The organism is Zhongshania antarctica, from assembly GCF_014202945.1.
In the GTDB taxonomy this organism is placed as follows: Bacteria; Pseudomonadota; Gammaproteobacteria; order Pseudomonadales; family Spongiibacteraceae; genus Spongiibacter; species Spongiibacter antarcticus.
The window spans coordinates 1-57,671 of record NZ_JACHHW010000003.1 but is presented as its reverse complement, the minus strand read 5'-3'; the positions used below and the strand labels follow the sequence as shown (position 1 = coordinate 57,671).

General features: G+C 50.2%; 55 protein-coding genes (1 of these 55 running past the window's edge). 15 read left to right on the top strand and 40 right to left on the bottom strand.

Annotated elements, in window-relative coordinates; translation table 11 throughout:
* Positions 1–601, top strand: the 3' portion of a protein-coding gene (locus HNQ57_RS05370; protein ID WP_184461587.1) for a diguanylate cyclase. It extends 536 nt beyond the left edge of the window; 601 of the gene's 1,137 nt are visible here — the last part of the coding sequence; its start codon lies beyond the left edge, outside the window; its stop codon occupies positions 599–601.
* 83 nt (positions 602–684) lie between these two features.
* On the opposite strand, the gene HNQ57_RS05365 is transcribed toward HNQ57_RS05370, so the two are convergent.
* Positions 685–1,155, bottom strand: a complete 471-nt coding sequence (locus HNQ57_RS05365; protein ID WP_008248615.1) for a Dps family protein — start codon at positions 1,153–1,155, stop codon at positions 685–687.
* Positions 1,156–1,330: 175 nt separating this feature from the next.
* Between HNQ57_RS05365 and HNQ57_RS05360 the strand changes: the two genes are divergently transcribed.
* Positions 1,331–1,654, top strand: coding sequence for a hypothetical protein (locus HNQ57_RS05360; protein ID WP_184461586.1), 324 nt, complete (start codon positions 1,331–1,333; stop codon positions 1,652–1,654).
* 60 nt (positions 1,655–1,714) lie between these two features.
* On the opposite strand, the gene HNQ57_RS05355 is transcribed toward HNQ57_RS05360, so the two are convergent.
* Positions 1,715–3,013, bottom strand: coding sequence for an acetyl-CoA C-acetyltransferase (locus HNQ57_RS05355; RefSeq protein ID WP_184461585.1), 1,299 nt, complete (start codon positions 3,011–3,013; stop codon positions 1,715–1,717).
* A 132-nt stretch (positions 3,014–3,145) separates the two neighbouring features.
* Here HNQ57_RS05355 and HNQ57_RS05350 point away from each other — a divergent pair, with 132 nt between their 5' ends.
* Entirely contained in the window at positions 3,146–4,663 is a 1,518-nt protein-coding gene (locus HNQ57_RS05350) for a 3-oxoacyl-ACP reductase (RefSeq protein ID WP_244966116.1), read from the top strand.
* A 126-nt stretch (positions 4,664–4,789) separates the two neighbouring features.
* Here the strand turns inward: HNQ57_RS05350 and HNQ57_RS05345 are convergent, their stop codons facing one another.
* Genes HNQ57_RS05345 through HNQ57_RS05330 form a run of 4 tightly spaced genes read right to left on the bottom strand, consistent with a single transcriptional unit; the run spans position 4,790 to position 6,747 of the window.
* Positions 4,790–5,263: a periplasmic heavy metal sensor gene (locus HNQ57_RS05345; RefSeq protein ID WP_184461583.1), complete on the bottom strand. Its 474-nt coding sequence runs from the start codon at positions 5,261–5,263 to the stop codon at positions 4,790–4,792.
* Entirely contained in the window at positions 5,260–5,733 is a 474-nt protein-coding gene (locus tag HNQ57_RS05340; protein WP_184461582.1) for a hypothetical protein, read from the bottom strand. Before HNQ57_RS05340 ends, HNQ57_RS05345 begins: the two co-directional genes overlap by 4 nt.
* Positions 5,730–6,284, bottom strand: a complete 555-nt coding sequence (locus HNQ57_RS05335) for an RNA polymerase sigma factor (RefSeq protein ID WP_184461581.1) — start codon at positions 6,282–6,284, stop codon at positions 5,730–5,732. Before HNQ57_RS05335 ends, HNQ57_RS05340 begins: the two co-directional genes overlap by 4 nt.
* A gap of 37 nt (positions 6,285–6,321) precedes the next feature.
* Complete coding sequence (locus HNQ57_RS05330; protein WP_184461934.1) at positions 6,322–6,747, bottom strand: EF-hand domain-containing protein; 426 nt, start codon at positions 6,745–6,747, stop codon at positions 6,322–6,324.
* A gap of 272 nt (positions 6,748–7,019) precedes the next feature.
* On the opposite strand from HNQ57_RS05330, the gene HNQ57_RS05325 reads away from it, so the two are divergent.
* Positions 7,020–7,637, top strand: a complete 618-nt coding sequence (locus HNQ57_RS05325; protein WP_184461580.1) for a lytic transglycosylase domain-containing protein — start codon at positions 7,020–7,022, stop codon at positions 7,635–7,637.
* Here the strand turns inward: HNQ57_RS05325 and HNQ57_RS05320 are convergent.
* A complete protein-coding gene (locus HNQ57_RS05320; protein ID WP_184461579.1) occupies positions 7,634–8,308 on the bottom strand; it encodes an NUDIX hydrolase in 675 nt (224 codons plus the stop codon). The two genes, HNQ57_RS05325 and HNQ57_RS05320, sit on opposite strands and share 4 nt — an antisense overlap.
* Before the next feature lie 6 nt (positions 8,309–8,314).
* Positions 8,315–9,160: a peroxiredoxin family protein gene (locus HNQ57_RS05315; RefSeq protein WP_184461578.1), complete on the bottom strand. Its 846-nt coding sequence runs from the start codon at positions 9,158–9,160 to the stop codon at positions 8,315–8,317.
* Between the two features lie 261 nt (positions 9,161–9,421).
* Between HNQ57_RS05315 and HNQ57_RS05310 the strand changes: the two genes are divergently transcribed.
* Both HNQ57_RS05310 and HNQ57_RS05305 read left to right on the top strand, forming a co-directional pair.
* Positions 9,422–10,825 (top strand): wax ester/triacylglycerol synthase family O-acyltransferase, encoded by a 1,404-nt coding sequence (locus HNQ57_RS05310; protein WP_184461577.1) that lies wholly within the window; start codon positions 9,422–9,424, stop codon positions 10,823–10,825.
* A 51-nt stretch (positions 10,826–10,876) separates the two neighbouring features.
* The gene (locus HNQ57_RS05305; protein WP_184461576.1) at positions 10,877–12,865 is read left to right on the top strand and encodes an SDR family oxidoreductase; all 1,989 of its coding nucleotides are present in this window, start codon (positions 10,877–10,879) and stop codon (positions 12,863–12,865) included.
* 67 nt (positions 12,866–12,932) lie between these two features.
* Here the strand turns inward: HNQ57_RS05305 and chrA are convergent, their stop codons facing one another.
* From chrA to HNQ57_RS05265, 8 genes are all read right to left on the bottom strand, one after another.
* The gene (gene chrA, locus HNQ57_RS05300; protein ID WP_226968292.1) at positions 12,933–14,099 is read right to left on the bottom strand and encodes a chromate efflux transporter; all 1,167 of its coding nucleotides are present in this window, start codon (positions 14,097–14,099) and stop codon (positions 12,933–12,935) included.
* 66 nt (positions 14,100–14,165) lie between these two features.
* Complete coding sequence (locus HNQ57_RS05295) at positions 14,166–16,034, bottom strand: DEAD/DEAH box helicase (RefSeq protein ID WP_414617108.1); 1,869 nt, start codon at positions 16,032–16,034, stop codon at positions 14,166–14,168.
* A 132-nt stretch (positions 16,035–16,166) separates the two neighbouring features.
* Positions 16,167–16,553, bottom strand: coding sequence for an acyl-CoA thioesterase (locus HNQ57_RS05290; protein WP_184461574.1), 387 nt, complete (start codon positions 16,551–16,553; stop codon positions 16,167–16,169).
* A 38-nt stretch (positions 16,554–16,591) separates the two neighbouring features.
* Positions 16,592–16,861, bottom strand: a complete 270-nt coding sequence (locus HNQ57_RS05285; RefSeq protein WP_184461573.1) for a hypothetical protein — start codon at positions 16,859–16,861, stop codon at positions 16,592–16,594.
* 26 nt (positions 16,862–16,887) lie between these two features.
* Positions 16,888–17,505 carry a PAQR family membrane homeostasis protein TrhA gene (gene trhA, locus HNQ57_RS05280; protein ID WP_184461572.1) on the bottom strand — a complete coding sequence of 206 codons (618 nt, stop codon included), beginning with the start codon at positions 17,503–17,505 and terminating at the stop codon, positions 16,888–16,890.
* A 193-nt stretch (positions 17,506–17,698) separates the two neighbouring features.
* The gene (locus tag HNQ57_RS05275) at positions 17,699–17,995 is read right to left on the bottom strand and encodes a hypothetical protein (RefSeq protein ID WP_184461571.1); all 297 of its coding nucleotides are present in this window, start codon (positions 17,993–17,995) and stop codon (positions 17,699–17,701) included.
* A gap of 173 nt (positions 17,996–18,168) precedes the next feature.
* Positions 18,169–19,371 carry an amidohydrolase family protein gene (locus HNQ57_RS05270; RefSeq protein ID WP_184461570.1) on the bottom strand — a complete coding sequence of 401 codons (1,203 nt, stop codon included), beginning with the start codon at positions 19,369–19,371 and terminating at the stop codon, positions 18,169–18,171.
* 135 nt (positions 19,372–19,506) lie between these two features.
* Positions 19,507–19,965: a MaoC family dehydratase gene (locus HNQ57_RS05265; RefSeq protein ID WP_184461569.1), complete on the bottom strand. Its 459-nt coding sequence runs from the start codon at positions 19,963–19,965 to the stop codon at positions 19,507–19,509.
* Between the two features lie 249 nt (positions 19,966–20,214).
* Here HNQ57_RS05265 and cls point away from each other — a divergent pair, with 249 nt between their 5' ends.
* The 6 genes from cls (at position 20,215) to HNQ57_RS05235 (ending at position 29,774) form a co-directional block, all read left to right on the top strand.
* On the top strand, positions 20,215–21,687 hold the full coding sequence (cls, locus tag HNQ57_RS05260) for a cardiolipin synthase (RefSeq protein WP_184461568.1): 1,473 nt from the start codon (positions 20,215–20,217) through the stop codon (positions 21,685–21,687).
* 7 nt (positions 21,688–21,694) lie between these two features.
* On the top strand, positions 21,695–22,318 hold the full coding sequence (locus HNQ57_RS05255) for a paraquat-inducible protein A (protein WP_184461567.1): 624 nt from the start codon (positions 21,695–21,697) through the stop codon (positions 22,316–22,318).
* A complete protein-coding gene (locus HNQ57_RS05250; protein WP_184461566.1) occupies positions 22,319–22,939 on the top strand; it encodes a paraquat-inducible protein A in 621 nt (206 codons plus the stop codon).
* Entirely contained in the window at positions 22,932–25,253 is a 2,322-nt protein-coding gene (locus tag HNQ57_RS05245; protein ID WP_184461565.1) for a PqiB family protein, read from the top strand. Before HNQ57_RS05250 ends, HNQ57_RS05245 begins: the two co-directional genes overlap by 8 nt.
* Positions 25,254–25,404: 151 nt before the next feature.
* A complete protein-coding gene (locus HNQ57_RS05240; RefSeq protein ID WP_184461564.1) occupies positions 25,405–26,634 on the top strand; it encodes an efflux RND transporter periplasmic adaptor subunit in 1,230 nt (409 codons plus the stop codon).
* Positions 26,631–29,774 carry an efflux RND transporter permease subunit gene (locus HNQ57_RS05235; RefSeq protein ID WP_184461563.1) on the top strand — a complete coding sequence of 1,048 codons (3,144 nt, stop codon included), beginning with the start codon at positions 26,631–26,633 and terminating at the stop codon, positions 29,772–29,774. Before HNQ57_RS05240 ends, HNQ57_RS05235 begins: the two co-directional genes overlap by 4 nt.
* 41 nt (positions 29,775–29,815) lie before the next feature.
* Here the strand turns inward: HNQ57_RS05235 and HNQ57_RS05230 are convergent, their stop codons facing one another.
* Positions 29,816–30,211: a diacylglycerol kinase family protein gene (locus tag HNQ57_RS05230; protein ID WP_184461562.1), complete on the bottom strand. Its 396-nt coding sequence runs from the start codon at positions 30,209–30,211 to the stop codon at positions 29,816–29,818.
* A 44-nt stretch (positions 30,212–30,255) separates the two neighbouring features.
* Between HNQ57_RS05230 and glpE the strand changes: the two genes are divergently transcribed.
* Positions 30,256–30,579 (top strand): thiosulfate sulfurtransferase GlpE, encoded by a 324-nt coding sequence (glpE, locus tag HNQ57_RS05225; RefSeq protein ID WP_184461561.1) that lies wholly within the window; start codon positions 30,256–30,258, stop codon positions 30,577–30,579.
* A gap of 93 nt (positions 30,580–30,672) precedes the next feature.
* Here the strand turns inward: glpE and sppA are convergent, their stop codons facing one another.
* Genes sppA through arsC form a run of 4 tightly spaced genes read right to left on the bottom strand, consistent with a single transcriptional unit; the run spans position 30,673 to position 33,872 of the window.
* Positions 30,673–32,490, bottom strand: a complete 1,818-nt coding sequence (gene sppA, locus HNQ57_RS05220) for a signal peptide peptidase SppA (protein WP_184461560.1) — start codon at positions 32,488–32,490, stop codon at positions 30,673–30,675.
* A complete protein-coding gene (locus tag HNQ57_RS05215) occupies positions 32,487–32,879 on the bottom strand; it encodes a DUF2069 domain-containing protein (RefSeq protein WP_008248567.1) in 393 nt (130 codons plus the stop codon). The genes sppA and HNQ57_RS05215 overlap by 4 nt, the downstream gene beginning before the upstream one ends.
* A 7-nt stretch (positions 32,880–32,886) precedes the next feature.
* Positions 32,887–33,483 (bottom strand): NAD(P)H:quinone oxidoreductase, encoded by a 597-nt coding sequence (gene wrbA / locus HNQ57_RS05210; RefSeq protein WP_184461559.1) that lies wholly within the window; start codon positions 33,481–33,483, stop codon positions 32,887–32,889.
* Positions 33,484–33,518: 35 nt separating this feature from the next.
* Positions 33,519–33,872, bottom strand: coding sequence for an arsenate reductase (glutaredoxin) (gene arsC / locus HNQ57_RS05205; protein ID WP_184461558.1), 354 nt, complete (start codon positions 33,870–33,872; stop codon positions 33,519–33,521).
* A gap of 85 nt (positions 33,873–33,957) precedes the next feature.
* Between arsC and HNQ57_RS05200 the strand changes: the two genes are divergently transcribed.
* Positions 33,958–34,413: a TlpA family protein disulfide reductase gene (locus HNQ57_RS05200; RefSeq protein ID WP_184461557.1), complete on the top strand. Its 456-nt coding sequence runs from the start codon at positions 33,958–33,960 to the stop codon at positions 34,411–34,413.
* Here the strand turns inward: HNQ57_RS05200 and HNQ57_RS05195 are convergent.
* The 10 genes from HNQ57_RS05195 to HNQ57_RS05150 all read right to left on the bottom strand — a co-directional run bounded on the left by HNQ57_RS05195 (position 34,385) and on the right by HNQ57_RS05150 (position 45,148).
* A complete protein-coding gene (locus tag HNQ57_RS05195; protein ID WP_184461930.1) occupies positions 34,385–34,921 on the bottom strand; it encodes an O-acetyl-ADP-ribose deacetylase in 537 nt (178 codons plus the stop codon). The two genes, HNQ57_RS05200 and HNQ57_RS05195, sit on opposite strands and share 29 nt — an antisense overlap.
* A gap of 36 nt (positions 34,922–34,957) precedes the next feature.
* Positions 34,958–36,205, bottom strand: coding sequence for a PGAP1-like alpha/beta domain-containing protein (locus tag HNQ57_RS05190; protein ID WP_184461556.1), 1,248 nt, complete (start codon positions 36,203–36,205; stop codon positions 34,958–34,960).
* 49 nt (positions 36,206–36,254) lie between these two features.
* Positions 36,255–36,998, bottom strand: a complete 744-nt coding sequence (locus HNQ57_RS05185) for a TerC family protein (protein WP_008248560.1) — start codon at positions 36,996–36,998, stop codon at positions 36,255–36,257.
* A 155-nt stretch (positions 36,999–37,153) separates the two neighbouring features.
* Positions 37,154–37,834: a VIT1/CCC1 transporter family protein gene (locus tag HNQ57_RS05180; protein ID WP_184461555.1), complete on the bottom strand. Its 681-nt coding sequence runs from the start codon at positions 37,832–37,834 to the stop codon at positions 37,154–37,156.
* Between the two features lie 25 nt (positions 37,835–37,859).
* Positions 37,860–39,995, bottom strand: a complete 2,136-nt coding sequence (locus HNQ57_RS05175) for a response regulator (RefSeq protein ID WP_184461554.1) — start codon at positions 39,993–39,995, stop codon at positions 37,860–37,862.
* A gap of 142 nt (positions 39,996–40,137) precedes the next feature.
* The gene (locus HNQ57_RS05170) at positions 40,138–40,947 is read right to left on the bottom strand and encodes a phosphate/phosphite/phosphonate ABC transporter substrate-binding protein (protein WP_184461553.1); all 810 of its coding nucleotides are present in this window, start codon (positions 40,945–40,947) and stop codon (positions 40,138–40,140) included.
* Between the two features lies 1 nt (position 40,948).
* Entirely contained in the window at positions 40,949–42,235 is a 1,287-nt protein-coding gene (locus HNQ57_RS05165) for an OprO/OprP family phosphate-selective porin (protein WP_184461552.1), read from the bottom strand.
* 395 nt (positions 42,236–42,630) lie between these two features.
* Entirely contained in the window at positions 42,631–42,897 is a 267-nt protein-coding gene (locus HNQ57_RS05160) for a DUF4404 family protein (protein ID WP_008248554.1), read from the bottom strand.
* 62 nt (positions 42,898–42,959) lie between these two features.
* Complete coding sequence (locus HNQ57_RS05155; RefSeq protein ID WP_184461551.1) at positions 42,960–44,414, bottom strand: sigma-54-dependent transcriptional regulator; 1,455 nt, start codon at positions 44,412–44,414, stop codon at positions 42,960–42,962.
* Entirely contained in the window at positions 44,414–45,148 is a 735-nt protein-coding gene (locus HNQ57_RS05150; protein WP_184461550.1) for an Hpt domain-containing response regulator, read from the bottom strand. The genes HNQ57_RS05155 and HNQ57_RS05150 overlap by 1 nt, the downstream gene beginning before the upstream one ends.
* Positions 45,149–45,496: 348 nt before the next feature.
* Here HNQ57_RS05150 and HNQ57_RS05145 point away from each other — a divergent pair, with 348 nt between their 5' ends.
* Positions 45,497–48,190 (top strand): response regulator, encoded by a 2,694-nt coding sequence (locus HNQ57_RS05145; RefSeq protein ID WP_184461549.1) that lies wholly within the window; start codon positions 45,497–45,499, stop codon positions 48,188–48,190.
* 62 nt (positions 48,191–48,252) lie between these two features.
* On the opposite strand, the gene HNQ57_RS05140 is transcribed toward HNQ57_RS05145, so the two are convergent.
* From HNQ57_RS05140 to HNQ57_RS05100, 9 genes are all read right to left on the bottom strand, one after another.
* On the bottom strand, positions 48,253–49,110 hold the full coding sequence (locus tag HNQ57_RS05140; RefSeq protein ID WP_184461548.1) for a putative bifunctional diguanylate cyclase/phosphodiesterase: 858 nt from the start codon (positions 49,108–49,110) through the stop codon (positions 48,253–48,255).
* A gap of 244 nt (positions 49,111–49,354) precedes the next feature.
* Complete coding sequence (locus HNQ57_RS05135; protein WP_184461547.1) at positions 49,355–50,608, bottom strand: hypothetical protein; 1,254 nt, start codon at positions 50,606–50,608, stop codon at positions 49,355–49,357.
* A gap of 55 nt (positions 50,609–50,663) precedes the next feature.
* A complete protein-coding gene (locus HNQ57_RS05130; protein ID WP_184461546.1) occupies positions 50,664–51,917 on the bottom strand; it encodes a hypothetical protein in 1,254 nt (417 codons plus the stop codon).
* Between the two features lie 51 nt (positions 51,918–51,968).
* Entirely contained in the window at positions 51,969–52,811 is an 843-nt protein-coding gene (locus HNQ57_RS05125; RefSeq protein ID WP_184461545.1) for a type II secretion system F family protein, read from the bottom strand.
* Complete coding sequence (locus tag HNQ57_RS18150) at positions 52,808–53,695, bottom strand: type II secretion system F family protein (RefSeq protein WP_184461544.1); 888 nt, start codon at positions 53,693–53,695, stop codon at positions 52,808–52,810. The genes HNQ57_RS05125 and HNQ57_RS18150 overlap by 4 nt, the downstream gene beginning before the upstream one ends.
* Positions 53,692–55,014: a TadA family conjugal transfer-associated ATPase gene (locus tag HNQ57_RS05115; protein ID WP_184461543.1), complete on the bottom strand. Its 1,323-nt coding sequence runs from the start codon at positions 55,012–55,014 to the stop codon at positions 53,692–53,694. The genes HNQ57_RS18150 and HNQ57_RS05115 overlap by 4 nt, the downstream gene beginning before the upstream one ends.
* 53 nt (positions 55,015–55,067) lie before the next feature.
* Positions 55,068–55,835, bottom strand: a complete 768-nt coding sequence (locus tag HNQ57_RS05110; protein WP_184461542.1) for a CpaB family protein — start codon at positions 55,833–55,835, stop codon at positions 55,068–55,070.
* Positions 55,836–56,177: 342 nt separating this feature from the next.
* A complete protein-coding gene (locus HNQ57_RS05105; RefSeq protein WP_184461541.1) occupies positions 56,178–56,945 on the bottom strand; it encodes a CpaB family protein in 768 nt (255 codons plus the stop codon).
* Between the two features lie 325 nt (positions 56,946–57,270).
* Positions 57,271–57,671 (bottom strand): hypothetical protein (locus HNQ57_RS05100; RefSeq protein WP_338114511.1); only part of this gene is annotated, 401 nt, incomplete at its 5' end.

The following is a 57,671-nucleotide window of genomic DNA, read 5'->3' as shown; positions in this document are numbered from 1 at the left end:
CATTTTTACGGCTACCGCATTTATCATTTTCATTACCGTGTACTACGACATTTCGACTCGCAGATTACGGGCGCTCTTTGAAAATGAACATAGTAAATTCATACACTTAGCAAACCACGACAGCCTTACCGGGCTGGCTAATCGGCGGTATTTTATCAACGAAATAGAACGCGCTATTTTCGACGCAAGTATAAACAACACGTCATTCTGCGTTTTGTATTTTGATTTAAATGACTTTAAAAATATTAATGACACTTTAGGCCATCACTGCGGCGACATCATTTTGATGGAGTTTGCCAAACGTTTGCGCGCACAGAGCAGAGCTACCGACATTGTTGCTCGCCTCGGTGGTGACGAGTTCAGCATGCTTTTGCGAGGGCTCGGCGATAGCGAAGTGATTAAAACAAAAATTTCATCTTACTCAGAAGCCTTGGCAAAACCCCTCACCTTGGAAAACATAAATTACCAAATATCGGCCAGCATTGGCTACGCGATCTACCCGAAACATGGCAAAGATTACGAGAACTTACTCAAGGTTGCCGATTACAAGATGTACAGCGTAAAGCGCAGTAATAATAGTAGCCCGGCCTATTCAAGCTAACAGTCATCCTAGCAGAGCAGCGCTAGGCCAAATCGAACTAGACCGCGCGCACGCCAAACGGTGTAGCGTGCGCAACATTGACATCACTTATTAATGGCGCGCAGCATCCACGCTGTTTTCTCGTGTATACGCATGCGATCAGATACCAATGCGGCCGTCGACTCGTCATCGCCCTGCTGAGCCACTTTTAGCGCCGCTCTACAGGTCTTTACCACCTGTTCATGGCCACGGGTAAGCGTATCTACCATGTCCTCGGCCGACGGCACTCCATCAACTTCTTCAATTGAGCTCAAACGCGCAAACTCCTTATAGGTGCCCGGCGCTGCCACATCTAAAGTACGAATACGTTCGGCAATATCATCCACTGCGACGGCCAATTCGGTGTAATGTTCTTCAAACATAAGGTGGAGATCACGGAAGCGCGGCCCCGTCACATTCCAATGAAAATTGTGAGTTTGCAGATACAAGGTGTAGGAATCAGCCAATAAAGCTTTAAGGCTCCCGGCAATTTCTTCACGATTCGCTTCGCTAATTCCAATATCAATATTTTTCATGATATGTGCTCCTGTTAATTTGTAAGTCTTGGTGTCAGACTAGCAAAAGCATATGCATATCTAAAATTTTAAATTATCATAGATACCATAGCTGCTTACTATGATAGCTTTTGATGGGCAAGGTTCCCTTGATGCAGCTGACACTTTTTAACCGAACAAAACAACAGGTCAAGCAATGCCGTCACAGTCATATTTACGCGCCGCCAAACTAAGCCTTTTACTCATCTTAGCGATAGGTGTCCTCAGCGGCTGCACTAGCTCCCAAGCCAAACCTGAAGCGGCCGTCGTCGAGGGTTTTAAGAGCTGTGAAACGCCTCGGCCGCAAATGTGCACCCGCGAATACCTGCCTGTATGCGGCCACGTCGACACGGGCATTCGCTGTATTACCACGCCCTGCCCATCGCAGCGCCACCAAACTTACGGCAATGCCTGCAGTGCCTGCGCAGATGACAAGGTTATGGGCTATGAACAAGGTGATTGTGCAAGTTACGGAAAATAAAAAAGGCCCGCTAATGCATTAGCGGGCCTTTTAGCAAAAACACGTTGATGGAGTCGAAAATTAACGCTCTATGATCGCCGTTACACCCTGACCACCAGCTGCGCAGATCGAAATCAAGCCACGCCCGCTGCCCTTTTCTTCCAACATTTTGGCTAAGGTAGCAACAATACGACCACCGGTTGCCGCAAAGGGATGACCCGCCGCCAGTGAACTACCATTCACATTCAATTTGCTGCGGTCGATACTACCCAAGGCGCGATCCAGCCCGAGCTTATCTTTACAGAAAGACTCGTCTTCCCAGGCCTTCATGGTAGCCAGCACCTGTGCAGCAAAGGCTTCATGAATTTCGTAGTAGTCAAAATCCTGCAAGCTCAGACCCGCTTTGGCCAACATCCGCGGCACCGCATACGCAGGCGCTAACAATAAACCCTCTTTCTCACTGGCGCCGTCTTTGCCAAAGAAATCCACTGCAGCGGTCTCGACAAAGCTCAAGTAAGCGCGCACTGGTAAATTGTGTGCTTTCGCCCATTCTTCGCTAGCCAACAACACCACTGACGCGCCATCGGTTAAGGTAGACGAGTTGCCCGCGGTTAACGTGCCCTGGCCACTCTCTTTATCAAAGGCCGGTTTTAAGCCCGCGAGTTTTTCTGCGGTGGTGTCTGGACGCAGAATATTGTCTTTATTCACACCATTGAAGGGTGTAATCAAGTCATTAAAGAAACCACGGTCATAGGCTGCGGCTAAATTCTGATGGCTCAAAGCCGCCAATTCATCTTGCTGATCGCGAGGAATCTGCCAGGCTTTGGCGGTGATCTCAGTGTGACCACCCATCGACAAGCGCGTGCGCGGCTCGGCATTAGCCGGAATCAACACCCCAACATCTTTAGGGCGCAATTGTAAAAAGGGCTTAACACGGTCGCCAAAGGAGCGCGCCTTATTTACTTGTAGCAAAATTTTACGCAACCCCTCACTGACGCCAATAGGCGCGTCAGAGGTAGTATCAACACCACCGGCAATGCCTGCATCAATCTGTCCAAGGGCGATTTTGTTAGCGACCAAATTAATGGCCTGCAAGCCAGTACCGCAGGCCTGCTGAATATCAAAGCACGGGGTATTGGCGTGTAGTGACGTGCCCAGTACGGATTCACGGGTTAAATTAAAGTCTCTGCTGTGCTTCATTACCGCGCCAGCGGCCACTTCGCCCAAACATTCGCCCTGCAAATTATAACGCTGCACCAAGCCTTCAATCGCCGCAGTGAGCATTGTCTGATTGCTAACGCCGAAATAAGCGGTATTGGAGCGAGTAAACGGAATTCGATTACCGCCGATAATAGCAACGCGCTTGATAGCCTGTGTCATATCTGGACCTCAGTGTTTTATGTAGCAATATTGGATATATCCTAAAGTGCGCGCAGTGTAACAAGCCAGATTCCCGCGGCATTGGCTGAAGCGACGGCTACTGAGCGCGCCGCTGTCAATCCGGTTACCTTAATGAGCCGTTACAATGCCGGCCACAGCATTAACGTGCTTGCCAGGCTGGGCTTACATCACTTCAAAATAGCCCTGAGCCTCGGCAAAGTAAACCGAATTCAGACTATAGCCCTCAGGGGCTGCGGAGCACACGGTATGAGCGACAAAATCGAAAACTTGATTAATTCCAGTGTCGGCAAAAAAATCATGGGCGCCCTCGGCGTGACCGTGCCCACCGAATTATTGCGTTACCACGCGCAACAACCTAACTTTTTCTCTGGCGCCCTACTCTTTGGCGCGGGCAACAACGCTCAGTTGGTCGATGCCACCCTGCGCAATCTGCAAGACAGCGACGCGAGCCTTGCCCTCACGACTGAGTGCGCAGCCCAAGCCAGCGCGGCCGTTGAAACCACCGTCGCCGAACGCTACCAAGCACTTGTCTTTGACGGCAGCGGCTTCACCGACGGTCTCCAACTTATCCAGGCCTATCGCTTCTTTAATGCCAATATCCGCAAATTGCGGCCCAGCGGTCGCATTGTTATTCTTGGTCGCCCGCATATGAATTGCGCCACGCCTGAAGCGGCTGCCGCCCAGCGCGCTCTAGAGGGTCTGAGTCGCTCCCTGGCCAAGGAAGTGGGCAGTAAAGGTGCAACCGCCCAGTTAATTACTGTTGCTGAGGGCGCCGAAGCCAATCTCGACAGCAGCCTGCGTTTTGTCCTCTCACCCAAGTCAGCCTACATCAGCGGTCAGGTCATCAAAGTCCGCAGCGCAGCAGTCAATAAAACCGCCGATTGGCACAAGCCATTGGCCGGAAAAATCGCTTTGGTTACCGGTGCATCACGCGGTATTGGTGCAGCCATTGCCGAAACTCTGGCTCGCGACGGCGCCACCGTTGTCGGTGTCGATGTTGTGCAGATGGAAAGCGAATTAGCGAAAGTCATGAGCCGCCTCAATGGTCTGCCTGTGATTGCCGACATTACCAGCAGTGACGCGCCCGCAAAAATCGCTGCCGCCCTCATAAAAGCGGGCGGTGCCGATATTGTCGTACACAATGCCGGTGTTACCCGCGACAAAACTATTGCCAATATGTCGGAACAGTTCTGGCAAATGACCTTAGACATTAACCTAGCGGCCGCCCAGCGCATCACCAATGAGCTGCTCAGCAGTGGCGCGCTAAACGACGGTGGCAGCATCATCGGCGTGTCATCAATGAACGGCATTGGTGGCCAGCGCGGCCAAACCAACTACGCCGCGTCTAAAGCCGGCGTTATTGGCTATGTTGATTTTATGGCCAAATCAGACGAGCTCGCTGCGCGCAACATTACAGTAAATGCTGTGGCACCGGGCTTTATCGAAACCGCGATGACCGCGGCTATCCCCCTGTTTACCCGTATGTTTGGCCGCCGCCTAAACTCACTTTCCCAAGGCGGCTTACCGGTCGACGTTGCTGAAACCATCGCCTTCTTTGGCAATCCAGCCTCGCGTGGCGTTAGTGGTAATACCGTGCGGGTTTGCGGCCAATCTTGGTTTGGTGCGTAACACCGTCGCCTCACAAACCAAAAAGCCCCGCAGCTGAAATAGCTGCGGGGCTTTTTTTATGCTCAAAATTAGTAACACCCATTATTATAAGCTTACTTAAACCCGCCTAACTAGAGTTGGTAAGTACTATAATCTTCCTGCTTTAGGGCGCTCACCACCATGGGCATCACCGCCATGACGCCGCATCATGTCGGCCTTGGCAAAGTGCAGGCGCTGCTCAACGGGCATCTGCGGCAAGACTTCTGCGAGCACTTGATGACTGACTTTTTTCAAATTCATCTCCGCCTCGCGGATTTGCGCTAGCGCTTGATTTAACTCGTCGGTAGTTACCTCCGGCATTTTTAATATTTTAAACATATCCCGCCGCGCACTGCGCATTTGCCGGAACGCATTGCGCATTTCACTGCGGTGAGCCTCCATCGCATTACGCATTGGCTCGGCAAATTGGCTGGGTTCATCGCGCAGCAATTGCCGAGTCATGCCGTGCATGGCGCGGCGATCTTCCCCCGCCATGCGATGGCCGACAAACAAGCCAATCAGCGCACCGTTCACAATCAGTGATGCTAACAAGGTAAGTAAAATTCCTCGCTTAGAGGTCATTGGGTATCTCCCGCAAGCCAATCACTCACTTCGTATGTCATTGAGGTCTCCAGGTAGGCGACATCGGTGTCGCTTAACTCAGGCACGTAACCACCCGCGCCCAGTGCTACCCCTAATACGGCAGATGCCATCGCGGAGGCAAAACTGATTTGCCAGAAAGGCATCTTCGCCTTAATTACACCCGGCTCAGATGCTAATCCAGCGCGGCACTGGGGCTGCGCAGTAATTGTGTGCAGGCGTCGCGCCATTGCACTGCTGACCGCCAGCTCCGCTATGCCATCAACATAAGTCTGGGCCAGTAGGGTGTCTGCAGCATTCACTTTGCGCTGCGCGGCCTGCCAATCTTGCCGGCAAGCATCGTTAAGCGCGGTGCATATACCGAACATAACTTGTCGCCAGCGAGGCCATGTATCGCGGTTACTGCCAAAATTTCGCAGCGTGTTGGCCAAGAATTTTTGCATTATATTCACTCGCCACCTCCCAAATTTTGCTTTAACTGAGCTTTAGCCCGTCCTAACTGCGACTCGACGGCCTTGGCGGATATCCCCATAATTTCAGCGATGTCTTTTACCGCCAAATCGCGATAAAACCGAAACGCCAGTACCGCCCTGTAGTTGGCGGGCAGGCTAGCTAAGGCGCGCATTAATGCGTCATCGCCCATCCCCAGCGAGGGCATACTGACTTCGGCATCAGCATCTGCGCTCGCGGCATCACATTCTGCCATGAGTAAATCTTCATTAAGCACATAGCGCTGTTGTACCCGCTGCCGAAAATTAATCGCCAAATTATTTGCCACGCGATACAGCCACGTTGTTAATTTAGCTTCGTCACGCCACTGGGGGGCTTGCCGCCACAACCGTTCAAAGACCTCTTGGCAGAGATCTTCGGCGTCGTCACGAGACAGTACAATCCGATACAAAACATTAAGCACCAGTTTGCTGTGTCGACTAAGCAAGCTAGCAAATGCTTGCTGATCGCCACCGGCAAGCCGGCGCATTAACTCACTGTCGTCGATCAGCATTCAGAGAGAATCTGTGACAGCGCAATGATTGAGCAACTTAATTCCCCCGCTTTTCGCGCATAGCCGACCGCATTTCACGGCGACTGACCTCACCATCACCGTCGGCATCCAGCAACTCAATTTTTTGCCCTGCCTCGCGAGAAAACTCGTCGGCAGAGATCATACCGTCGCCATTGCTATCGGCCTTGGTAAAACGCGCCTTGGCCTTTTCCTCGTGCATTTTTTGTCGCTTCGCCGCCATCTGCGCTCGCATCTCCGCCGCTTCGGCCTCGGTCACAAAACCATCACCATTTAAGTCCATTTTTTTAAACATGCCCTGGCGATGCTCCAACATCTCAGCTGTAGTAACAGCACCGTCGCGATTCAGATCCGGGTTGTGATGACGACCTGGACCGTCACCAGCCTGAACAGCCGCGCTAGAGACGCCCAGTAATGCGGCACACAAGATTAATTTTGTATTCATAAAAGATACTCCAACAAAGAAATAGTAGATTGCTACGGCCGTATTGATTAAACACCTGAGACCAAAAAATCCCTCGCGGTTAATTTTGGCAGCGTGCCTAATGCGGGTCACTAGTTCTCATTTATCCTAAAATGCGTTAAGCTGAAGCATAAACCTAATTTAATTCAATGACTTGAAGCCCTTGCTGGCGTAGCAAGCGCGCACATGGGCCACCACCCGCCCAATGCTAAATAATATAAATGCGAACAGGATGTTCCTAGCCTAGGATTTTTATGCCTGTTCGCCTCACCACCAAAATCGCTGTATTACTTTGTAGTTTATGTGTTTTTCATCAATCCTTTGCCGAAAGCAGCTATTCACTGCGCGGCCCCATTGAAGCCAGCCTCGCCTACGAGGCCGTGATAAGAACACCGTCGTTCAACGATCACAATGATGGCCATATGTGGATTGCCGAGATGTCTAAAATGACTCGACGCTATGTGCGTGATCCCGCACAGCGCCTTCGCATATTGGCACTTGCGCACAAACACGCCCTAGGCAATCAGCTGCCTCCGGGACTGGTACTCGCGATCATTGAGACTGAGAGCAGTTTCAATAGCCGCGCCACATCGAGAGTTGGCGCCCGAGGTTTAATGCAGGTAATGCCGTTCTGGCGAGATGTACTGGGTCATTCAAGTGACAATCTATATCAGACTGAAACCAATATTCGCTATGGCTGTAAAATTTTCAAGCGCTATCTGGATCGCGAGGATGGCAATGTTAGTCGTGCTCTCGCCCGCTACAACGGTTCGGTAGGCACATTAAAATATGCCAATAAAGTAATCAAAAAATGGCGACGCTTTGATGCCACACTCCCTCTCGACTCAGATCTAGTACTCGCCCAGCGTTAGGCCTCACAAAAGTCGTAACGCCAAACCCCAGATTCTAAGTAACAGCGGTTTTTAGCACCCTGCGCAGTAGGGTCAATCGCGTCGTAGCCAGCATCTCCCCCGTAAAGCATACATATAGCGTCGTTGTGCGTAGACATGCGCGGGGCAATAAAGGGCACTGGCCGCTGGCCATAAAACCGCTGTGCCTCAGCTGTGTTAGCACAGCGATGCAATTCGTCGAGGGTCACCACCGTCGGTGGCAATAAGGCGAGCTCACCGCGCCGATGCTGCGCTAAAAATTCGCTCGGACTTGCCCAGCAATAAGCGTCCATTTCCTCGCCATCAACAAGCACCTCGGGTAAATCGTGATTCACCACTGCAAGATAAAACCACGTCGCAAATCGTCGCCCCATGGTTGGCGGGGTAGTCCAGTGAGACAACAATACGAGGGAGTCTGGATTGAGCACCAAACCCGATTCTTCTTGTGTTTCGCGAAGCGCCGCAACACGAGCGGCCTGCTCATCGTCGCTATTCTCCTGGTAGTCTTCGGGATCTATTCGGCCACCGGGAAACACCCAGTGCCCCCCGCTAACTTTCAATTGACTGTGGCGACGCAGCAATAAGGTTTCAATACCGGCCTCACCGTCGCGCACAATTACCGCGGTTGCTGCCGCACTTATTTCTGAACTCATATCGGATTACCGCACGCCGTCGAGGGCGCTTATCAATGTTTTTACTCTTGGTCTAACCCTAAAGTTGTCGGTTAAATCGGCGTATACAATGCTGCCATTTTCATCAACAATCAAAGTCGTCGGCAACACCGTGTCACCCCCGTAACCCCATACCCCCAGCGGCACGCCATATTGGTGAACAATGCCCAAACGTTTAGCGGCGCGATTCTCTTTATCAACGTAAACCTGCATTGTCAGGTTTAAACGCAGAGCCAGTTCAGCGCTTTTTTCCGGTGATTGCGGGCTAATTAAAACCACAGCGACCCCACGGCGCTCAATCTCTTGATATTCCTCGGCCAGAGCCTGGATTTGCGCGTGGCAAACGGGACACCAATTGCCGCGATAAAAGATGTAGAGCGTCTTACGCCCGAGAAAGGCCGAAGAATGACGTTCCTCACCCGCGATGGATTGAACCGTAAAATCAGGCAGCTTTGCGCCAATTTTGAGCACAGGGTTATCTCGTCGGTCTAGGTCTGAGTACCAAAAGATATAGATTAACACCCCGCCAAGGCCGAAAAACAATGTATAAAAGGTCGGCAAAAAGCGCATTTCAATAATCGCTAAAAACGCCCCAAGCAAAGCCGCTAAGATAGGGACTGCAATATAGTTGGAAATACCCGACCAAGGCAGAAAGTACACGATTGCCATGAACAGCACCAAGGGCGCGATGGCGACACTCACCCCCAACCAAGACCAGCTAAAGGCATTAGCACTGAGGTGATACGATGCACTTTGCACGGTTACTACTATGCACATAAATAAATACGGAATAGCATACCAGCGCTTAATTTGGCCTAGCAGGGCCTTTATCATTTCTTATTATCCCCACTATTCACCCAAACACCTCACCCACACTGTTAAATGGGCTTATTGTGGGTTAGCTTTAGAAAATCATGTCCGCCGCGAATTGACCTAAAATATTTTGCCCACGAAAAAGCGGCAATAGCTAAGAAAAACATTAGGACATAGACTAGTAGCGTATTCAAATTAAATAGCAAGTAACGCAATACGTTAAGGCTATAATTTAAAGCATATAACTATATAATTTTTGTAAACACAGGGTGTGAATACCGTATGGCAAAACTTTCAGTGATGGATCTGGCTTTTTTCCTAACCGAAACCGACGCAAGCCCCAAGCACGTGGGCGGTTTATTAATGTTTCGCAAACCAGCCAAGGCCGCCGCCAATTACGTTGAGCAAGTCGTTGCCGAGTACGCAGGTAACATTAACGAAATTCGCGCCCCCTTTAACCAGATCATAAAATTTAGCCGTTTCAGTGCGCCGCAGTGGCAAGTCGATAATCAATTCAATATTGAAAACCACGTTTTTTTCCACACACTTAGTGGCAACGATTTCCGCGACAGCCTGTATGCCGAGGTGAGCGAGCTGCACAGTATTCGCCTGGATAAAAGCCGTCCAATGTGGGAAATGCATGTATTTCAAGGCATCGATGACCAACGCTTTGCGATTTACACCAAACTCCACCACGCCTACGCTGACGGCGTTACCATGTCATCATGGCTGGTCAATAGCCTAAGCAAATCGGCACGCACCAAGTCAGTTACGCCGATCTGGTCCGTTTTACCCCAAAAACGCCTGCAGCATACCGCCGACAGCATCTCAATCATGAAGGTCTTAAGCCAGCTCGGTGGCCGCTCGGGGGACTATATCAAAGCCATCGCCGGCCTCTCTAAGCTCAGCGCCCAGCTGGCTCTAGAAACCCTAAACCTCACCAAAAACGCGGTTGCTGTTCCCTATAAAGCGAACCCCCACACCCCGCTTACCGGCCAAGTAAGCGCTGGCCGCCAAATTGCCACTGCGGCAGTCAACATGACTCGGGTTACCAAGCTGCGCAAGCAAACTCGGTCGACCTTGAATCATATTGCGCTAACCTGTATCGATGGCGCACTGCATCGCTATTTACAAGATTGCGACGCTGACATCGACGAGCCCATCACCATTCAGATGCCCGTCAATTTACGCAGGAGTGGCGATGACAGCCTTGGCAATAAAATTGGCATAGTCTTGGTTGAACTGGCGAGTAAAACGACTGACCCCTACGAGCGTTTGCGGGAGATCGGTTTTACCCTTCGCAATGTCCGCTACCAAATTGACGGCGTGCCACCGGCCTCGGTGATGGCCTATACCGTTTTATTAGGCGGGCTTTCGCTGGTGGGCGAAGCACTTAAATTAGGCGACGTGCTGCCGCCACTTGGCAACACCTTAGTGTCTAACGTGCCCGGGCCACCAAAGCCCTTATACCTAAAAGGCGCCAAACTCGAAGAAATGTACCCTCTTAGCGCCCTAACACCCAGCAACCACTTAAATATTACGCTATATAGTTATGATGGCCGCTTGCAATTTGGTCTAGTTGCCAGCCAAGCAATGCCAAACCTTGATATTCTCAGTGATTACATTCACGATGCATTTGACGACTTGGAAGAGGCTGTATCGCCCAGCAGGGGCAAGGCCGATTAAAAATAATAGCTTTATTGCAGTATCGATTTCAAAAGACCTGGAGATTCACCTATGAGTTATTTTGTTACCGGCGGAACCGGCTTTATTGGTCGCTTTCTTATTGAACGCCTCGCCAAGCGCAAAGGTACTATCTACATTTTAGTGCGCCGAAGCTCCAAGCAAAAATACAAAGATCTGCTGCAAAAAACCGGACTGAGTAGCGACCGATTGGTTGCTGTTTACGGAGATTTATCCAAAGCCAAGCTCGGCATTAGCGCCAAAGACATGGCAAGCCTTAAGGGCTCGGTTAAGCAGTTTTATCACCTTGCCGCTATTTACGACCTCAAAGCCGACGCCGCAAGCCAAGAAATTGCCAATATAGAAGGCACGAAGAACGCCATTGCGGCTGCGGAAACAATGGACGCCAAGTGTTTCAACCTTGCCAGCTCTATCGCCGCAGCGGGTATGTATCGCGGTGTGTTCCGCGAAGACATGTTCGAAGAAGCCAGAGGCTTGGACCACGCCTACTTCCGTACCAAGCACGTTTCTGAGGGCCTGGTGCGCAACGAATGTAAAATCCCCTACCGCATCTATCGTCCGGCAATGGTCGTCGGCGATTCAAAAACCGGTGAAATTGATAAAATCGACGGTCCTTACTACTTCTTTAAACTATTACAACGGCTGCGAAACCGTCTCCCCCAGTGGATGCCGCTGATCGGCATCGAAGGCGGGCAAATGAACATTGTGCCGGTGGATTATGTCGCCGATGCTATGGACTTTTTGTCGCATAAAGCTGGATTGGATGGACGTTGCTTCCACTTAGTGAATACCGAGACTCAGCAAGTTGGCGAAGTACTTAACATTTTCTCCAAGGCTGCCCATGCGCCCCGCTTTGCCATGCGCATCGATATGCGGATGTTTGCGTTTATCCCGCCCTCAATATTGAACTTAATAAAAGGCCTACCGCCGGTGCGCCGCATTATTAGTGCCGTATTGGCTGATTATGGCATCCCCCCCGATGCCGTCAGTTTCATGAATATGCCCACCCGCTTTGACACCCGCGACACCATGAAAGCACTCAAGGGCAGCGGCATTGCGCCGCCAGCGCTAGAGGACTACGCTGCCAAAATTTGGGACTACTGGGAGCGCAACCTCGACCCGAGTTTATTTAAGGACCGCTCGCTACGCGGCAACGTCAAGGATAAGGTCATTGTTATTACCGGTGCGTCTTCCGGTATTGGCAAGGCGGCATCGCTGAAATTAGCGGCAGCTGGCGCCAAGGTCATACTGGTAGCCCGTTCGGTAGAAAAGCTGGATGAAACCCAAAAAGAGATTTCCGAAAAAGGCGGCACTAGCTTTGCTTATAGCTGTGACGTATCGGATTTAAGCTCTTGTGACAAGCTCGTGGCTACCCTGATCGAAAATCACGGCCAAGTCGATGTACTGGTGAACAACGCCGGCCGCTCAATTCGCCGCTCACTAGAACTGACCTTTGACCGCTTCCACGATTTTGAGCGCACTATGCAGCTCAATTACTTTGGCGCTATTCGTCTTATTATGGGGCTAGCACCGTCAATGTTGGAACGCAGAGCCGGCCACGTGATCAATATTTCGTCGATTGCCGTCATTGTCGGCACTTCGCCGCGTTTCTCGGCATATGCCGCCTCGAAGTCGGCTCTGGACGCCTTCTCGCGCAGTGCTGCAGCCGAGTTCTCGGACCGCAATATCGCCTTCACGACCATTAATATGCCGCTGGTAAGAACGCCAATGATTGGGCCAACCTCAATCTACAACTCGGTGCCCACTTTATCGCCAGAAGAAGCCGCTGACATGATTTGCGACGCCATTATTCGTCGTCCAAAGCGTATCGCAACCGGCCTCGGAATCACCGCACAAGTGCTCAATGCCATCATGCCGAAAGCGGTAGAAATCACCATGAACACGGTATTCCGCACCTTCCCAGACTCATCTGCGGCCAAGGGTGACGGCGATGCGAGCGCACCCGAAGTGTCGACTGAGCAAATGGCATTAGCAGCGGTATTGAAAGGGGTTCACGTCTAAACGCTGACGCTTTATGGTTTAAGACTGACAAGGAGGGCTTTGGCCCTCCTTTTTTTATGCCTACTTTTTATGCGGCCAATAATCCGGAGGGGAAATAGTCCACAAAGCGTATCGCGCCATACATTGAAAATATCGCGATAAGCCAAATAATCGGCAGCTTGCGACTGCGCAAAACAAGCAAACCGGCCAGCGCCAGAAATAGCGAAGGCAGGTCTTTTGGCGCATTACTCAATACCGGGTTCACCCACGCAGCAACTAACATGCCCACCGCTACCGCATTCACTCCCGCAATTGCCGCAACGACACGACCCCGCTGAGCCAATTGCTGCCACACACCACCAAGCCCAGCGGCTAACAAAAAGCCAGGCAAGAACACCGCCACCGTCGCCAAAAGCGCACCGCCCAAGGCCATCTCCGGCCGCAAAGCGGCACCAAGGTAGCTCGCGAAAGAAAACATTGGCCCCGGCACTGCTTGCGCCGCCGCATAGCCTAGTAAAAAGCGATCTTTACTCAACTCATCGCCAATATAAGACTCTAGGAGCGGCAGAACCACGTGCCCACCACCAAACACAAAGCTGCCCGCCTGATAAAAAATGCCAAATAGAGTATGAGAAAACAACAAACTTAACAGGAGCAACCCCACAAAACTGAGCACGCAGGCGAGCGCAGCTTGCTTTAACTCGATCGCCGCCACTGCCGCGCCTGCCCTCGGCTTTGCCCGCCACACCATCCACAAGGCAGCACCGAGCAATAAGGCAAACTGACGCAGGGGCGTCATTGCCAACAATAAAACGCAAGCGCTAACAAGTGTCATAATGATGGTGGTTGGCTGCCGACAAAATTGTTTGACCATACTCCAAATAGCATCAGCCACGACCACCACGGCCAGCAGCTTTAAACCGCTGACAAGGCCATGCGCCCAACTGTCCGAACTGAGATCACGCTGCAATACCGCAAGACCGAACATCAACAGAAAAGAAGGTAGCGTAAATCCGAGAAACGCGGCAACACCCGCAGGAATACCACCGCGCTGACAGCCAATAGCAAAACCGAGCTGGCTGGAAGCTGGACCGGGAAGAAACTGACACAAAGCGAGATGGGCGGCAAAATCCTGTTCACTTAGCCAGGCTTTTTGCTCAACAAACACGCGTCGAAAATAGCCAATGTGTGCCGCAGGGCCACCAAAGCTGATACAACCGAGATAAAGGAAGTTTAAAAAAACCTGAAGAATCACGCTTAAACTCTCTGGCTGGGCCCTAGGTTAGAGTAGCCAAAGAGTCTAAGGTATTACGCGTAAAGCTTAAACCTTGCCGCGCTTTTCTCTGGTGCCGGTCAGCGTTGGCTTAGCTGACGCTGGCTTTGCACTTGCTGGCTTTGCCGACGCATTTGAAGCTCTTGGCTTGGCTTTGACCGGCTTGCGTCCTGCCTTGTCACCGCTGGGCTTACCACGCGGCTTGCGCGGGCGCTCACGGTCATCAATAGGCATATCACCGCCTTCATGTACCGAGATATTCAGCGGTTGACCAGCAACCCGGGTAGTACGTAAACACTGAACCACGTCATCGGGCATTTCTTTCGGAAGATCTACCGTAGTGAACTCAGGGTAAATCGAGATACGGCCGATATTCGCACTGTCGATATTGGCTTCGTTAGCGATGGCACCAACAATATTACCGGCGCTCACACCGTGCTGACGACCAACTTCTATGCGGTAACGCTGCATGCCAGTATCTGGCCCGCGAGAGATGCCACCCGGCTTATCGCGACTTTGCGGACGCTCGGTCATCATCTTTGGCGCGTCTTTTACCAGCAAAGGTTTATCACCTTGCAACTGGCTAGCGAGCGCAGCGGCAACGTCAATTTCAGACACATCGTGTTTAGCGACGTATTCCTGCAACATTTTGCGGAAAAAGCTCAAATCGGTACCGGCCAGGGTATCGGTGATCTTCTGCATAAAGCGATCAACACGCAGGGCATTGATATTCTCAGCACTGGGCAAGCCCATTTCTTCAATAGACTGGCGGGTGGCGCGCTCAATGGCTTGCAACATACGCTTTTCGCGTGGTGCCACAAACAAGATTGCATCACCGCTACGACCAGCGCGCCCTGTACGACCAATACGGTGTACATAGGCTTCAGTGTCATGGGGAATATCGTAGTTAATAACGTGGCTAATACGCTCAACGTCAAGGCCACGAGCCGCCACATCAGTCGCAATAACAATATCCAAGCGGCCATTTTTAAGCTGCTCTACCGTGCGCTCACGCTGGGCCTGAGCAATATCGCCGTTCAAGGCAGCCGCGGCGTAGCCACGAGCCTGCAGCTTTTCAGCCAGCTCAGTGGTAACTAGCTTAGTCCGCACGAAGATAATCATGCCATCAAAAGGCTCGGCTTCCAGAATACGGGTCAATGCATCCAGTTTATTCAGGCCCCGCGCCATCCAATAGCGCTGGCGAATAGTAATCGCCGTCGAGGTTTTAGTCTGAATAGTGACCTGCTCAGGATTAGTCAAATACGTTGTTGCAATACGGCGAATCGCTGACGGCATAGTTGCCGAAAACAAAGCGATTTGGCGCTTAGCCGGCATTTGCGACATAACCCATTCAACATCGTCGATAAAGCCCATGCGTAACATTTCGTCAGCTTCGTCGAGAACCAGATGAGTCAAATCATCCAATTTCAAGGTGCCGCGACGCATATGGTCCATTACCCGACCCGGGGTGCCAACAACCACTTGTACGCCGCGTTTTAGCGCCGCCAGCTGGCCACGGTAATCCTGACCGCCGTAGATAGGCAGTACATTGAAGCCGGGTAAATGTGAAGCGTAACTTTGCAGTGCTTCTGCCACCTGAATGGCTAGCTCACGGGTTGGCGCCAAAATTAGCGCTTGGGTACGACGGCTGTTCACATCGAGACGCGACAGCAAAGGCAGGGCAAATGCGGCGGTTTTACCCGTGCCAGTTTGCGCCTGACCGACAACATCTCTGCCGGCAAGAATAAGGGGGATAGTCGCCGCCTGAATTGGCGAGGGAATTTCGTAACCAACTGCCTTTACTGCAGCCAAAATAAGGGGCGCAAGGCCTAAATCATCAAAAGTAATTGTATCCGCTGCCGCGGGTGTATCTGAGGGCATAATCGCTACCGTAGGAATCAAGAGTCGCCGCAACATTTGACCCCATTCGGCCGAACGCAGCCAATGGCGTTGAGGCGGCATTATACCGGCATGAGGCGACAATTACCGCGAAACCTTTGGCCTTTTTTGGCATTAAGCGGCGTAACCCACCACTCTAAAACGCAAATATTAGCTCAGTTTTTGTAATTCAGCGCGTATATCAGCCGGAATTTCTAATTTCTGCTGGGTATTATAATCAAAAAATATCATCACTGCCGAGCCTGTGGCCGTCTTTTGGTCACGCTGCCATAACTCGTGCTCAACCACAAACGAAGACTGGCCAATATGACCAATGCGTGTTCGAACCTGAGCGGGGTATTCATAATAGGTCTGCGCTAAAAAATCGACATCGATTTTACGTAGAATTAAATTCCATTTGGCGAGATCTAAGCCCGGGTTAAAAATCTGAAAAATCCCGCTGCGCGCAGACTCAAACCACATCGGCAACACGGTATTATTAATGTGCCCCATAGCATCGGTTTCACAAAATCTTGGGCTTACTTCATACAACAACATTCAAAATACTCACTTCAAACGAATACACTGCGACGCACCTATTGCCCCAACCAGCGCCACACCATACACAACCAAAGCACATAGGCTACGACCACCGCAGGATAGGCTTTATCGGCAATGTCGGCACCCGCAAATTTTTGTCTGGCCACATACAGCATCGCTAGGGCGACAAGACCCTGGATTAGGATTAATACCGCCGCCTGGGGCCAAGCGTAGTCATGCCCAGCGAGACTAATTGGTGAGATCAGCGCGACCACGATGAAGAATAAATTTATAAAACCGAATAGCGCTAAGACCTTAAATCGCAACAGTTAACTCCCAACAAACAGCATACCTAGGCAACATAATAATAAATACTACAAAAATGCAATACACTGCCTGCTAAGACAAAAAGATGCCAAACACCATGAAAATGGGCGATTTTTTTATCTAAAACATAGAACACAATACCGCCGGTGTAAGCGAGCCCTCCGGCAAGCAATAAATTAAATCCGGCGGGCGCGAGCACCGCGCCAAGGGGTTTCATCAAAAACAAGGCCAGCCACCCCATTAGCAGGTATACCGCAATTGACCAAAACCGTCGGCTCGCTTTAGGTACGCACTCTAGCAGCATGCCGAGGGCCGCCAGCGACCAAATCACGCCAAACATCCACCACCCTGCACTCTCGCGCAAACTGACCAGTAAAAATGGCGTATAGGTGCCAGCAATTAATAAGTATATGGCCAAATGGTCGAGCTGACGGAACAAGGCTTTTCGCGGGCCACGGCAACTGTGATACAAAGTAGAAAAGCCGTACAGTGCGAGCAAAGAAACACCGTAAATGGCATAAGCCAGCATCGCCCATCCGTCACCGGACACAACCGCAGGCCATAATAGCAGCAGGCTGCCAATCAGCGCGGCAATCACCCCCGCTAAATGTGTAAAACTATTAAAGCGTTCACCTTGGTACACGATGCAAAACCACCCCTATTCGCCCCAATGACGCGCACTATCGCCTAATTAAGCGCTTAGCGCGAGCCTTTACATCAACTGATTTTACCGGCGAAAAGGCACTAAACCCAAATGAAAAAACACAGGCCAGATGTGGTGAAGGGGAGATAAAAGGGTCATAAATAGCGAGCGGCGGTAATAGAGTAGCCAAACACTAGCCGCTCTGCTGCCAATCTGGTGTTTTTTGCGCAAGCTCGCCCACGCCTTCAAATAGAATCTCAACGTGAAGTGCGCCATTGGTATTCACGACTTTGCGAATACGGATATCGCCGAGTCGGCCATCGCGCAGACGAATACTGTAATCACTACCATTAAGCAGTTCGCTAATTTGTTTATTCAGGTGTAGACAGCCACCCCAGCGCACAAAATTGCCGCCAGCGTTTATATACATGGGTACGTCCGCCAATAACTCGCGGTCACCCAAAAGCACACTGCCATGAGTCAAATCCATTGACTACCTCCGCATTCACCGCGAAAACTTTTCGATAAGTATTTTACCGAATAGCAACACAACCGCTAATTGAGGTAGTTATAACACATAAACCGCCAAACAGGGCCAAAAACCCTAGACTAAACAAGGTTATTCGAAATTGGTTTCATAACCAAATAATCTTAGCCCAAGGCTTAGTCCTGCAACCCCAATAACGCCGCGGCATTACCGCGCATTACCTGTCTAATTTGCCCATCATTAAAATCCTTCATTTCATCCACCATCTCAACAGGCCACTGCAAACCCTCTGGGTGCGGATAGTCGGAACCATTCACAATCGCCTCAATACCTGCCGCCTGCGCAATTCGCGAAAAGTCATCTTCATGGAAGGGCACAATTTTGAAATGACGTTTAAATACCGCACTCGGCAAGTCCGGTTTACCAAAGGCAAAGCGGGTTTTGTGGTCGCCCAAGCGGTAGATTTTATCGAGGGTTTTCAGCAAGTGCGGCAACCAAGCAGCGCCAAACTCCACGATGAGGAACTGCAGTTTGGGAAAGCGGCCAAATAAGTTTTGAAATATCGTCGCCGCGATTTGATCGACCACGGTGCGCTCCCCCATGCCCACATAGGTATTAAAGGCGCTGAAGCGGTGAGATGGCGGGTTCGCCGGCTCGCCCCAGGGCGCCGCGTACATTTCAGTAAACGGCCCACTGCCAATATGGTAGGCCATCACCACCCCCGCCTCCTGCACTCGCGCCCAAAAAGGGTCAAAATAAGGATCCGCCGGCGAGCGCCCATCAATGGGACCGGTATTGAGGTGAACCAGGCGGCAGCCCTCTTGAATTACACGCTCAAGCTCTACTAGTGCGAGATCCAAGTCAATCAAGCTTATCATTGCGGTGGCAAATACCCGACCGTCGCCACCCCAGCCCCAGTCAGCTGCAACCCAACGGTTAAACGCGCGGATACTTGGGTACGCCACCGCGCGGTGTTCAGGCTTGCGCAGCTGATACTCAACCCCAGTACCAAGGGTCGGTATCATCACACAGGCCTCGACACCTTGCTCGTCCATTCGCGCCAAGCGCGCCGTCTTATCAATAAATTCAGGGCAGTCGATCGCTCGTATCGCATTGGCATTTACGGCGCCACCGGTATCAACGTCGCCTTTAAAAAAGGCCTTCATCGCCCCCGGCGGGCCAACAAAGTCGCCCACCCCGACGCTAAAGAAATTCAAGCGCTCGGCACCCAACATCATTGTGCCGAAGCCGTCTTCACGACGGCGATCTACCCACACCGTCGACTCGCGAAAGCGCGCCTCTATAAAGCGACTAAAGCAATCATCTGGCTCGTAATAGTGGTTGTCACAGTCGATTAAGGCATAAGGTAGGGTATTCATGGCTCGCTCCAGCAATCGCGTTTAATTGCCTTACTTTACGGCCAGCCAGCCCAAAACACATTAACCCCAGACATCACCAAGCACTGACATAAAAGATCACTGCTCCGCCACCTGCGCCGCAGATGTTCGCCAACTTCAGGCGGGGAAATAGCGACTTATGGTATCGACCACACAGGCGGGCCGGTCATTGCCCTCAATTTCAACCGTAACCCGCACCACAGACTGCACACCACCTTTGACCTCTTCTACCGACACCAACTCGCCGCGCCCCCGTAACTTAGAACCCACGGGCACAGGCGCCGGAAAGCGAATACGCTCACACCCCACGTTCACCCCCATCGAAATACCTTGCACATCGATAATTTGGGGGAGGAATAAATTCACTAATGACAGCGTTAAGTAACCATGAGCAATACATTTACCAAAAGGACCGTCTTTTGCTTTTATCGGATCCACATGTATCCATTGATGATCACCGGTTGCGTCGGCAAACAAATTAATGCGCGCCTGATCGATTTCCAGCCAGTCGCTGCAGGCTAATTCCTGACCTACCCAGGCATGTAAATCTTTTGGGTGTTTAAAGACCTTTGTCATTGCCGCTCCATCATTGCCGATCGGCGCTATATTCGCCGATATTACTGTCAAGCGCCTACTTTAGCATTCCTTCTGCTGCGCCCTGCATCGTCTATCGAGACGACGCAGGCACAAACCAAATTAGCGCACTTTTACGCGTTCAGTGGGTCTATCGATACAAGCCGAGCCCGTCGTCTACAGAAACAACTACACTCACTAGGCTAAATCCAGCGATACTAAGGCGACAAAAAAGGAGATAAGAACAACGTGATGCCCGCTGACACTCTCGCAACGTTTTGGCACTGGCTAAGCGGTAATAGCACCAGCATTGCTGCACTTTTTGCCGCCACATTCATGGTTCTAGGTGTACTCTCTGCCCTTGAGGCCATTCTTAAATCCCGAACTGCCCAGGGCGCCGTAGCGTGGGCTATTGTCTTACTGGGCTTACCTTGGGTGTTTGTTCCTCTATATTGGATTTTTGGTCGTCGAAAGTTTCGCGGTTACGCCCTAGCCAAAAACAGCGACCACAGTGAGATCGATCAAATAGCCGCCAAGCTGGCAGCCGAGCTGACCAATTTCCACACCAATAGCAGCCACGACCCGCGATTTATCGCCCTAGAAAAATTGGCCACCCTACCCTTTAGTTGCGGTAATGAGGCTCATTTACTCATTAACGGAGAGCAGGCTTTCGCGGAGATGCTAAGCCGCATCGCCGCCGCAGAACACTACGTGCTCCTTGAGTTTTACATTATTCGCGACGACAACATCGGCGGCGAATTAGCCGAGTTATTGCTCACCAAAGTGCAGGAAGGGGTTGCGGTCTACTGTATCTACGACGAAATTGGCAGCCTGCAATTGCCGGGTAGCTATTTACGCAAACTTCGCAATGGCGGTGTTGATATTCGCCCCTTTAATAGCACGAAGGGCCTTGGTAATCGGCTGCAGCTGAATTTTCGCAATCACCGAAAAATTGTGGTTTGCGACGGCAATTACTGCTTGATTGGCGGCATGAATATCGGCGATGAGTATCAGCATATGCATCCGCGGCTAACGCCTTGGCGCGACACTGGTCTTGCACTGACCGGCCCCGCCGTTCAGGCCGTGCAACTCGCCTTTGCAGAAGACTGGCTTTGGGCCACGGAATCACTTCCCGAACTCAACTGGCAGCTTTGCGCCAGCGCCACTACTGAACCGCAGATCAACACCTTGATTCTCGCTACTGGCCCCGCAGATAACACGGAAAGTTGTGCGCTTTATTTTCTCAATATGATTAACCACGCCACGAGTAGATTGTGGATTGTCAGCCCCTATTTTGTGCCCGACGCCCCCGTCATCCAGGCCTTGCAGCTCGCCGCCATGCGCGGCGTTGATGTCCGCATTATATTGCCAGCCAAACCAGATAAAATCATGATACAACTATCATCCTATACCGCGATCAAAGAAACCTTGGCGAGGGGCGTGCAGTTCTATTACTACCAAGACGGCTTCTTGCATGAGAAAGTAATGTTAGTAGATGATGATATCAGCGTGGTGGGTACCGCCAATCTCGACAATCGCTCGTTTCGTCTTAACTTTGAAATCGGCGTTATCAACCACGACCGTCAATTTGCCAAAAAAATGGAAGATATGCTCATTACGGACTTACAGCACTGCGAGCAATTGCTGCCCAGAGAAGTCGCAAAATGGTCTCTGCGTCGCCGCCTATTCAGTCGCTGCGCCTATCTTTTTGCACCGCTGCAATAACACCACGATGACCAATGCTAGCCAAATTCCGAAAGGCCTAACCGCCTGCCCAGACTGCGATCTTTTGCTGCACACCAGCGATAGCGATCACCGCCAAGAAGGCCACTGCCCACGCTGCGCCGCCACCTTATGGCATGCGTCAAACCCCAGCGCCGACATCGACTTAGCCGCCGCCGTGAGCGGACTATTATTGTTTATACCCGCCATGAGTCTGCCAATATTAAAACTCGACATGGTAGGGCAACTGGGCAGCAATTCACTGCTCGGTGGCGTAGTGCGACTCTGGTTAGAAAACGAACACCTGCTTGCCGTACTAATTTTGCTTTGCTCCCTGCTCGCTCCGCTTATGCACCTACTACTTACAACCATGATCGGTATATCCATTCGGCTTAAGCGCTACCCAAGATACTTTCCTGCCTGGCTTAAATGTAAAGTGTGGATGCAAAGTTGGAGCATGCTTGAAGTCTATGCCATGGGCATTATCGTCGCCTATGTCAAGATGATGGATCCCGGCGAAGTCAGCGTTGCCAGCGGCACCTATTGCTTAGTGGGCTTGTTGCTGTGCATTATTCTGTGCAGCCAGTATTTCCACGAAGAGCAGGCCTGGCAATATTGGGAGCAACGCAGCTAAATGACAGTGACAGCGCAGCAGCGCGGTATTGCCCGCTGCACCACCTGCGGCAAACTCAGCCGCATTACCACAACCAGCCAAGCGCAATCCTGGCATTGTACCCGCTGTGCTGCACCGCTGAGTTTTCGCCAGCCGCGCAGCCTGCAACGTAGCTGGGCCTATACGCTAGCCGCCGCATTTCTAATGATTCCAGCCAATATTTTACCCATACTGACCGTTATCAGTTTCGGCAAGGGTGACCCTGACACCATCATGTCTGGGGTTGTAAAACTGTGGCAAGCCGATTTACAGGCAATTGCCGCCATTGTCTTTATCGCCAGTATCGCGGTACCAGTCATTAAACTGATGATTATTATAATTCTCATCTTGGCTGTGCAGCTTCACCTCCCGCTGAGCAAACAGCAGTGCACAGTGCTATACCGTTTTATACACTTTATTGGCCGCTGGTCGATGCTCGATTTATTTATGATCTCTATTTTGGTGACCTTGGTTCACCTCGGCAATATTGCCACCGTGGAGAGTGGCCCCGCCGCCACCGCCTTTGCTGCGGTGGTGGTTCTCACACTGTTCGCCGCCAATAGTTTTGACCCGCGCTTGCTTTGGGATTTGGACAATGATTGAAGACAATATTAGATCCGCACACTCCGCGCCAAAACGTAGCCTGTCAGCGATTTGGCTACTCCCACTCATCGCGCTTGCTGTCGCCGCCTGGCTGCTCTACCAAAACATCAACAATACTGGCTTGCGCGTTACCGTTGCTTTCGACAATGGCAGCGGCATAAGTGTCGGCAAAACCCCGGTCATGTATCAGGGTATCAATGTTGGCCAAGTCACCAGCCTGCAGCTCGACGACGACCTCGAAGGGGTAACGGCAACAATTGAACTGAGCGAGCAAATTGCCCCGTTAATCCGCGAGAACACCGCATTTTGGCTAGTAAAGCCGCAAATATCGCTTTCTGGGGTTTCCGGCTTAGACACCCTGGTTGCCGGTAATTACATCAGCTTCAAGCCCGGTGACGGTGAGCCTACCGAGCGCTTTACCGCACTCATCGAGCCTCCGCCAATGGCTAGCAATTTACCAGGACTGCGACTCGTTCTTGAGGCGGAGAGCCTCGGCTCGCTGTCGGTGGGTGCACCCATTCTCTACCAGCAAATCGACGTCGGCGACATTGAAAGCTACCAGCTTAGTAAAAATGGTATCGAGGCCAATGTCCGTATTGACCCCCAATATCAGCACCTGGTAAACAGCAGTTCGCGCTTCTGGCAGCAGAGTGGTTTGAAGGTGAACGCGGGGCTGCAGGGAATCGACATTGACGCCGGTTCAATCGCCAGCATTCTCGCCGGCGGCATCGCCTTTGAGACGCCCGCTGCAGGTGCTGAGGCCGTCGACAATAATACGCGTTTCCGTCTCTTCACCACCAAGGAGCGAGCCAAGGGTAGCAAGGAAATTGTTGTGTATTTCCGCAATCCAGACGGCCTCACCGTGGGCAGTAATGTTCGCTTATTGGGCATGGACATCGGTAAAGTCGAGTCCTTGAGTTTTGTCGACAACAACCCCAATCTTGGCGCCAATATTACATTGACCATCAGCGCACCTCACCATCAATACTTAAACACCGACAGCCAGTTTTGGTTGGTAAAACCAGAGGTCTCTAGCACGGGTGTTAGCGGACTTGATGCGCTACTTGGCGGCCCGTACATTGCCATGCGCGTTAGCGGCAAGGGCGGCGCCATTGCCGCGCGGTATACCGCCCTTTTCAAAGCTCCTGACAGCAGTATTCAGCAACCCGGTTTACGTCTAAGTCTGCGCAGCGACGAACTGAACTCGGTTGGTATCGGCACCAAGATTTACTACCGAAAAATAGCCGTTGGCCAAGTCGAATCCATTGAACTCGACGCCAATGGCGTTAATATCGGCGCGTTTATTCATCAGCGCTATGCCCACTTGGTGCATCGCGAGTCGCAGTTCTGGAATGCCAGCGGCATAAGCATTAGTGGCGGTCTCAGCGGCTTAGACATACGAGCTGACTCCCTCGCGACCATCGTCGCTGGCGGCATTGCCTTCCACACCCCAGACGTCAAAAAGCCCCAATTGGCCTGGGAGGGGCTGCGCTATTCACTGCACCCTGACTACCAAAGCACCTTTGCCGACAAGGGCCGCGACATCTTTTTGTACTTTGATACCGGCAGCAATATTAACAAAGGCACCGAGATCAAATACCAGGGTATTAAAGTTGGCGAGGTCATTACCGTTGAACTTGATACCAATATGGAAGGCGTTAAAGTCAGCGCCCGCCTAGCACCATCAGCCAAAGCACTGGCGCGCAGTGGCAGCCAATTTTGGGTAGTAAGGCCACAACTCGGCCTGATCGGCACCCGCAATTTAGAAACCTTAGTCACCGGCAGTTATATCAGTGTTCGTCCAGGCTACGGCACGCCGCAAACTAGCTTCGCAGCCTTGGACAAGCCGCCGCCACTCAGCAAGCCCAGTACTGGGCTTAATTTAATTGTGGCAGCACCCCAGCGCGGCTCAATTAAAGAAGGTGTAAAAGTCTTTTACCGAGATATTCCGGTGGGTGAGGTATTTGGCTATGAATTAGCCGACGACGCCACCCAAACCTTAATGCATATTAATATTGAGTCGCGCTATGCCGGCCTAGTGAGAGAAAACAGTGTATTTTGGAATTCCAGTGGCATTGCGGTGAAATTTGGCTTGTTTAGCGGCGCAACCATCCGCAGCAAGTCCATCGAGTCCTTGCTTGAAGGCGGTATTGCCTTTGCGACGCCAGATTCAAGCCCACTAGCACCCCAAGTCATCTCGGGCATGGTCTTCCCACTGCGCCAAAACGTCGAGCAGAGCTGGCTAGATTGGACACCGAGCATTCCGCTACCACGGGAAGCGGATACCGGCGAGAACTGGATCCGCACGGATTAACAAGATGTCACACCATAGCGTCGACTATAACGATACAATGACAGCGTCTTAGCTACTTTGCGGGTCTCAGACGCCCGCCAACCCAGCGGTACGAGGCATTCGCTATCAAATGCGATGACGAATATCATTAGGCCCCACAGAGACCCTCAGCGTGTTGAAACAGTCTAATCAAGCCGTCATCGCGGCGATCATTCTTTTAGTTGCCACTGTTATTGCTGGCGTTTTTTACGCGCTCAAGCCCCCGGCAGAGACAATTACCATTGTCCCACCAGAATTGATCGTCGATGTTGCCGTCGCAGAGAAACAGACACTCTCTATTCCCGTTAACTCCCAAGGCAATGTGCAACCGCGCACGCAAACCAACTTGGTATCTGAGGTCTCGGGCAAGGTCGTCGCGGTTGCTCCGCAATTTGAAAGTGGCGGCATCGTTGCAGCAAATACACTCCTACTCACCATTGATGACCGCAATTATCAGGTTGAGTTAAAGCGTGCCGAAGCCAACCTAGCCGCAGCCGAAAGTAATCTTAGTCATGAAAAAGGCATGGCCGCCGTTGCCAAAGAAGACCTGAGAAAATATCCTCGCAAACACGCCAATAACGACGCCTTAAGCCTCGCCTTACGGGAACCCCAATTAAAAGAAGCCGAAGCGCGTTTGCAAGCCGCGTTAGCCGACCTCAGCTACGCCCAAAACAACCTTAGTCGCACCAAAATTCGCGCGCCCTATCGCGGCATTATTAAAAGCCGTAATGTCGATCTTGGCCAATATGTCACTACTGGCAGCCAACTTGGTGATATTTTTGCCGTTGACCGCGCCGAAGTTCGCCTGCCCATTCCGGCAGACCGTCTTCGCTACCTTGACTTGCCCAGTGGTCGTCAGCCAAACGCTGCGCCCAAAGTAAGCTTTGAAAATGATCTCGGCCAACACTGGCAGGGTGCTGTCGTGCGTACCGAGGGCGTACTCGATGAGCGCAGCCGCGTATTATTTGTTGTTGCCGAAATTAATGACCCCTATCGGCTCGATAGCCCAGGCGAAACATTAATGATGGGCAGCTTTGTCAAAGCCGAAATCAGCGGCAAGCAAATCGATGAATTAATTGCCATACCACGCTATATATTGCGCGCTGGCAATAAAGTGTGGGTGCTCGACAAAGAGCAAAAATTAACAAACCGCGAGGTCAAAACGCTCCGCACGGAGGGCAAACTGGTCTATGTTTACGAGGGCCTCGATAACGGCGACTTAATTTGCCTGTCGACCATCCCCAATGCCGTTGCCGGCACCAAGGTCAAAATCAACCACCAAAGCAACACCAGCAGCCTGATTGAATCAATGGGCCAGCACAACAATATTGCCACCCTCAACGTTCGGTCCATACCGCAATGAGTTTAATTCCCGAATTCGACACCCACAAAGGCATTATTCCTTGGTTTGCCCGAAACTCCGTGGCGGCAAACTTGATGATGATTATTATCATCGGTATTGGTATCGGCTCAGCGCTGAGTATTCAACGTACGGTACAGCCTGAATTCGAATTAAATATCGTCAGCATCACCGTCCCCTACCCTGGTGCCACCCCAGACGAGGTAGAGAAAGGCGTTGTCCTTAAAATTGAGGAAGCCCTTAAAGACATTGAATCCATCGAAAGTGTCGAATCCACATCCGACGAGTCCGTCGCCTCACTTATCATAGAAATATTCGATGGCTACGATACCTTGGCGGTAATGGACGAAATTAAAAGTGCCGTCGACGGTATTATCAGCTTTCCAGAGCAAGCCGAACGCCCGATTGTTAAACGTGTCGATTTTAATAATCACGCGCTGAATATTCAGCTCTATGGCAACCTTGATGAGCGCGGATTAAAGAATCTCGCGGAAGAAGTTAAGCAAGAGCTTATGCTGGACGACAGCATCGCCTACGTTCAAATAAATGGCGCGCGCGAATTTGAAATCAGCATTGAAATACCCGAGCATACTCTGCTGCAATACGGCTTAAGTCTCAGTGAGGTTGCCGAGGCTATTCGACGCTCATCCCTTGATTTGCCCGGCGGATCCATTAAAACCAGTAATGGCGATATTATGCTGCGCACCCGCGGCCAGGCGCGCCATCAGCACGAATTTGAGCGTTTAGTACTAATCACCCACCCCGATGGCACGCGACTGACGCTAGGTGATATAGCCACCATTCGCGATGGTTTTGTAGAACAAGACGGCTTTTCTTTTTTCGACAGCGAAGCCAGTATCGGCTTGCAGGTATTTGCCGTCGGTAACCAAGACTTAATTACTGTTGCTAATGCCGCCAAAAATTACGTTGCACAAAAACGCGGTGCTCTGCCCGACGGGGTTAGTATCGACACCTGGGCCGACATCACCTTCTATCTTCAAGGCCGCATGGACATGATGCTAAAGAACCTCGGCATGGGTGCCCTGCTGGTGTTTATTGTGCTCGGTTTATTTCTCAATGTTAAACTTGCCTTTTGGGTTATGGTTGGTCTGCCGATATGTTTCCTAGGCACCTTTGCCATAATGCCATTAATAGGCATCAGCCTAAATATGCTGAGCCTATTCGGCTTTATTTTGGTATTAGGCATTGTCGTCGACGACGCTATCATTATCGGCGAAAGTGCGTATGCGGAAGCGGAGAATAAAGGTCACTCCATAGACACTGTCATTACCGGCGCACTGCGGGTTGCGACCCCAGCCACGTTTGGTGTACTTACCACCATCATGGCATTTTCACCCACCCTGTTTACCGACGGTGCATTTGCACCCTTTCCTGAGTCTGTGGGCTGGGTTGTCATCCTTTGCCTGTGTTTTTCATTAATAGAATCCAAGTGGATACTGCCGGCTCACCTCGCTCACAGCAAGCCGGGCACCAGTGGATTCTGGCTCCAACTAGACCGTATCCCCCGCTACTCAAACAGGGTACTTACTAATTTCGTTGATAATTATTATCGGCCCTTTATCCACAAAGCCATCGCCAAACGCTATGTAACAGGTGCGATTTTTCTCGCCTTACTTATTGTCACCGCGGGCCTAATTATGGGCGGCATCGTTCGTTTTGTGATGATACCCGAGGTACCTAGCGATTTTATCAAGGCCAATTTAGAAATGACCGAGGGTACGCCTGAGACCCAGACCCGACTGGCCTTTGAACAAATGGACAAGGCACTGCGCGAAGTAGATGCCGACTACCAAAGCCAGCACGCCGCCAGTGATAACAAGCGTCTTATTAGCCATGTTATGGCTTTCGGTTCATCTGGCCGCATGGTGAGCTTTATGGTGGAACTCACTAAAAATGAGCAGCGTGACATTGACGGTGCTGAAGTTGCACGTCGCTGGCGCCAACAAATTGGCGACATCCCCGGTGCCAAAATTATGTCCGTGAGCAGCGCCGATCAAAGCTCTGGCCCAGCCATTTCATTTAAATTGAGCAGCAACTCCGACAGCCAGCTCGAAGCCGCCGCCAAAGATTTAGAAGGTGTCCTCAGCCACTACAAGGGGGTCTTTGATATTCGCAATGGCGCCAGCGCCATTCAGGATGAAATTGTTTTAGAAATAAAACCTAGCGCCGAAATTTTAGGGATCAACTCGGCGTCCTTAGGTCGCCAGTTACGAGACACCTTTTATGGCGCCGAAGCTCAACGAATCCAACGCGGCAACGACGAAGTGAAAGTGATGGTGCGCTACCCAAGAGAAGAGCGCGAAGCGGTTTCAGACCTGCAAAACATGTATATTCGTTCCGCCGACCAAGCTTATATCCCGCTGAGCAGTGTTGCCGATATTAAATTTGAGCCGGGCTTTAGCCAACGCAAACGTATTGACGGCGAGCGCTCAATCAATGTTACCGCACAAGTCGACAAGGAATTTACCAGTCCCAGCTCGGTAACCTCAGATGTCATGGCCAATGTGATTAAAGTGCATTTTGGCAGTCGCTACCCAGGGGTTAAAGTTCAGTTCAGCGGCGAAAGCGAAGAAATGGGCACGCTAATGACAAGCCTAGCAATAGGCTTTGTGGTAGCGCTATTTGGCATATACGCCCTGCTCGCCATACCACTGCGCTCGTACTTACAACCATTTATTATTATGGGAGTAATTCCTTTCGGCATCATTGGCGCGGTTGTCGGTCACATTGTGCTCGACATCTCGTTTAGCATGATGTCATTTTTTGGTGTTATTGCTCTATCCGGCGTCGTTGTCAACGACAGCTTGATCATGGTCGACTTTATTAACTCGGCTTTGGCGAGGGGCGAACGCCTTTTAGACGCGGTGGTCAATTCTGGCTGCATGCGTTTCAGGGCCATTTTACTGACCTCGCTAACGACCTTCTTTGGCTTGCTGCCGATGCTGATGGAAGACAGCGTTCAGGCCCAGTTTGTTATTCCCATGGCGGTATCGCTCGGCTTTGGCATAATATTCGCGACGGTAATAACCTTGATTCTCATTCCCTGTATGTATATGGCATTAGAAGATATGCGCGGGCTTGCCGGTTCCAAGTCTCGCCGCGAGCTTGCCGCGGATTTCTGAGCGGTGTACACAAAGGCATCACCGCGCCCCGCGGTAATGCCTTAACGTATCAAGCCCGGAATAAACACCCAAAGCCCGACCAGAACTGCGAATCCAGCACTGATCAGCACCCCAGCGGCAGCCACGTCTTTGGCCTTACCGATAAGTTCATGGGTTTCTGGCACCGCCGCATCAGCCAAATACTCTAGCGATGAATTAAAGGCCTCCGCCATCCATACCAAGGCAATAGCAGCAAACACCATAATCCACTCTACGCCACTCAAGCCGGTTAAGAGGCCCAGCGCCAATACGCAAATAGCGACCACAAAATGAATACGCGCGTTGTGCTGCTCTACCAACAATATACCTAAGCCATTTAAGGCATCACGCAAACTGGTGAAACGATCTAACAAAGAAAATTGGCTGCCGCGCCGACGGCGTTCAGTTTTTGCTCTCATCGCGTTACTATGGCTCCCTATTTTTTACAATTCAGATAAAGCTCATGCCTAACTTTAAACATATATCACCCCAAGATGCACACGCAATGGCGGCGGCAGGCAATTGCCAACTTGCGGACATTCGCGATGAGCAATCCTTTGCCACAGCTCATATCCCAGCGGCCACTCACCTAGACAACCAAAGCCTTCAGCAGTTTGTCGAGGCTGCGGATCCCGATAAAGCCCTTATTATCTACTGTTACCATGGCAACAGTAGTCAGAGCGCGGCCCAGTATTTTGTCGAAAAGGATTTCACCGAGGTCTACAGCATGGACGGTGGCTTTGAAATGTGGCGACAACTCTACCCGCAGGATACCGTTGCCGGTTAACACCTCAGCAGCTGTACACTGCAATATTAACGGTATCGCCTGTAAACCAGTGCCGACACCAACAGGTGCCGGCCGTTGATATTGAACGACGTGCTACGGCGCCACACACATAATACAGAAGGCATACACGCCGCGGCTGTCTCGCAATTGCAGCATCGACGACCACGCTGGCAGTACGCTATTTAAGGTACTCAGCAACGGCGAGGAGCTTTGCATCAGTTGTTTCACCATGCCTGAGCCGAGCAGCAGCTGCATCAGCTCTTCTTCAGGCGTGAGCGGCAAACGCAAGACGCGACTGCTGGCATCCGACAAGCCCGCCAAGGCCGCCGCCGACGCCACGGCTTGCTTTAAACCGCCAAGCTGATCGACCAAACCCAGTTGCTGAGCATCCACCCCACTCCACACCCGCCCTTCGGCAATCGGTTCTACCTGTTCGACCAGCTTATTTCGGCCGTCTGCCACAATACCAATAAAGCGACGGTAACCGTATTCTATACCTGATTGAATTGCGCGTTCGAGAATCGGATCTAGCGGAATATCTGGCCGCAACTTCCCGGCTACTGCGCTGGTACCAATACCGTCGGTACTAATGCCAAGGCCACTCAACATTTCGTCTACTGTGGGAAAGGCGCCAAAAATACCAATGGAACCGGTGAGGGTCGCAGGGGTCGCCCATATTTCATCTGCCCCCGCTGCAATCCAGTAGCCGCCCGAAGCCGCCATACTACCCATGGAGACCACCAGTGGCTTGCCGGCCTCTTGGAGCTGCACTAGCTCGGCACGAATAACCTCAGACGCAAAAGCCGAACCACCGCCACTGTCAATACGTAGCACCACCGCTTTAACATCGTTATCACGACGAGCCTGACGAATTAAGCTCGCCAGACTGTCACCGCCAATAGTGCCCGCTGGTTGGGTGCCATCAACTATATTGCCACTTGCCACAATAACCCCAACACCGGCGGGCTTGGCGGGCCGTAGGTTTTGACTCAAGGCAAGATAGTCGCGGTAGAAAATATGTTTATAGGCGCCGTCTTTGTCTTCGCCTACTCGCTCAATCAGCATTGACCGCAATGCTGGGCGACTGACAATACCATCGACCAAACCGTAATCGAGCGCGGCTTGCGCCGCATCACCATTGACCTTGGCCATGACGTCATCAATATGATTCACATAAAAATCTAGTTTCTCGGCCGATATTCCCCGCCGCGCGATCAGGGTATCGCTATACACTGCCCAGAGCTGATCTAACCAAGCCTTATTAGATTCCTTCGCCGCATCCGACATATCGTTGCGGAGCAAAGGCTCAATGGCCGACTTAAAACTACCCACTTTAAAAACATGAAAGCGGATTTTCAGTTTATTAATCGCATCTAAAAAGTAATTGCGAATAACCGCAAAACCTTCAATGCCGACCCCGCCCATATTGTGAACAAAAATCTGGTCGGCAAAACTGGCCAGTAAATATTGGTCCTGATTATAGTGACTGGCGGTGGCGACCACGGTTTTACCACTGTCGCGAAAGCGATTAATGGACTCAGACAGCTCTAGGGTTTTGCTCAAACCAATGTGTTTAAGCTCATCAAGCTGCAGCAGTATCACCTCTATACGCGGATCTTCTGTTGCCAAATCCACCGTTTCAATCAAATCGCTGAGCAAGGTTTCGGTAGGTAAACCGCTTGCGCTTAGCTGAGTTAAGGCGTCAACAGCAGTAATTTGATCTACAACGATCCCTTCCGGTGTAACAATAAGCACGGCACCGTCTGGCACACTCACACTGACAGAGGTGAACACGGCGGTGAGGACAACACCGACAAAAATAACAAACAATATATTGAACACCCAGCGCCGAGTGCCCTCAATAATCGCGACTATGCGCGAGAAAAAACCTCGTTTTTTAGTCACTGTCATTCGCTTGCCGTCCCCTCTGCCTGCTTAGCCTTAAGCATTTGTGCCTGCCAGCGAATAAACGCCGTCGCGCTGCAAAACAACACAACGACTACCGCTAACTCAATATAATTAAACCAAATAACATAAGGCGACATCGCCTCGGTTACCGCCATCGCAAAATACATTAAAATCGCAAAACACAGCCAGGCGATACTGCGCAGCTGGTGCTTAAATACCCCGTAGGCAAACAGCAGTATCGGCACGGTGCGAATTAACCAAATACTGATACTCGGCTGCCGCCCTTCTTGAACCCATACCCATGTACCAAGGGTCAGACTCAATAAAAAAGCGATATAGCTTATTTTCATTGCCCATGCAGCGAACAGCGCGCGCTTTTCTATTACCGTCATATTTACCTCAGGATTGCAGCTTTTTACTTAATACTGCGATGCGCCGACCCAATGCCGCCGCCAATTCAAGTTCGGTACTGTCTACCGCCCGCCCATCTTGCCCAGCCACATGTGAAGCCCCGTAAGGGGTTCCGCCACTTTGGGTAGTCGTTAACGCAGCTTCGCTGTACGGCAAGCCTGCAATCACCATACCGTGATGAAGTAACGGCATCATCATTGTTAACAACGTACTCTCTTGGCCGCCGTGCATGCTCGCGCTAGAGGTAAACACCCCCGCAGGCTTACCTATCAGGGCCCCGCTCATCCACAAACTCGATGTGCCATCGAGAAAATACTTTAACGGTGCGGCCATATTGCCAAAACGCGTGGGGCTCCCCAAAAGCAGGCCCGCACAATCACGCAGGTCATCTTCGCTAGCATACAGGTGGCCGCTCTCGGGAATCTCATCGGCGGTCGCTTCACAAACCGCAGACACAGCGGGCACAGTACGAATTCTCGCCTCAACGCCCGCTTGCTCTACCCCTCTGGCAATCTGCTGCGCCAAGCGTTCAGTGGCGCCGTGGCGACTGTAATACAAAACCAATATAAAGGAATCACTACTCACGAAATACGCCCTCTTAAATCTTTGCGCTCGTCCACTTAATCAATCAGCGCCAAGACATTTTCAGGCGGTCGACCCAGCACCGCGCGCTTAGCCTTCACCACAATCGGTCGTTCAATCAATTTGGGTTCGGCCGCCATGGCCGCGATTAACTGGGCATCACTTTTACTTGTATCTGCCAAGCCCAATGCCTTATAGGCATCTTCGCCTTTACGCAGCAATTGCCGAGGGCTAATCCCGAGCTTTACAATAAGCTGCTTTAGCTCAGTCGCCGACGGCGGCGTTTCGAGATACGCTATAATTTCAGGTTCGATACCCTTGTCGGTGAGTATCTGCAAGGTTTGCCTGGATTTTGAGCACCGTGGATTGTGGTAAATGGTATAATCAGCCATACGCTCCCCGCGTCATACATCAGTAATTTTATCGCGGCATTATACACCGCCCAGCCCGTCGGCAGGACCAGCATCGAGTATTTACATGGACACAAAGCCAATTAGGTCACTATTTTTTTTACTCTTATTGGGCATCAGCGCCTGTAGCAAACCCGATTTCACCACGATCGACGGCAAAGCTGGGCAATTTAGCCAGGGAAAGTGGCAGCTCATCAATTATTGGGCAACGTGGTGCGGCCCTTGCCGAGAGGAAATTCCAGACCTAAACGAATTTGCCAAGGCCAACACTGACATTAAGGTATACGGTGTTAACTACGACGGTTTAGAAGGTGAGGCCTTAACGGCGGCCATTGCGGAGATGGGTATTGCATTTCCCTCGCTGAGCGCTGACCCAGCCCCCCAGCTCGACGTACCTCGGCCACAGGTATTGCCAACCACGCTATTACTCGACGCGAACGGCAAGGTAAGGGCCACGCTCACCGGCCCCCAAACCAGAGAGAGCCTCGCCAGCGCTATAAAGCGTGCCGCGAACCAGCACTAGGACTCGCTGCCGCACATGCGGCAGCCCAATGCGCTGCCATTTCGCTACTGAACGCAACTAAATAAATGTTTTGCAGCGCGCTATTTGGAGTGCAGCGTCGCAGTGTCGCGACCGCAATTTCAGTCGCCTCACGATGAGGGTAGGCGTAAACCCCGCAACTGATCGCGGGAAACGCAATGGACTTAAAACCTTCGGCCTCGGCAAGTTGAATGCAGCGGCGATAACACGACGCCAGCAACTCCGCCTCACCCTGCTGCCCGCCCCGCCATACCGGGCCAACAGTATGGATAACGGCTCGGGCAGGAAGTAAAAAGCCGGGGCTCAGTTTTGCATCCCCGGTGTCACAGCCCTGCAACTGGCGGCAATAGGCCAACAACGCCGGCCCTGCCGCCCGATGAATTACACCGTCCACACCACCACCGCCAAGCAAGGTAGAATTGGCGGCATTCACAATGGCGTCGACGGCCATTGTACAGATATCGCCTTCGATTATATGAAAGCGTGGCATCGTCACCGCAAACCCTCATTCAACTGCACGGGGCTTTTATTGACTAACACCCGGCGAAGACGCCAGAAATGACTTAAGCACTTCATAAACCTCCGAGCGATTGAGCAGCGCCATATGATTTACGCCTTGACCCAGCCACTGATGATCGTCGTCAAATCCAAGATGGCGCGAGGGATCGCGGTGACGACCGAGTGCACTACTAACGGAGACCAAGCCGTCGCCAATCACACTATTTATCACAGGGTGCGCATCAACCGACGTCGTCGCAGCAATGGCATAACACGCTACGCCCTGTGGCAGAGGGATCGGCATTCGGGTATCGCCAGCCATATCAAAACGATCACAGCCATTCCAATCTTCGTCCACAACATTGCCGTACCGCAAATCGGTAATTCCGCTGCTACGAATCTTAGTCAAGCGCGCAAACGGCGAGCTGTAGGGATTTGTATCCAGTAGCACGTCGATCCAATTTCCACCGCGTTCAAGAACAGCGCCATGGTGTGGCGTCCCCAGAAACACCAATTTCCGCAACTGCTGTGGCCAGCGCTGGCCTTCTTGCACGCCGTAATGACAGGCACTTCGCGACACCAGACCACCCATACTGTGGGCGACAATATAGAACTCGGTGTCCGCCTGCACACAATCACTAAGCTGCTCTAGCAAATTCGCAAAAGCGCGACCATTCTCTGAGGTGTGTAAGCCGGAGTTATAACGAAGATACAGGGCAGTAAAGCCCTGCTCATCCGCCAAGGCATCGCCGTGATTGTGACCCTTGCGAGTCCACTGCTGATCGTTCATGCACAAACCGTGAACAAAGATGGCAATCCGCTGCTGGCCTGCCAGCAGGGCTCTCAATTCATTATTGTCAAGGGCTTTGCCATCGCGACAGAAGGCCATGACGATTGCGAGTGGATTGCCTTTTCGCTCGAGGTGATCCCCAAGCACGCCGTTCAGTGCTGATACGACGGCGGCCCGGCCCGGTGCACTTTGGTTGTCGGTGATTTTGCTCGTCAAACGCGGAATCAAGACATCCAGTCCAAACCCCAGCAAACCATTCACCTGACGGATACTGCGATACACCAAGCCACTAATACCGCCCGTGCGTTTATTCACTGGGGTAGTTTCGCCATCCAAGGCAGGGGCATTCGTACTTAGTACGCCACCTACTGTAATAATCGCATGGTGCAAGCCCTCCGCAATGTCGCTTACGCCAGCAATTGCATCGACCGTCAAGCGTCCTGCAGCCAGGACATCGCCTAGTAATTTTTGCTCTTCAGTCGTCATGATACTCCTTTCAATTTTTGCACACGCAGGCGTCATCCAATACGCTAACTCACTCAATTTGCTTATTTAATTTTATCATTTTGGCGCCACGCGCTCGGCGAGTTCGCATGTTTAAAACCTCAACAAGTACCGAAAATGCCATCGCGAAATACACATAGCCTTTCGGCACATGCACATCAAAGCCCTCAGCTATTAAGGTAAGGCCGATCATAATCAAAAAGGACAAGGCCAACATTTTAAAGGTCGGGTTTTCGTCGACAAAATCACCTATTGGTTTGGCGGCGAATAGCATCACCAGCACAGAGACAACAACTGCAATTACCATAATAGATAAGTGATCTACCAAGCCAACGGCGGTAATTACCGAGTCCAGAGAAAACACGATATCCAGAATGGCTATTTGCACCAGGACCATCCCAAAGCTACTCACAGCTACTGCAACACCAGACTCCTCGGTAACTTCAAAACTACTGTGAATTTCATGGGTCGACTTACCAAGTAAGAATAGACCGCCTAAAATCAAGATTACATCGCGCCCGGAAATCTCGTTACCGAAGGCCGTGAACCAAGGTTCAACCAAGCCCATTACCCAAACCAAGCTAAAAAGTAGCGCTAAGCGTGACAACATCGCCAAGCCCAAGCCCAGTTTCCGCGCGAGGTCACGCTGCTCTGGTGGTAAGCGACCAACCAGTATTGAGATGAAAATAATATTGTCGATACCCAATACAATTTCTAAAGCCATCAGCGTGAAAAGCGCAATCCAAGCATCGGCATTCACTATCCATTCAAACATTTTAAAACAACCTCAGTAGCAGCAACATCGTAATCGAACCCGAAGCGACATTACTACGAAGCCGACAAGGAAAACATTGGCCGAACGGGAAATATTCACATTACTTTAGCGCCGAACGGAGGTTTGAAAAATGACCGTTAAATAAGCGTCCTAGCTTAGGCAAACCAGTGACCCACTAACGCCGTTAACAGCATAGCAAGGGCACCCCAAAAGCAAACTCGAATGGCCGCGGTGAGCACTGGTGCACCACCCGCCCGCGCCGCCAGCGCGCCAAGTAGCGCAAGAAAAAGCAAGGCGCTGCACGACACCGCCCAAATCACGGCGGCCAAAGGTACCCACAGCGCCACTAGCAGAGGCAAGCCCGCGCCTAGCACAAAGCTGCCAGCCGAAGTGATTGCGGCCTGCAGTGGCCGTGCGGCAAACTCCTCAACAATACCCAGCTCATCTCGCGCATGCGCGCCAAGGGCATCGTAATCCATTAACTGAGTAGCGACCTCCGCGGCAAGCCGCTCGTCTAAACCCCGCTCAATATATATCGAGGTCATTTCAGCATGTTCGTGCTCTGGCTGCTCAGCGAGTTCGCGCCGCTCCTTATCTAAATCTGCCTGCTCGGCATCAGCCTGGGAACTTACTGAGACATACTCACCAGCCGCCATCGACATAGCGCCGGCCACTAAGCCCGCCACCCCGACCATAATTATATTGTCTTGAGTGCTATTGGCTGCCGCCACGCCAACAATTAGACTCGCCGTTGATACGATACCATCGTTGGCGCCCAAAACCGCTGCGCGCAACCAGTTTGCGCGGTGTACTCGATGCCCTTCAATATGATTCATTAGCCACCATTGTCACGCAATTAGGTCATTCATGCTGCCGACGATAATCGTCGATAAATTGCTTTGCCGCAGCATACTCCGCAGTCATTTTTTCTGCCATGTTATCAAGCTTCAACCAAACTTCTTCGCTCAATGCACCCTCGGCAGGCTCATCGCCGCCTGCGGAAAAATGCGTCTGCGCCTCTAACGCAGCACATGTATCGGCCAAACTATGGGCTCCCATAGAGCGCGCTGAGGATTTAAATTTATGCGCCTGCATACACACATTTTCAGGATTTCGCGCTTTTAGCCCCTCGAGAATTGCCTGAATATTTTCTGGGCTAGAATCGGTAAAGCTTTTAAAAATCATGCAGTGCATAGACGCATCGTCACCAATCATGGAAACCAGCTGACTAATATCAATAGCAAGCGTTTCTGATTCCACATCGCCAGATGGCGCATCCATATCAGGCCCTTGCTCAACTGCGTGGCCGCCTAGGGCAAGATTGGCATCGACACGCGCTAAAACTTCTTTCAAGGTATTAATCTCAACCGGCTTAGGAATAAAATCGTCGGCGCCACTGGCGAGACAGTCGGACACATCACTTTCCATTACATTCGCTGTAATCGCTACAATCGGCAAATGAACTCCGGAGGTCACTTCTGCTTTGCGAATTCGCTTGGTCAATTCATAGCCATTCATTTCAGGCATCTGAATATCAGTCAACAGTACATCGTACTCATCAGTCTGCAAACACTGCCATGCCGCCAAACCGTCATTGGCAAATGTCGCTGAATACCCCAATAGCGCCAATTGCTGGCGAATCACGTCTTGGTTAATGGTATTATCCTCGGCAACCAATATCCGCAGCCTTGAGTTAACCGCATCATTTTTCGGTATAGCTACCGTTTCTACCGGTGGCGGTAAAGTTCGCTCTGGAACACTTTCATCGGTTGCCAAAGGCATTTCAATCCAGAACGTTGAGCCCCGCCCCACAACGCTTTCGGCCCCCATCACGCCGCCCATTAATTCAACCAGTTGCTTGGTAATAACCAGACCAATACCGGTTCCCTGGGTTGCACCCAACTCGGCACCAAGGCGATCAAACGGTGTAAAAAGCTTATCTATCTGCTCTTGCGCCAAGCCCCTGCCAGTATCATCAATGCAAATTCTAACCTGGCCTTCGCGCCGTAAATAGCTGACGGTAACCATTCCAGCAGCACAGTTATACTTAACCGCATTGGACAATAAATTTAAAATCGACTGTTTTAGTCTCGTGTAGTCACCGGCAATCAAAATATCATCGGGGACTGGCCGGGTAAAATATATGCTAATTCCCTGCCCACTGGCGGTTGAGGTCACCAAGTTCACGCATTCGCCAACTACATCGGCAACGCTGAAACGCTCAATATTGAGATTAATATTTCTGGACTCAATTAAGGTCAAATCAAGTACATCATTAATCAGCGACAGCAAATATTCGCCGGCGTTATAAATATTCTTACCGTGGTTTTTATAGACGTCACTTGCAGCATCGTCATATTCAAATAATTGCGCCAGCCCCAAAATTGCATTGAGCGGCGTGCGCAGTTCATGACTCATACTGGATAAAAATTCAGATTTAGCGCGATTAGCCAGCTCCGCCTCTTGCCTTAAGATCTCAAGCTTAGCCTGGTGGCGCTCAATATTGCCGCGCATTTCCGCAAAGCCAGCAACCACATTCGCAACCTCATTATTAAACACCCTTGGTAAGGGAGAGTGATAATCGCCATCAGCAAGCTGCTGAAATGACGCCATCAATCCTCGTAGCGGTGTGATAACCGTCCTGTTAATCAAATAATAGACCACACCAAAAACAAGCATTAACGCTAGAAACAGAACAGAAGCTAAGGTAAATTGTAGACGATAGCCTTCACGTAACTCCGCGCCAAAATTAGCAACCAGCACAATTCGGCCAAGGTTTTTATCCAAAAACCGAATGTCATGAGAAATAATGATATCGCCTTCTTCCAGGCCTAACGTCCAACTTCCGAGAGGGTATAGCTGTTTTCCCTCTGCGTCTGACACTTTAATTCTCAGCCAATTTCTATGCTCACTAAGTTGCGCATCAAGGCTTTCATAGAGCTCTGCATATTGATGACTTAATAATGACGTTACGATAGAGGCTGACAGCTGCCGCAAGGACCGCTCCGCTGCGGTGGTCAGCTCTCTTTTTACCCACCGGTCTTGACTGGGCAAAGTATAAAAAACAAGTAAACAGCAAACAACAAAGCCCAAAAACCCCGCGACCAAAAGGCTTTGAGTTTTTAGGCCATAAAGCCATTTACTTCGGTACGTAGAAGTCATGTAGTCCCCAGTCCGTCAAGGGTAAATACTCATCGATATTTGTCGCTACCGCTCGTCGCATGGGAATTTCGGCAAGTATTTTCTGGGCATCAAGCTCAGATGTCATCGCCAGTAAGGCCTCACTAATTCTTTGTGCCGCATCTAACGATACCCTCGGGTGAACGACGATGGGATGGGGATTCACCGCCCGAGTTTCGTAGAGTACCATCAACATATCTTGCAATGCTGGTGCTTGCTCCTTCAGGGTTCGTTTTACCCCACCACCAGCCTTTGTTGATTGTAGTGCAACATTCAAGTAAACCGAAGAATGCGTATCAACATACTTGGGAGTGATATCAATACCATGAATCATTTTTAAATCTGCACGCATTAATAATGACGCACCCAGCGCATTTGGTGCCGGAAAAGCAATTTCAGCGCCCGCCAATTGCTTTACATTCGTAATGCCGCTGTCCTTGCGAACAACCAATATGCCTTTCAGCTTGCGATCGCCGTCTCTGACTATAGGCAGGTACTGCTGAGTTTCATACGCCACAACCGCATGCCATGGATTCATATACGCAAGATCAAAATCGCCGCGCTGGAAACTCGCCTCAAACTCCGGAATAGATTTACTAGTAACCAAAACAAAGCTATCGCCGGTACGCTTCGCGAGCTCATCGAGTATCGGTAACCAAACCTGATTAAGACGTCGAGCCTCAAACTGCGGCACTACGCCAACACGATATTCAGCGGCATTCACTAAAAAGCTCTGTAACAATATTAGCGCAAGAATAATAGCTCTCATTTTACAGCACCCACTCTGCACGCAACTGGAATAACTCTGGTTCAGCTGTCTTAGGATTTGATGTCGCTAAAACCTCGATATATTCAGCGCTAAAACGAATTTGTGGCGTTGCGTACACATTCAATCCCAAGGTTAAATCTTGCTGCTGTCCGCCAAAAATATCCGCATCACTTAGATCCACCTCACTTAAACGCACCGCCAACTCCCAAGCGCCTATGCCGTTGCGGCCCAATATACTGCGCGGTTTAACCGGCGCATAACGTCCCTTTTTGTAAGACCGGCTATCTGCTGTAAGAAAATAACTAGATTGTATATACCAGCCATCAAAGTTTAGATCGCCCTCGCCGCGCCTCAAGGTGGCCGCCATATACTCCGCCTGCAGGTTAAAGCGATTTAAGGTCAATGCCGCCTCTAACCCAGTCTGAGAGTAACTATCTACACCCGTTATTTTTTTAGTATCAACTAAATTGATCTTGGTCACTTTACTTTCAGGGCCAGATTTATACGTCATATCCGAATGGTCGCCACGGTCACCATAGAGCCCCGCAATACCCAAGTGTACAAGCGATGAATTCGCCTGATAGGGCAGCCACGTAAGCCTGCTACCCACTATCCACTCACCATCTTCACCGGCTGTATTCTGATCGGCTGTGTCACCAAATACACCCGTGTTCCAAGTCCAGTTCGCACCTGACAAATTAGCACCCGCCCCCAAGTGCCAACCTGGCTTAAAGGCAAAACCCAGTGATCTTTCCATAAACGTATTCGCATGCGAACTGGCCAAGGCCTCAAGTGAATATGGCACTCGGTAATTACCCGCGATAAGCTCCGTGCCCTCCTTAAGCCTATAGCTTAAGTAAGCATCTTTGACACCTTTTAGGTCGCTGGCAGCAAAGTCGTACTCAAATTTATACTGCCAATCATCGTATAGCTTACCTTTTACATAAATTCTGGCGCGACGCAGGGTCGTGCCGTCCCCCATATTGATGCCATCGTCATTGTAAACCGCACCATGAACTTCTACTCGGCCGCCAAGCTGGGCAGAAAACTGTTTATTCGCTGACACAATTTTCAAACCACTACTGGCATCTGCCGTTGACCGCGGCAGGCTAGCCTCAGCCAACTCAGACTTAGAACTCGCCTGCTCAGCTATTAGCCGCTGATACTGGGCCTCATCAATCGTGCCGTTAGCTTTGAGTACACCCAATAAAGAATCCAGTTCCGAGCCTGCAAATGCAACCGAACTGAGCATTAACGACATAGCAAATAAAGTATGGGAGGGCTTCATAAAAAAATCCTATATGTATGTATTCATCAATATCGCGAGCAGGCCGAGAAGGACTCCGCTAGTGGCATCTACTCGCATTGTGCTATGCATTCAGCAAGTACAATGCCAGTGACAGCATTTCAGCGCTGCCAGAAAAATAATTAAAGGATAAATTTTTGAAAATCCTGCAATAGCAGGTTCTTAAGCACGATTTAAAATAATTATTATAAATTACCGCGGCGAACACTGACGCGGCCCGAAGTCATCACTATCACTAAAAGTATGCTTTTCTCAAAATGCGCCGCAAAATGAAATGTAAAGTAAGAAGCATGATGATCTTAATTCACTGCAAATACACATCGCTACAGCGTCATTGCCGCTGCAAAGCTTATAAAACCCATTTTTCTAATTGATACTTATACCCCGATACTGGCAAGTTTAACCATAATGTCTTTTAAAATTCCCGCCACCGTCGGGTGGTCAACTTCAAAATTAGACACCAGATCCTCCAAGCGATCTTGCAAGCTGCTGTCTTCGAGAACAAACTGCGGGCCAACACCTAGCTCACGGTCGATGTCGTCAACTATTGCGTGGAGCTTTGCTCGATTTTCCTGATTGACGGCCAGCCCATCAATTTCACTTTGCAGGCGCTGCAATTGTTCATGTAATTGTTTCGGATCCATAAATCTCTCCCTCTCAATCTACTTAGCATAGCAACTAAACGCTAAAGGCTCTTCACAAAGTATCAGCCTTCGCCGCCACTATCCCAGCTTTTTTTCTTACGATAAATAGTCGACGCACTCACACCCAAACACGCGGCGGCCAAGGGGATATTGTCACCACATTGCTCTATTGCGTATTCAATGGCCTCTTTTTCCACGATCCAGAGCGGGCGAATACCCTGCATGCCGGCGCCAGTCGGACTCGAAACCGAGCCAAAGCTAGGCACACTATTTGACAGCACCACTGCGGCGGGTTTAGCGGGCGCTTTCGACAAGACTGGCGCCAACGACGGCATCATTTCAACACTCACCAGTTCGCCGTCATTGATAACAACCACATTCTCAATGACATTTTGCAGCTCACGAATATTGCCCGGCCAATCGTGCTGCATAATCATGGATTTCACTTCGGGCGTGAAGCCACGAAAATGTTTGTCATTTGCTTTGGTTTTCTCAGCCAGAAAATGTTCGGCCAGCAACATAATATCAGCTCCGCGTTCGCGCAGCGGCGGAAGCTGCACTGGAATAACGTTGAGACGATAGTATAAATCTTCGCGAAAACGACCCTCACCGACCTCTCTGGCTGGGTCCCTATTGGTGGCGCACACAATCCGGATATCACTGTGCAAAACGGTTTGACCACCTACCCGGCTGAATGTACCTGTTTGTAAAAAACGCAGTAGTTTAGCCTGCAAATTTAAATCCATTTCACAAAGTTCATCTAGGAACAAGGTTCCTCCGGCCGCCATTTCGGCCGCGCCCTTGCGTTGACTGACTGCCCCGCTGAAAGCGCCTTTTTCATGACCAAAAATTTCAGACTCAAAGAGATCTGCTGGTATAGCCGCGCAGTTAATGGCAATGAACGGACCATCGTGTCGTGCACTGGCCTTATGTAATGAGAATGCACAAACTTCCTTACCCGTCCCGCTTTCGCCTGTAACAAATACGCTCGCCTTACTTTTTGCAGCGCTATCCAACAGCCTAAACACGGTCGACATTGCCAGAGAGTCACCAACAAAATATTCACTAACTCCAGTAATTATTTTGCTAGTACTCGGCGTGCCCTGCACAGCAGTAGGCACCGTGGCAATATCAGCCTGATGCTGATCTACTGCGCTTGCGATAGAGGTTAATAGGCGATCCTTTGAAAAAGGCTTTTCGATAAAATCAAAGCCGCCTAAACGCATCGCATCCACGGCAACATCAATTGAACTATTAGCAGTAATAATCACCACCGGCGCTGGATTTTCTTGCCGATTAATAAAGCTCAGCACCTCTAAACCACTGATATCTGGCAAACACACATCTTGTAAAACCACATCAGGCATCTGCTCTTTAACACCTAGCAACGCGGAATGGCCGTTAGTAAAATGTTGGGTACTGTAACCCGCCTGTTCCAGGTAGCTGCAATACAGGGCCCCGCTCGAGAGACTATCTTCTACCACATACACTAGTTGCTTGTTTGGCACTGAATTCATTAGCCTTTCCTCTCGGCGGACGACAAATATTCTTTTGCCGCGTGATGCGCCTCATTAATTCGCTCTAAAAGCGTTTTTGCTGCAGCCGATAAGTTGCCTGCAAACTGCTCGGTGTTTTCGTTCAGTTGGCGGGAAAAAGTAGCCAAATCGTTTGCTCCGTACAAAGCCGCTGAGTTTTTCAGTATATGCGCCACGGCCAAATATTCCTCTGTGTCATCATTTTTCAATGCCTGGCTTATTCGCACGCTCATCTGTACCAACTCTTCAACAAACATTCCAATTAAGCGCTGCCCCACTTCATCACCTAAATCAGCGTAGAGCTGAGAAACGACGTTAGCATCAATAGACGTAGACGAAATCGGGAAATGTTTAGTCACGGCTGTCAGCAAGCGATCTGCGGTGACAGGCTTAATTATTAACTCGTCAATGCCAGAATCATAAAGGCGCTGACACTCCTCTTCTTTGTGTACACCACTCAAGGCAATGATGCACGTCCCGTTGTTTTCATTCGTCGATTTTCTAATGCGCTGAGTTACTGCCGATCCCGGCAAGCCCGGCATATACTCATCGAGTAATATCAGATCAAAACGATCGCGCAGAGCAAGCGCTAAAGCCTGCTCGCCATCGGTGGCAACCAACACCTCGTGGCCCATTTTTTCAAGCATTATTTGGGTGGCCATCAGACTAGGTAAACTATCATCAGCCAATAAAATTCGTAACATTGTTGTACTCATGAGCTCAACTCTCGGCTATAGCATGGCGTAGGGCGTTCAGCCCTTGATATACTTATAACATGCAATTTCCTAACCAGACTGCAAAAACATTAAGAAGCAATTATAAATCAGATACTTAAACTCATCGCATCACCCTTCAACCACATGCTATGAGAGAGTGTAGACTGCTTATTCGCATTTTGCATACCAAGTTGCTTTGCATATTTCATTATTCTTTTGAGAGTGCGCTTAAGACCTCATCGCACTCGCTAAGGTGCTGAAATTTTAAGTGAATACCGATTCTTTGGCTGTTTCTGCTAACATCAAGAAGAGATGCCCCCAGTACTTCAATTCGCTGAGAATACGCTAATGAGCCAAATTGCGACACCAAGCCCCCAGCCAATTGTCGAAATACTTGCAACACTGACACTTGAACCGAGCGGAGTGATCTCAAGTATTCACTGCTCACCGAAGTCATCGCTTACTTCCGTTATACCGCAGCAGGCAATCAACGATATTTTCCCAGGGCTCATGGATACCGTTAAAACAGAGCTGAGACCTGGATCAGGCTTGTTGCAGTCGTCTGTCATCGCCACCCTACCAAACACCGAAACCAGCTGTTTGATACAAATTCAACGAACCAACATTTCGGCCACGCCCTATCTTGTCTACGTATTGGCCGACCACTTTGCTTTAAGCAGTGTACAACTACGCCAAAAGCGACTCGAGATAATAGCCCGCTCACTCTATACCTCACATTTAGATGCGCTGGTGACCATAGACGGTAACAGTATCATCCACGAGTTTAGTCCGTCGGCAGAACAGCTATTTGGCTATACACGGGAAGAAGCCATTGGCCAGCATGTTGCCGACATTGTTATTCCGCCCAATATGCACACCGCGCACAATGAGGGCATGGGCCGTTTCCATGTCAGTCGAAGTGGCCCAGTCATCAACACCCGTATCGAAATTGAAGCCATCCGCCGCAATGGTGAAATATTTCCTTGCGAACTCACGGTCGTGCCAACCGAGGAATATCAAGGCACAACGTATTTTACCGCTTCCATTCGTGATATTAGCGGCAGCAAAGCCCATGAGGCAGCACTTAAAAAAGCGAAGGAGATTGCGGAAGCGAGCAACCAAGCCAAATCTCGTTTTCTTGCTCATATGAGTCACGAAATTCGGTCGCCGCTCAACGCCGTCATTGGCTGTATGGATTTACTCCTTGATTCTGGCCTTACTGACGAGCAAATGCCATTGGCAGAAACCTCCCTCGAGGCAGGCCACGGCCTGCTAGGGATTATCGAAGATGTGCTGGACTTCTCTAAAATTGAGGCCGGCCAACAAAAGATCACACCCAGTGTGTTCAACTTAGTTGAGCTCTGCGAGCAGGTCAGTGAAGTCATTAGCATTCGCGCCGGTGCCAAAGAAATTAATATCGGCTGCTGCATAGACCCCCAGATACCCGCAGAGCTTATTTCCGATGCGAGTCATATCCGCCGCATCCTCACGAATTTAATGGATAACGCAGTAAAATTTACCGAGATTGGCGGTGTCGTTCTTAAGGTCAGTGTTGGCGACACAGACCCAGAGCACCAGCACGTCGATATCGTATTTGAAATTAGCGACACTGGCATTGGGATTCCTGAGGAAAACCAAGCCAGCTTATTTCAGGAGTTTGCGCAGGTAGACAATAGTGACACTGCATCATACGGCGGCACAGGCTTGGGCCTCGCGATCTGCCGCGATTTAGCTGAATTGCTCGGCGGTCGAATCAATCTTAAAAGTGACGCGAGTTCAGGTAGCACCTTCACGGTATTGATCCCCTTTAAAACGACGGCGAATAGCGACAATGGACTGGCGCAACTCACACGTAAAACACCAATATCTGTCCTGTCTGATAATAAATCGTTTAGATCGACAATGGCCCAGCAATGTCAAAAACTGGGCATTCCGTGTGACTTTATTGAATCCGGCACCAAGGCCACCAACGACCTACATAAAAGCAAAGACCATTTCGTGATCGTTGACACCAGTGCCAGCCAATTTAATATCGCGCTTGCTGAGTTAAGCGACGCCGTCGGCGTTAACAAGGGGAATATTCTACTCTACGCGCGGCCGTATGCCCCCGACATTATCATTGGTGCAAAGTCACAGGGCTTCCAACATATATTACAACGCCCCTTAAAGGCCTCTAGCTTTATCCAGCGCCTCAATATGATGAGCGATGGCGCTAGTCCCACTCATAAAGTTGAGGCGCACCCGATCAATAGCACAGCCACTGGGAGCAGCACCTCTCGACGAATTTTACTGGCCGAAGACAACCTGGCCAACCAACTTGTCGCCAAGACCATGCTCAGCCGCGCCGGTTACCAAATAGACATAGCGAACAACGGATTAGAAGCGATTGCAGCATTAGCTAAAACCCAATATGACCTAGTTTTGATGGATGTTAGAATGCCGAAACTTGACGGTATTAGCGCCACCCAAGAAATTCGCAAAAGTGATGAACATTGGTCCGTTATCCCTATCATTGCAATGACAGCCAATGCGTTTGACACGGATATTGAGCGATGCCTTGCCAGCGGCATGAATGCGTTTTTACCCAAGCCCGTTAATCGCAGGGAATTATTAGATATGGTAGCTAAATTTAGTCGTGGAGATTTTCATTCTGTTGAACATAGTGCGGAAAATGATCGCCTCAGCACGCAAAGTATCCAACCACTTCTCGACGAAACCATCGTCAACCGCCTTATTGCCGACACATCACCAGAAGCTGCGGCAGCCATTATGGGAATGTTTGTACAAGAGTTAGAAAAATTTAGTGCCTTTATCGAGCAAATCAAGGATCTACCCGAGCTAAAACCAATACGTGAAATGGCCCATAGCTGCAAAAGTAGCGCAGGATACTGTGGCGCAGTGCCGTTTCAAGATTTAGCCCAAAAAATTGAAACCGCCTGTGACCTCCAAGATCAGGAAAAAGTAGCAAGCTACCTTTTAGAAATACCTAATGTATTACGCCAAACTATTTCAGCGATACATGATCAAATTGCAAAATCATAATAAATAGACTGCTACACCCACTGTGCAGATATATTCCCGTTTAAACTATTGCAGTCGCGCGTTTATGAAGCTTTAGGCACCCAACTTTCAATACACTGCGCGATGGCTTGCGGGCGAGCTAATAGAAATCCTTGAGCGGCATCACAGCCTAGTTGACCAAGAATTTGTGCTTGCATTTCGTCCTCGATACCCTCTGCAACCACGTGCAAGCCCAAACGCTGAGCCATGGCAATAATCGCACTGCAAATGGTAAAATCATCGTCATTGCGATGAATACCGTCAATAAAACTTTTGTCAATTTTAAGACCGTCAATTTTAAACTCGCGCAGTAAATTCAACGAGGCGAAGCCGGTGCCAAAGTCATCTAACCAAATTTGCACACCTTCATTTTGAAATGCGCGAAATGTGCGAGCAGCCACCTCTGCATTGCGAATCAGCGCAGTTTCAGTCAGCTCTAGCTTTAACGCCGTCGGTGGTAGGTTGAACTCCATCAATAAAACCATTACTTGCTCAAAAATATCGCCAGCTCCGAATTGCGCTGGCGACAAATTAACCGACATATAAATATCATCGAGCCCTTTATCACGCAAAGTTTTCAAGTCTAGCAATGCCTGGCGAAAGATCCATTTACCGATTTCTACTATCTCGCCATTCTCCTCGGCAAACGGGATGAAATCGGCAGGCGACACCAAACCAAAATCGGGTGACTGACACCGAATTAACGCTTCAAAACCCAATAACTTACCACTACCGAGTGCAAACTGGGGCTGATAAACCATATAGAAATGTTTCTCTCTTATGGCTTCCGAGATAATGTCACCCATGTAATGGCTAATATCAGTGTGCTTATACATATAATTAGTCTGTTTGCCCTGTATCAGTACATCGAGTTCTTGTTTTTTTTCGTCTGCAATACTCATAACGGCCTACCCTTGATTCAATTAGTGTCTGCGCAAAATCGCGTAAGACCATATAGCGTTTAATAGCTTATTGAATGCAAGGTCGATGCCACAACAAAAAATATACTTTACTACATAAGAAACAATAACTTACGAAATATTTTTAGTGACCAAAGAGCTAAAGAAAAGCCACATTACAAATGCGCCGCAAAACCATTCCCATTTTGCGAATACTACTGCAAACAGGCATTCGGCGATCACTATATTAATCATTGGGGCCTTCTTTCCCAGGCAAAGTATAAACCCAATCATCTGAACTAGCGTCAGCCGGTAAATTAATTTTGAAGGGGGCGGAAAAATTAGCGAGGGCATTATCGCTGGTATCTGGCGCGAGCACTTGCACAGCCTCACGGAGAACCAAGGACCGAGAGCCGCCCCCCGGCGTTGTGGTAGTCGTCTCTTCAACACACACAATCGTCTGCGGATTCAAATTATTATTGAGGGTGTCGATACTTTTATCTATTTTACGGGCATTGGTTAAGGTAGCGTATATTGCGTCTTCTATAATTGCGTAAGCAATCGTGTCGGCTAAACCGGTATTACTCAATACCGATCCGACAGGGCAACACACTGTGCCGACTTGTAAGTCCGCCGCTTCAACAACATCCACAACCTCCTTTGCGAAACCTCGCACTGAATTCAAACCAACTAACAACGACGCGTCAATTTCAGACTCCGCAGCGCGGATAACATCATTTTGCTCAGAATAATTTGCCGGGCAAGAGCAGGTATCAACCACTCCACCAGGAATCGCACCTAAACCGATTAGACAATCCGTGTAGGCGTCGGCGACATAGGTCTGCGTTGTCGTTGTTGTCCCTGGGGTCGTTTCGGTACTTGAGGTTTCAAGCGATTCACAGGGGCTGCCGGCAACTACCTTCTGAGACATATAACGTGATCTAACAGCATCCGGTGAGATAGGACAGGCATTGCCGGTATCCCTAAACAAATAGCCAGTTATACCATCCGGTGAACGCCCTATGGCATAGGTGGGCCCAGCTTGGGATTTATAGAGGTAGCCGACTGCGCCAGTGGCATCGACATTATCAATACCGACATTATCTTCGTTCTCATCACTTGGCGCTTTAATACATGGCGTCCCAGTGCAATTAGCGCCGTCGTAGTAGACCGCTTCACGAGTGGTGAAGCGATCATCTCTTATGCTGATTAAGGCGCGGTAATTACGGTGTGCGGGATCCGGCGACAACGGTGGCACCAAGCGATCTATATAGGGAATACGCGGGGCTTCATGTTCGTCAAAAGATAAAGCCTGCCCTAAGACAACCCCGTTGCTATCACTCACATAAATATCGCGAGATTGCTTTTCGACGTATTGCTTAAACAAAACATCCCGCAGCGCCACCACGCCAATGAACGTGCCAATAACCAAGATCGTACTTACCAAAATAAGCTCGAGGGTGATAATAAAACCACCTTGATACTGTCTAACTCGCCGCACAAACCTCTCCTACAGGAGTTTCAATAATCATAAAAAGCGCACTTAAGCAACGCTATTAGCTATTCGGACCTTCTTCGCCTGGCAGTGTATATATCCACGCATCATCACCAACATCGGCCGGAAGGTTCACTTTAAATGGCGCGACGAAAGGCGCCATGGCATTGATTGTTGGGTCATCGGGCGCGGTGACTTCAACAGCCTCTTTGAGTACCAAAGAGCGCGGCAAACCACCGCCACCGCCATTCGGCGACTCCGTAACACACGTTAACGTCGCTGGTTCCAAGCCTGCAGTCGCTAGCGCAGCATCAAATTCCGCATCGGGTATTGGCACCGGCAGCGCTGCGTTGGCCTGATACAGCACCGCATAGCTTGTCGTGTCGACAACATCTGTACTACTCAATACCGACCCTGTCGGGCAGCAAACCGTACCTACCGACGGGGCAAGGGCTGCACCAGCATCACCCAAGCTCGCTACACCATCGGCTATTCGGCCATTAATAGCTGATTCATTGTCAGCGGCTCGCAACACATCATTTTGATCGACAAAATTGGCCGGGCAATCACATGGCGGAGCAACACCCAATGGATCATCAGCGGCAACCAAGCAAGAGGTGTCGGCATCTGCTACAAAATCGCCGTCTCCGCCACCAGCGCCAACACTAACCGCTTCACAGGGGCTTCCCGTCACCACTTTTTGGGAGATATAGCGCGACTGGATAAACTCTGGCGAAATGGGGCAGGAATTCGCCGTTTCCCTGAACAAATAGCCTTTGATGCCATCAGGAGAGCGACCAATCGCATAGGTCGGGCCATCTTGAAGTTTGTAGATATAGCCTACTGCGCCAGTGGCCGATAAATTATCAATGCCAACGTTATCTGCCGTTTCGTCGCTCGGTGCTTTAATGCAAGGAGTTCCGGTGCAATTCGCGCCATCGTAGTAAACAGGTTCGCGACTGGTAAAGCGGTCATCACGAATACCAATTAAGGCGCGGTAATTGCGGTGCGCGGGATCTGGTGATGCCGGTTCAACAGTACGATCGATATAGGGAATGCGTGGTGCCTCATGCTCATCGTAATCAATTGCACGCCCGAGTACCCGACCATCACTGTCGGTAACATAAATATCGCGTGATTGTTTCTGCACATATTGCTTAAACAAGGCGTCCCTTATTGCGACGATGCCAACAAATGTACCGATCACCAACACCGTGCTGATGAGTATCAGTTCAATCGTGATAATAAAACCTTTCTGCTTGACGCGCTGCGGCTTACCCTGCGCGAAAATCGATTGTTTACCAAGATCATTCATGTAAATACAGGCTCCCGCCAATCATCTGTCACGACGCATTTCCCGCCGCACTTAAAATAAGTCTTTTAACGCTGCCATTACTGCAATTACCTGAGCGCCGGCAGGATAAAATATCAACACTATGAACATGGGAAAACAAACCATAAGCATGGGCAGCATCGCTTCCATCGTCTTACGGTTTACTAATGCGGTTCCCTGCTGCGCCTGCCTAGCGCGCAATAACTGCGCCTGCGCCTCGAGGGTATCAGCGACTGGCGAACCAACTTTAAAGCCAACGTTGAGTACTGCCGCAAGGCGGCGTAAATCTTGTACTCCGGTTCGCTTGGCAAGCCGAGTAAAGGCCTCGTCACGAGCGCGGCCAGCATCAATTTCACGTAGCAAGAGACTCACTTCTTGAGAGAGCGGATTTTTACGACTCAAACCGTATTGGGCGGCGCTATCAAAAGCGCGGGTCAAGCTCAGGCCAGATTTTAAGTAGACCACCATCAAATTAACGAAAAATGAGAGTGACCGTTCAATTGACGAGCGTCGACTTTTCCTTGCCCATAAAAACCAAAAATCTATGAGCAAGAAACTGGCAACCGAAATAAGTAAAACAGCCCACAATAACAAGCCCTCTTTAAATATTTCGAGCAGTACCATCGGCACCAAAACCGCGAGGACGACTTTACTAATCCAGTAAACCCAAAAGAGTTTCTCTGGTGAAAAACCGCTTTGTCGAATCAGTTTTCGCGGATAAACCGAAAATCGTTTTTTGGTATCGTCAACATCGAATCCATCAAATTCCTTTTCTGTAACCTGCTCAATCCCGCCCGCCCGCATTTTTAGGGCAATCGCGCCAATAAACATTAACAGTACGAGTACACCTAAATCAAACCACCAGCTCTCGTTCATAGTTCTGTCCTCAACAAGCGGCGCAACCAAAGGTAACCGAACACTTGTAGTAATATCGCGCCCAATACATAAGTCGCACCGTCGGGGTTATTTTTTAAGGGGTCAAACCAATGCGGCTCACGCCACAAAAATAGCGGCACCAACAAATAAGGCAGCGCGCCAGTAAATACGGCGGAATAGCGAACCCCAGACAATTGACCTGTAATTAACATCCGCAACCGTAATTGGTCGCGAATTAATTCGCTGATCGACTTTAATAACAAGCCAAAATCACTGCCTGAATGCCACTTAGAGATTAGCGCCTGCGAAAATAAACGCACCCCTTCGGTGTCATAGCGCTTTTGCATACGGTCTACGGCGACTTCAATGGTTAAACCGTAATCGAGGCGCTCAACGATTTCCGTTAGCTCTTTCTTGATTGCGCCATCAGACGCATCTGCCGCAACCAGTAAGGCGTGCCTTGCAGTCACCCCGCCCTGAATTGCGGCCTGAATTAGGTCGAGTGAATCAACTAAGCGCTCTTCAAACTTACGACGACGCCACAAACTCATATCATTTATTATGAAAAAAGCCATGCACGTGAAGCCGGCGGCGGCGAGCAGCGCAAACCGCCCCATATCGGGGAACAATTCTACAAACAGAAAATAAACGCAAGCGCCCAGAATCCCGATAATGGCGATAACCAAGATTGGCTCAACCTGCAAATTTAACGTCCGTAAACTGGCACGTAATTTTGACGGCTTACGAACGCGAACTGGCTTGTCTTCAAATAATACGTCGACCGGAATATTAGTCGCTGTATTCGCGCTTCGATTACTCCAGAAAAAATATCCCGAATACAAAGCCACACAAAGACACAGTGCAACCAGAAGTATATCTATCACGACAACACACTCCTTGTTTCATGCACTGGCCCCAGATCAATATCAACAGAAAACCCTTGGGCCTCAACGCGTTCCAAAAAGTCGACTGGTTCACCGGTATACCAGTGCTTACCCTGTATTCGACCCTCTTCGTTGAGCCCCTCTGCTTTAAACTTGAATAATTCTTTTACGGACAATTCGCTGCCATGACGCACAACCTCGCCAAGACTCACCACGCGACGCGAGCCATCGCGAAAACGCATAACATGCACAACCACCTGAATGGCCGAAGCAATCATTTCTTTTACTGAATCGCGAGGCACCCCAGAATCACTCATTAAGGCCAGTGACTCTAAACGCCGCAAAACATCGGCAAGGCTATTTGCGTGTACCGTCGTTAAGCTTCCATCGTGGCCCACGTTCATTGCCTGCAACATATCCATAACTTCGCCGCCGCGCACTTCGCCAACAATGATACGGTCTGCGCGCATCCGCAATGCAGTTCGAACCAGTTCTCGGAGATTAACACTGCCGATACCTTCCAAATTACCAGGTCGTGATTCGAGTGGAATCACGTGAGGGTGGTCTAGCCGTAGCTCAGCAGTTTCTTCAATAGTAATAATGCGCTCGTGATCCGGAATAGATTTAGAAAGCACGTTTAACAACGTGGTTTTACCCGCTGCCGCACTGCCCGCCACAATCACATTCACACCCGCAGTCACGGCCATTTGTAAAAGATCCAGCATTGGCTGACTTATAAAACCACCTGCTACTAAATCGGTGGGTTCAATTCTTTCTTTGCGAAAACGCCGAATTGAAACGACCGCCCCCTTGGAGCAGAGCGGGGGAATAACGGCGTGCAAACGACTACCGTCGGCGAGTTTTGCATCCACCATTGGGGTGCTCGCATCTAAGTGCCGCCCCTGCACGCCAATAATGCGGTCTAAAAATCGGCGTAAATGGGCCTCATCATCAAAGCGAGCATCCGTTTTTTGTAAGCGGCCTGCGCGATCAACCCAAACTTCATGAGCACCATTGACCAAAATATCAGTGATATCGTCTTCCAGCATAAAGGGCGCCAAGGGCCCCATCCCGCTCAACTCTTCAAGAATTTCGCGCTCAAGTTGATTGCGTTCTGCTTGCGATATTTCAACACCGCGACTACGGCTTAAGTCATTAACAATCCACTCTAGCTTCTCTTTCACCTGACTCGTATCGCCGAGTGATTTAGCGCCATCGCTGTCTAGCGTATCGATTAAGCGGCGATGAACCATGCCCCTTAGGCGCCGAAAATAATCCGCTCCACCTTTTTCCTTATTCTCATCGCCCAAAATATTCACGAGTCTATCTCCACTTCAAATTCACTAAGTATCAAGCTATTTTTCCACTTAACTTACAGTCGAACATTCACTCTGCTGCGACTCAAACCCGATACCACTTCAATTGCTCGATGGGTTGGCACTGCTCTTACGCGCAGCGGCTGACCATCAGCCAAGTCGCGACTGCCATGCAGTACCAAACTCACCTTATCGTTGCTGCCAATGCTGGCAAGCGGATAAACATCATCTGGGTAGACCGCAACCACTAAAGACACACCGGTTCTATTTCCAGATTTATTCTTTGGCTTTTGCTTCAGCATGCTAATCGGGCCACCGTCACCTGCAGCCTGTGACTTCGCGCTGCCATCCATCACCCCAATGAGGCGAACATCCCGCGCCACGGTTCTTACTCCACCACGGCCAGTCACAAGCACGTCTAGGCGATCGCCACCGGTCAACTGTGAGTGAGGAATACCGCCAGCATTGGGGATCAAGGTGTACAACACCCGACCTTCAGGAATAGCCTGCGCCAAGGTTTTACGGGCTGGCGCTGGTGCGATATCGTCGGGTTTAAAGGTATCGCCCTCTTTCTTCGCAATTTTAAGGCGCTTACCAAACAAAGAGCGTGGATCAGACATAACATTCGCGCCATCGCTAACTCTCGCCTCTTTAAGCATATTCGGCATGATCACCGCACCAGCGGCAATATCACCGCCGGCAACCCAACCAGGCTCGGTAGTCATTCGGTCAACTTGACGAAGTCCCAATACCGACGCCAACATGCTCGATGCAAAGAACAGTATTAATGAAGCTGTCGCGCTGCCGGTTAGTTTGCGTTTCATGGTATTTCTCCGATTCTGTAATCTGGCATTTACTGCATGCGGTGTGGAAGTCGTATCAACTTTCCTATTACAGTATGTATTGCAGCCAACGTGCCAGCTTCAGAAAACGGTCGACAATATATTTATCTTCATATATTTCAACAAGTTAAGAATATACCAACGGCAAGCTTAGAGGAATTTATTTTGCATTTTGCAATTATTTTTCTATTTGATCTTTCTTTTCGCATTTTGCAACGCACTCTAGAACGTTCTCCCCAACTTTAGCACCTTAATTCGCTCAAGGTGCCTATATGGTTTGCAAAAATGGAATACCCAGCGCTATTCAACTCGTCTATTTCGTTATCATAGACGGATATGCACTCTGCTGCGACTCAAACCCGATACCACTTCAATTGCTCGATGGGTTGGCACTGCTCTTACGCGCAGCGGCTGACCATCAGCCAAGTCGCGACTGCCATGCAGTACCAAACTCACCTTATCGTTGCTGCCAATGCTGGCAAGCGGATAAACATCATCTGGGTAGACCGCAACCACTAAAGACACACCGGTTCTATTTCCAGATTTATTCTTTGGCTTTTGCTTCAGCATGCTAATCGGGCCACCGTCACCTGCAGCCTGTGACTTCGCGCTGCCATCCATCACCCCAATGAGGCGAACATCCCGCGCCACGGTTCTTACTCCACCACGGCCAGTCACAAGCACGTCTAGGCGATCGCCACCGGTCAACTGTGAGTGAGGAATACCGCCAGCATTGGGGATCAAGGTGTACAACACCCGACCTTCAGGAATAGCCTGCGCCAAGGTTTTACGGGCTGGCGCTGGTGCGATATCGTCGGGTTTAAAGGTATCGCCCTCTTTCTTCGCAATTTTAAGGCGCTTACCAAACAAAGAGCGTGGATCAGACATAACATTCGCGCCATCGCTAACTCTCGCCTCTTTAAGCATATTCGGCATGATCACCGCACCAGCGGCAATATCACCGCCGGCAACCCAACCAGGCTCGGTAGTCATTCGGTCAACTTGGCGAAGTCCCAATACCGACGCCAACATGCTCGATGCAAAGAACAGTACTAATGATGCTGTTGCGCTGCCGGTTAGTTTGCGTTTCATGTTGAACCCCGTTAATTTAATTCGTGTATTTATAATTTCGCGACACATCAATCGTCGACTAGTAGCTATGTTTTGCAATATTCTCGCCAAGCCGAAAAAAAAATAAAAACTTTATTTATCAACAAGTTAAAAACACAACCCCAAACAAGCCAGCTCTGATTAAAACAATTTTCTGCCTTTGCTTTGCATAATGAAAATCATATTCACTACCACGCCCCTGATAATCACAAGCCAACAGCAAAAAACGATGGAGCCCAAGGGCACCATCGTTTTTAGATTGGAGGTTGAAGTCTTAGCGCCTGAGTCAGGCGCTAGCTGCTCTACCTTACAAAGGCGAAGTCTGCAGACCGGCGCTAGAAGCCTGGGGATCAGCAGTGTTGCCTGTTGGGCCTTCGTCGTTATCGATAGTGAAGGTAAAGCCAGTGTCGTCGCCAGCCAAAGTATCAACTGCGTCATCAAAGCCTGAACCAGCAATAACAGCGGTGTTCTGGTTGTTCTTAATGCCGTCAAAGGCGTAGCTTTGATCCAGGGCGCCAATTGCTTCAGCAACATCTTCCATCTCGGCGTTAACTGAATCGCGCATTGATACAAGGCCTACGATCATGCCAACAACCATAGTAGTGGTCAGAAGAACCAACTCAGTGGTCATGATGAAACCGCCCTGCTTCTTGTTGCGGATGCTTGATTTGCTTTGAATCTTCATAATGTTCACCTGTTTATTTAAGA

Bases quoted from the DNA above. Each gene is read 5' to 3' on its own strand.
- HNQ57_RS05365 (WP_008248615.1), bottom strand. From the start codon at position 1,155: ATGAAAAATATTGATATTGGAATTAGCGAAGCGAATCGTGAAGAAATT.
- HNQ57_RS05360 (WP_184461586.1), top strand. From the start codon at position 1,331: ATGCCGTCACAGTCATATTTACGCGCCGCCAAACTAAGCCTTTTACTC.
- HNQ57_RS05355 (WP_184461585.1), bottom strand. From the start codon at position 3,013: ATGACACAGGCTATCAAGCGCGTTGCTATTATCGGCGGTAATCGAATT.
- HNQ57_RS05350 (WP_244966116.1), top strand. From the start codon at position 3,146: ATGAGCCGTTACAATGCCGGCCACAGCATTAACGTGCTTGCCAGGCTG.
- HNQ57_RS05345 (WP_184461583.1), bottom strand. From the start codon at position 5,263: ATGACCTCTAAGCGAGGAATTTTACTTACCTTGTTAGCATCACTGATT.
- HNQ57_RS05335 (WP_184461581.1), bottom strand. From the start codon at position 6,284: ATGCTGATCGACGACAGTGAGTTAATGCGCCGGCTTGCCGGTGGCGAT.
- HNQ57_RS05330 (WP_184461934.1), bottom strand. From the start codon at position 6,747: ATGAATACAAAATTAATCTTGTGTGCCGCATTACTGGGCGTCTCTAGC.
- HNQ57_RS05325 (WP_184461580.1), top strand. From the start codon at position 7,020: ATGCCTGTTCGCCTCACCACCAAAATCGCTGTATTACTTTGTAGTTTA.
- HNQ57_RS05320 (WP_184461579.1), bottom strand. From the start codon at position 8,308: ATGAGTTCAGAAATAAGTGCGGCAGCAACCGCGGTAATTGTGCGCGAC.
- HNQ57_RS05315 (WP_184461578.1), bottom strand. From the start codon at position 9,160: ATGATAAAGGCCCTGCTAGGCCAAATTAAGCGCTGGTATGCTATTCCG.
- HNQ57_RS05310 (WP_184461577.1), top strand. From the start codon at position 9,422: ATGGCAAAACTTTCAGTGATGGATCTGGCTTTTTTCCTAACCGAAACC.
- HNQ57_RS05305 (WP_184461576.1), top strand. From the start codon at position 10,877: ATGAGTTATTTTGTTACCGGCGGAACCGGCTTTATTGGTCGCTTTCTT.
- HNQ57_RS05295 (WP_414617108.1), bottom strand. From the start codon at position 16,034: ATGTTGCGGCGACTCTTGATTCCTACGGTAGCGATTATGCCCTCAGAT.
- HNQ57_RS05290 (WP_184461574.1), bottom strand. From the start codon at position 16,553: ATGTTGTTGTATGAAGTAAGCCCAAGATTTTGTGAAACCGATGCTATG.
- HNQ57_RS05275 (WP_184461571.1), bottom strand. From the start codon at position 17,995: ATGGATTTGACTCATGGCAGTGTGCTTTTGGGTGACCGCGAGTTATTG.
- HNQ57_RS05270 (WP_184461570.1), bottom strand. From the start codon at position 19,371: ATGAATACCCTACCTTATGCCTTAATCGACTGTGACAACCACTATTAC.
- HNQ57_RS05265 (WP_184461569.1), bottom strand. From the start codon at position 19,965: ATGACAAAGGTCTTTAAACACCCAAAAGATTTACATGCCTGGGTAGGT.
- cls (WP_184461568.1), top strand. From the start codon at position 20,215: ATGCCCGCTGACACTCTCGCAACGTTTTGGCACTGGCTAAGCGGTAAT.
- HNQ57_RS05255 (WP_184461567.1), top strand. From the start codon at position 21,695: ATGACCAATGCTAGCCAAATTCCGAAAGGCCTAACCGCCTGCCCAGAC.
- HNQ57_RS05250 (WP_184461566.1), top strand. From the start codon at position 22,319: ATGACAGTGACAGCGCAGCAGCGCGGTATTGCCCGCTGCACCACCTGC.
- HNQ57_RS05245 (WP_184461565.1), top strand. From the start codon at position 22,932: ATGATTGAAGACAATATTAGATCCGCACACTCCGCGCCAAAACGTAGC.
- HNQ57_RS05235 (WP_184461563.1), top strand. From the start codon at position 26,631: ATGAGTTTAATTCCCGAATTCGACACCCACAAAGGCATTATTCCTTGG.
- HNQ57_RS05230 (WP_184461562.1), bottom strand. From the start codon at position 30,211: ATGAGAGCAAAAACTGAACGCCGTCGGCGCGGCAGCCAATTTTCTTTG.
- glpE (WP_184461561.1), top strand. From the start codon at position 30,256: ATGCCTAACTTTAAACATATATCACCCCAAGATGCACACGCAATGGCG.
- sppA (WP_184461560.1), bottom strand. From the start codon at position 32,490: ATGACAGTGACTAAAAAACGAGGTTTTTTCTCGCGCATAGTCGCGATT.
- HNQ57_RS05215 (WP_008248567.1), bottom strand. From the start codon at position 32,879: ATGACGGTAATAGAAAAGCGCGCGCTGTTCGCTGCATGGGCAATGAAA.
- arsC (WP_184461558.1), bottom strand. From the start codon at position 33,872: ATGGCTGATTATACCATTTACCACAATCCACGGTGCTCAAAATCCAGG.
- HNQ57_RS05200 (WP_184461557.1), top strand. From the start codon at position 33,958: ATGGACACAAAGCCAATTAGGTCACTATTTTTTTTACTCTTATTGGGC.
- HNQ57_RS05195 (WP_184461930.1), bottom strand. From the start codon at position 34,921: ATGCCACGCTTTCATATAATCGAAGGCGATATCTGTACAATGGCCGTC.
- HNQ57_RS05190 (WP_184461556.1), bottom strand. From the start codon at position 36,205: ATGACGACTGAAGAGCAAAAATTACTAGGCGATGTCCTGGCTGCAGGA.
- HNQ57_RS05185 (WP_008248560.1), bottom strand. From the start codon at position 36,998: ATGTTTGAATGGATAGTGAATGCCGATGCTTGGATTGCGCTTTTCACG.
- HNQ57_RS05180 (WP_184461555.1), bottom strand. From the start codon at position 37,834: ATGAATCATATTGAAGGGCATCGAGTACACCGCGCAAACTGGTTGCGC.
- HNQ57_RS05170 (WP_184461553.1), bottom strand. From the start codon at position 40,947: ATGAGAGCTATTATTCTTGCGCTAATATTGTTACAGAGCTTTTTAGTG.
- HNQ57_RS05165 (WP_184461552.1), bottom strand. From the start codon at position 42,235: ATGAAGCCCTCCCATACTTTATTTGCTATGTCGTTAATGCTCAGTTCG.
- HNQ57_RS05160 (WP_008248554.1), bottom strand. From the start codon at position 42,897: ATGGATCCGAAACAATTACATGAACAATTGCAGCGCCTGCAAAGTGAA.
- HNQ57_RS05155 (WP_184461551.1), bottom strand. From the start codon at position 44,414: ATGAATTCAGTGCCAAACAAGCAACTAGTGTATGTGGTAGAAGATAGT.
- HNQ57_RS05150 (WP_184461550.1), bottom strand. From the start codon at position 45,148: ATGAGTACAACAATGTTACGAATTTTATTGGCTGATGATAGTTTACCT.
- HNQ57_RS05145 (WP_184461549.1), top strand. From the start codon at position 45,497: ATGAGCCAAATTGCGACACCAAGCCCCCAGCCAATTGTCGAAATACTT.
- HNQ57_RS05140 (WP_184461548.1), bottom strand. From the start codon at position 49,110: ATGAGTATTGCAGACGAAAAAAAACAAGAACTCGATGTACTGATACAG.
- HNQ57_RS05130 (WP_184461546.1), bottom strand. From the start codon at position 51,917: ATGAATGATCTTGGTAAACAATCGATTTTCGCGCAGGGTAAGCCGCAG.
- HNQ57_RS05125 (WP_184461545.1), bottom strand. From the start codon at position 52,811: ATGAACGAGAGCTGGTGGTTTGATTTAGGTGTACTCGTACTGTTAATG.
- HNQ57_RS05110 (WP_184461542.1), bottom strand. From the start codon at position 55,835: ATGAAACGCAAACTAACCGGCAGCGCGACAGCTTCATTAATACTGTTC.
- HNQ57_RS05105 (WP_184461541.1), bottom strand. From the start codon at position 56,945: ATGAAACGCAAACTAACCGGCAGCGCAACAGCATCATTAGTACTGTTC.